Source organism: Shewanella sp. 433 (assembly GCF_059338565.1).
Genome location: NZ_CM181703.1, coordinates 2,306,857 through 2,364,527 on the forward strand (window position 1 = coordinate 2,306,857; position 57,671 = coordinate 2,364,527).

44 protein-coding genes (1 of these 44 running past the window's edge) are annotated in these 57,671 nt (G+C 45.4%); 27 read left to right on the forward strand and 17 right to left on the reverse strand.

Going from position 1 to position 57,671, the window contains the following annotated elements:
* The 5 genes from AC5YB1_RS10210 to AC5YB1_RS10230 form a co-directional block, all read left to right on the forward strand.
* Positions 1-1,612, forward strand: partial view of a DUF885 domain-containing protein gene (locus AC5YB1_RS10210; RefSeq protein ID WP_494519068.1) — the 3' portion only. Its footprint begins 164 nt before the window's first position; the window shows 1,612 of its 1,776 coding nt (coding positions 165-1,776); its start codon lies beyond the left edge, outside the window; the stop codon is at positions 1,610-1,612.
* A gap of 453 nt (positions 1,613-2,065) precedes the next feature.
* Complete coding sequence (locus tag AC5YB1_RS10215) at positions 2,066-2,743, forward strand: response regulator transcription factor (RefSeq protein ID WP_494519069.1); 678 nt, start codon at positions 2,066-2,068, stop codon at positions 2,741-2,743.
* Positions 2,744-2,951: 208 nt separating this feature from the next.
* Positions 2,952-4,079, forward strand: a complete 1,128-nt coding sequence (locus AC5YB1_RS10220) for a M14 family metallopeptidase (protein WP_494519070.1) — start codon at positions 2,952-2,954, stop codon at positions 4,077-4,079.
* A 12-nt stretch (positions 4,080-4,091) separates the two neighbouring features.
* Positions 4,092-4,409 (forward strand): zinc ribbon domain-containing protein, encoded by a 318-nt coding sequence (locus AC5YB1_RS10225; protein ID WP_494519071.1) that lies wholly within the window; start codon positions 4,092-4,094, stop codon positions 4,407-4,409.
* Positions 4,406-4,687 (forward strand): YeaC family protein, encoded by a 282-nt coding sequence (locus AC5YB1_RS10230; RefSeq protein WP_110457665.1) that lies wholly within the window; start codon positions 4,406-4,408, stop codon positions 4,685-4,687. Before AC5YB1_RS10225 ends, AC5YB1_RS10230 begins: the two co-directional genes overlap by 4 nt.
* Positions 4,688-4,724: 37 nt before the next feature.
* Here the strand turns inward: AC5YB1_RS10230 and ansA are convergent, their stop codons facing one another.
* Both ansA and sppA read right to left on the reverse strand, forming a co-directional pair.
* The gene (gene ansA / locus AC5YB1_RS10235; protein WP_494519072.1) at positions 4,725-5,738 is read right to left on the reverse strand and encodes an asparaginase; all 1,014 of its coding nucleotides are present in this window, start codon (positions 5,736-5,738) and stop codon (positions 4,725-4,727) included.
* A gap of 314 nt (positions 5,739-6,052) precedes the next feature.
* A complete protein-coding gene (gene sppA, locus AC5YB1_RS10240) occupies positions 6,053-7,894 on the reverse strand; it encodes a signal peptide peptidase SppA (RefSeq protein WP_494519073.1) in 1,842 nt (613 codons plus the stop codon).
* A gap of 165 nt (positions 7,895-8,059) precedes the next feature.
* Between sppA and AC5YB1_RS10245 the strand changes: the two genes are divergently transcribed.
* Entirely contained in the window at positions 8,060-10,075 is a 2,016-nt protein-coding gene (locus tag AC5YB1_RS10245; RefSeq protein WP_494519074.1) for an oxidoreductase, read from the forward strand.
* Positions 10,076-10,635: 560 nt separating this feature from the next.
* Positions 10,636-11,325, forward strand: coding sequence for a hypothetical protein (locus AC5YB1_RS10250; protein WP_494519075.1), 690 nt, complete (start codon positions 10,636-10,638; stop codon positions 11,323-11,325).
* Positions 11,326-11,452: 127 nt separating this feature from the next.
* Here AC5YB1_RS10250 and AC5YB1_RS10255 read toward each other — a convergent pair whose 3' ends face one another.
* The 6 genes from AC5YB1_RS10255 to ubiG form a co-directional block, all read right to left on the reverse strand.
* Positions 11,453-12,553, reverse strand: coding sequence for an ISAs1 family transposase (locus AC5YB1_RS10255; RefSeq protein ID WP_494519076.1), 1,101 nt, complete (start codon positions 12,551-12,553; stop codon positions 11,453-11,455).
* A gap of 202 nt (positions 12,554-12,755) precedes the next feature.
* On the reverse strand, positions 12,756-13,145 hold the full coding sequence (gene yfaE, locus AC5YB1_RS10260; RefSeq protein WP_494519077.1) for a class I ribonucleotide reductase maintenance protein YfaE: 390 nt from the start codon (positions 13,143-13,145) through the stop codon (positions 12,756-12,758).
* Positions 13,146-13,266: 121 nt separating this feature from the next.
* On the reverse strand, positions 13,267-14,397 hold the full coding sequence (gene nrdB, locus AC5YB1_RS10265; protein ID WP_494519078.1) for a class Ia ribonucleoside-diphosphate reductase subunit beta: 1,131 nt from the start codon (positions 14,395-14,397) through the stop codon (positions 13,267-13,269).
* Positions 14,398-14,470: 73 nt separating this feature from the next.
* Positions 14,471-16,759: a class 1a ribonucleoside-diphosphate reductase subunit alpha gene (gene nrdA, locus AC5YB1_RS10270; protein ID WP_494519079.1), complete on the reverse strand. Its 2,289-nt coding sequence runs from the start codon at positions 16,757-16,759 to the stop codon at positions 14,471-14,473.
* 567 nt (positions 16,760-17,326) lie between these two features.
* On the reverse strand, positions 17,327-18,025 hold the full coding sequence (locus tag AC5YB1_RS10275; RefSeq protein ID WP_494521621.1) for an HAD family hydrolase: 699 nt from the start codon (positions 18,023-18,025) through the stop codon (positions 17,327-17,329).
* Positions 18,018-18,734 (reverse strand): bifunctional 2-polyprenyl-6-hydroxyphenol methylase/3-demethylubiquinol 3-O-methyltransferase UbiG, encoded by a 717-nt coding sequence (ubiG, locus tag AC5YB1_RS10280; RefSeq protein WP_494519080.1) that lies wholly within the window; start codon positions 18,732-18,734, stop codon positions 18,018-18,020. Before ubiG ends, AC5YB1_RS10275 begins: the two co-directional genes overlap by 8 nt.
* Before the next feature lie 298 nt (positions 18,735-19,032).
* Between ubiG and gyrA the strand changes: the two genes are divergently transcribed.
* Complete coding sequence (gene gyrA, locus AC5YB1_RS10285; RefSeq protein WP_494519081.1) at positions 19,033-21,726, forward strand: DNA gyrase subunit A; 2,694 nt, start codon at positions 19,033-19,035, stop codon at positions 21,724-21,726.
* Positions 21,727-21,908: 182 nt separating this feature from the next.
* Complete coding sequence (gene serC, locus AC5YB1_RS10290) at positions 21,909-22,997, forward strand: 3-phosphoserine/phosphohydroxythreonine transaminase (protein ID WP_494519082.1); 1,089 nt, start codon at positions 21,909-21,911, stop codon at positions 22,995-22,997.
* Positions 22,998-23,070: 73 nt separating this feature from the next.
* Here serC and AC5YB1_RS10295 read toward each other — a convergent pair whose 3' ends face one another.
* A complete protein-coding gene (locus AC5YB1_RS10295) occupies positions 23,071-24,261 on the reverse strand; it encodes an amino acid aminotransferase (RefSeq protein ID WP_494519083.1) in 1,191 nt (396 codons plus the stop codon).
* 389 nt (positions 24,262-24,650) lie between these two features.
* Here AC5YB1_RS10295 and aroA point away from each other — a divergent pair, with 389 nt between their 5' ends.
* The 10 genes from aroA (at position 24,651) to AC5YB1_RS10345 (ending at position 34,715) form a co-directional block, all read left to right on the forward strand.
* Positions 24,651-25,931 carry a 3-phosphoshikimate 1-carboxyvinyltransferase gene (gene aroA / locus AC5YB1_RS10300; protein ID WP_494519084.1) on the forward strand — a complete coding sequence of 427 codons (1,281 nt, stop codon included), beginning with the start codon at positions 24,651-24,653 and terminating at the stop codon, positions 25,929-25,931.
* 185 nt (positions 25,932-26,116) lie between these two features.
* Positions 26,117-26,809: a (d)CMP kinase gene (gene cmk / locus AC5YB1_RS10305; RefSeq protein ID WP_494519085.1), complete on the forward strand. Its 693-nt coding sequence runs from the start codon at positions 26,117-26,119 to the stop codon at positions 26,807-26,809.
* Between the two features lie 99 nt (positions 26,810-26,908).
* On the forward strand, positions 26,909-28,576 hold the full coding sequence (gene rpsA, locus AC5YB1_RS10310) for a 30S ribosomal protein S1 (RefSeq protein ID WP_110457652.1): 1,668 nt from the start codon (positions 26,909-26,911) through the stop codon (positions 28,574-28,576).
* Positions 28,577-28,647: 71 nt separating this feature from the next.
* A complete protein-coding gene (gene ihfB, locus AC5YB1_RS10315) occupies positions 28,648-28,935 on the forward strand; it encodes an integration host factor subunit beta (protein WP_494519086.1) in 288 nt (95 codons plus the stop codon).
* A 122-nt stretch (positions 28,936-29,057) separates the two neighbouring features.
* Positions 29,058-29,378 carry a lipopolysaccharide assembly protein LapA domain-containing protein gene (locus AC5YB1_RS10320; protein WP_494519087.1) on the forward strand — a complete coding sequence of 107 codons (321 nt, stop codon included), beginning with the start codon at positions 29,058-29,060 and terminating at the stop codon, positions 29,376-29,378.
* A gap of 1 nt (position 29,379) precedes the next feature.
* Entirely contained in the window at positions 29,380-30,540 is a 1,161-nt protein-coding gene (lapB, locus tag AC5YB1_RS10325) for a lipopolysaccharide assembly protein LapB (RefSeq protein ID WP_494519088.1), read from the forward strand.
* A 33-nt stretch (positions 30,541-30,573) separates the two neighbouring features.
* On the forward strand, positions 30,574-31,269 hold the full coding sequence (gene pyrF / locus AC5YB1_RS10330; RefSeq protein ID WP_494519089.1) for an orotidine-5'-phosphate decarboxylase: 696 nt from the start codon (positions 30,574-30,576) through the stop codon (positions 31,267-31,269).
* A 78-nt stretch (positions 31,270-31,347) separates the two neighbouring features.
* On the forward strand, positions 31,348-32,181 hold the full coding sequence (locus tag AC5YB1_RS10335) for an SDR family oxidoreductase (protein WP_494519090.1): 834 nt from the start codon (positions 31,348-31,350) through the stop codon (positions 32,179-32,181).
* An 83-nt stretch (positions 32,182-32,264) separates the two neighbouring features.
* Positions 32,265-32,807 (forward strand): DUF2058 domain-containing protein, encoded by a 543-nt coding sequence (locus AC5YB1_RS10340; protein ID WP_110457853.1) that lies wholly within the window; start codon positions 32,265-32,267, stop codon positions 32,805-32,807.
* A 150-nt stretch (positions 32,808-32,957) separates the two neighbouring features.
* A complete protein-coding gene (locus AC5YB1_RS10345; protein WP_494519091.1) occupies positions 32,958-34,715 on the forward strand; it encodes an acyl-CoA dehydrogenase C-terminal domain-containing protein in 1,758 nt (585 codons plus the stop codon).
* 78 nt (positions 34,716-34,793) lie between these two features.
* Here AC5YB1_RS10345 and dacB read toward each other — a convergent pair whose 3' ends face one another.
* Positions 34,794-36,395 (reverse strand): D-alanyl-D-alanine carboxypeptidase/D-alanyl-D-alanine endopeptidase, encoded by a 1,602-nt coding sequence (gene dacB, locus AC5YB1_RS10350; RefSeq protein WP_494519092.1) that lies wholly within the window; start codon positions 36,393-36,395, stop codon positions 34,794-34,796.
* Between the two features lie 93 nt (positions 36,396-36,488).
* On the reverse strand, positions 36,489-36,665 hold the full coding sequence (locus AC5YB1_RS10355; protein ID WP_494519093.1) for a hypothetical protein: 177 nt from the start codon (positions 36,663-36,665) through the stop codon (positions 36,489-36,491).
* Between the two features lie 477 nt (positions 36,666-37,142).
* Here AC5YB1_RS10355 and pssA point away from each other — a divergent pair, with 477 nt between their 5' ends.
* Together pssA and AC5YB1_RS10365 are read left to right on the forward strand one after the other, a co-directional pair.
* Positions 37,143-38,456, forward strand: a complete 1,314-nt coding sequence (gene pssA, locus AC5YB1_RS10360; protein WP_494519094.1) for a CDP-diacylglycerol--serine O-phosphatidyltransferase — start codon at positions 37,143-37,145, stop codon at positions 38,454-38,456.
* A gap of 144 nt (positions 38,457-38,600) precedes the next feature.
* Positions 38,601-39,359, forward strand: coding sequence for a tRNA-uridine aminocarboxypropyltransferase (locus AC5YB1_RS10365; protein WP_475516873.1), 759 nt, complete (start codon positions 38,601-38,603; stop codon positions 39,357-39,359).
* Positions 39,360-40,034: 675 nt separating this feature from the next.
* On the opposite strand, the gene AC5YB1_RS10370 is transcribed toward AC5YB1_RS10365, so the two are convergent.
* The 4 genes from AC5YB1_RS10370 to AC5YB1_RS10385 form a co-directional block, all read right to left on the reverse strand.
* A complete protein-coding gene (locus AC5YB1_RS10370) occupies positions 40,035-41,237 on the reverse strand; it encodes a serine hydrolase domain-containing protein (RefSeq protein WP_494519095.1) in 1,203 nt (400 codons plus the stop codon).
* Between the two features lie 21 nt (positions 41,238-41,258).
* Complete coding sequence (locus tag AC5YB1_RS10375) at positions 41,259-41,876, reverse strand: response regulator transcription factor (RefSeq protein WP_494519096.1); 618 nt, start codon at positions 41,874-41,876, stop codon at positions 41,259-41,261.
* Positions 41,869-43,782 (reverse strand): sensor histidine kinase, encoded by a 1,914-nt coding sequence (locus tag AC5YB1_RS10380; RefSeq protein ID WP_494519097.1) that lies wholly within the window; start codon positions 43,780-43,782, stop codon positions 41,869-41,871. Before AC5YB1_RS10380 ends, AC5YB1_RS10375 begins: the two co-directional genes overlap by 8 nt.
* A 529-nt stretch (positions 43,783-44,311) precedes the next feature.
* Entirely contained in the window at positions 44,312-45,508 is a 1,197-nt protein-coding gene (locus AC5YB1_RS10385) for an FAD:protein FMN transferase (protein ID WP_494519098.1), read from the reverse strand.
* A gap of 197 nt (positions 45,509-45,705) precedes the next feature.
* Between AC5YB1_RS10385 and AC5YB1_RS10390 the strand changes: the two genes are divergently transcribed.
* Both AC5YB1_RS10390 and AC5YB1_RS10395 read left to right on the forward strand, forming a co-directional pair.
* A complete protein-coding gene (locus AC5YB1_RS10390; protein ID WP_494519099.1) occupies positions 45,706-47,058 on the forward strand; it encodes an FMN-binding protein in 1,353 nt (450 codons plus the stop codon).
* Between the two features lie 30 nt (positions 47,059-47,088).
* On the forward strand, positions 47,089-48,129 hold the full coding sequence (locus AC5YB1_RS10395; protein WP_494519100.1) for a porin: 1,041 nt from the start codon (positions 47,089-47,091) through the stop codon (positions 48,127-48,129).
* Between the two features lie 79 nt (positions 48,130-48,208).
* On the opposite strand, the gene AC5YB1_RS10400 is transcribed toward AC5YB1_RS10395, so the two are convergent.
* Positions 48,209-48,652, reverse strand: coding sequence for an HNH endonuclease (locus AC5YB1_RS10400; RefSeq protein ID WP_494519101.1), 444 nt, complete (start codon positions 48,650-48,652; stop codon positions 48,209-48,211).
* A gap of 560 nt (positions 48,653-49,212) precedes the next feature.
* Between AC5YB1_RS10400 and AC5YB1_RS10405 the strand changes: the two genes are divergently transcribed.
* Together AC5YB1_RS10405 and AC5YB1_RS10410 are read left to right on the forward strand one after the other, a co-directional pair.
* Entirely contained in the window at positions 49,213-51,792 is a 2,580-nt protein-coding gene (locus AC5YB1_RS10405) for a M1 family metallopeptidase (RefSeq protein ID WP_494519102.1), read from the forward strand.
* Positions 51,793-52,017: 225 nt separating this feature from the next.
* The gene (locus AC5YB1_RS10410) at positions 52,018-52,938 is read left to right on the forward strand and encodes a manganese-dependent inorganic pyrophosphatase (protein WP_110457849.1); all 921 of its coding nucleotides are present in this window, start codon (positions 52,018-52,020) and stop codon (positions 52,936-52,938) included.
* A gap of 95 nt (positions 52,939-53,033) precedes the next feature.
* On the opposite strand, the gene AC5YB1_RS10415 is transcribed toward AC5YB1_RS10410, so the two are convergent.
* On the reverse strand, positions 53,034-55,436 hold the full coding sequence (locus AC5YB1_RS10415; protein ID WP_494519103.1) for a Lon protease family protein: 2,403 nt from the start codon (positions 55,434-55,436) through the stop codon (positions 53,034-53,036).
* Between the two features lie 297 nt (positions 55,437-55,733).
* Here AC5YB1_RS10415 and AC5YB1_RS10420 point away from each other — a divergent pair, with 297 nt between their 5' ends.
* Positions 55,734-56,141 carry a LexA family protein gene (locus AC5YB1_RS10420; protein ID WP_494519104.1) on the forward strand — a complete coding sequence of 136 codons (408 nt, stop codon included), beginning with the start codon at positions 55,734-55,736 and terminating at the stop codon, positions 56,139-56,141.
* Positions 56,142-56,153: 12 nt separating this feature from the next.
* Positions 56,154-57,425, forward strand: a complete 1,272-nt coding sequence (locus tag AC5YB1_RS10425; RefSeq protein WP_494519105.1) for a Y-family DNA polymerase — start codon at positions 56,154-56,156, stop codon at positions 57,423-57,425.
* Positions 57,426-57,671: the final 246 nt, after the last annotated feature.

Genomic DNA, 57,671 nt, shown 5'->3' on the forward strand with positions numbered 1-57,671 from the left:
GCCAACGTGGGCATTGTACAGTGGATACCATCAATATGATGCACAGTTAAAAGTGCCTAATGCGGCCAATCGCGCGTTATCACTGCAATTTATCGAACAGCAGTTGGCGCTACTCCAGCAGTTTGAGCCGCTATCACTGTCGGCGAATCAACTGATCGATTATCGCCTGATTGAAAATTTGCTGCTGCGGGATAAATGGGAGATAGAGACCTTTAAATCATGGCAATGGGATCCGTCGGCTTATAATGTCGCTGGTGGCTTTGCGCAGATCATCAATGAAGATTTTGCGCCGCTTGATGAACGCCTGCGCTCATTTTTAGGCCGCATGGAAAATGTCCCCGCTTATTATGTTGCCGCGCGCGCTAACATTAACAATCCGACCCTTGAACATACTCAGCTGGCTGTGATGCAAAATGAAGGAGCGTTTGCGGTTTTCTCTGATGAACTGCTGGATACGGTTAAAAGCTCAGGATTAAGCGAGCAAGAAAAAGCACTGTTTGTTAGTCGTTTTAACGCGGCAACTAACGCCATTAATGAACATATACAATGGCTTAAATCATTAGAAAGTCAGCTTGAAAAAGAGGGCGCGCGTAGCTTTAGGATTGGGGAGGCGCTATATGAGCAAAAGTTTGCCTTTGATATTCAGTCAGGCATGACAGCAAAGGCATTGTATGAGAAAGCGTTAGCCGATAAAGATCGCGTTCAAGCTGAAATGGCCAAGATCACCGCTCAGTTGTGGTCGACTTATTTTACCACGCCTATGCCAAGCGACAGTACGGTGGCGACTCGTCAGCTGATCGATAAGTTGTCGGCCAAACATGTTAAACGGGAAGACTTTGTTGATGAGGTGCGTGCACAAATTCCTCAGTTGGTTAAGTTTGTCAACGCTAAACAGTTAGTCACATTAGATCCTAACAAGCCGTTAGTGGTGCGTGAAACACCTGAATACATGCGCGGTTTTGCGGGGGCTTCTATTAGCGCCCCAGGGCCTTATGAAAAGTCCAGCAACACTTATTACAATGTGACGCCACTCGATGACATGAGTGATGAGTCTGCTGAAAGCTATCTACGCGAATATAATCACTGGATTTTACAGGTTCTCAATATTCATGAGGCGATCCCAGGTCACTATACTCAGTTAGTTTATTCTAATGAGTCGCCAAGTTTAGTCAAAAGCCTCTTTGGTAATGGCGCTATGGTCGAAGGTTGGGGGGTGTACACTGAGCGTATGATGCTGGAAGAAGGTTACGGTAATTTTGAACCAGAAATGTGGCTAATGTATTACAAATGGAATCTGAGAGTCATTGCCAACACCATTTTAGATTATGCCATCCAAGTCAAAGGCATGACAGAGGCTGAAGCGATAGCACTGATGACGCAAGAGGCGTTTCAGCAGGAAGCCGAGGCGCAAGGTAAATGGCGCCGAGCGACATTGAGCCAAGTGCAATTAACCAGTTATTATGCCGGTTACCGTGAGATTTATGACTTTAGAGAAGAGTTAAAGCAGGTCGAGGGGGATAAGTTTGACCTTAAATCTTTCCATGAGACCTTTTTAAGTTATGGCAGTGCGCCAGTAAAATACATTCGTCAGTTGATGTTAGCGCAGCAGTAACGGCTTAATATGCATTAATCTTGTGACTTGCTATAGCAGCAGCCTCTGAATCGCGATTCAGAGGCTGCTTTTTTATGGCATTTTTATGAGGAGTTTTGACTGCATTTTATCGTTCTGAGTCAATCAGCACTAAGTGCTTTTTTATAGAGCTTAAGAGTCTAAGAGGTTACTGGCTGCAGGTGTTCACGGCCGCCTAATGTCGATAACCTACTTATTATCGATAGCCTGCCAAATATTGAGCGCAATGATAGTGCTTATACGGCTGGAGTGTTTTAGGTGCAAATGTTGGCTCGCTACTGTGGGGTATTTTGAGCTCAGGTAGGAAAAAGGGTGAGGATTGTCACGATGTGATTAAATCTTGCTTAAAAGCAGCCACTGTATATAGAAAATTAATGGCTTCGCATACTTAAAAGAGGTAACCTTAATGATAATTGTTATCATTAAGGTTGATGGATGAGCAGGGTATTACTTATCGATGACGATCTGAGCGTAAGACAGATCGTGGCTCAAGCCTTGTATTCACAAGCTTGCCAAATTGATCACGCCAGTACTGGCAAAGAAGCGCTAGACAAAGTTGAACAGCTGCAACCAGAACTTATCATACTCGATATTGATATTTCCTGTGCAGACGGCTTTGCGTTCTTAACATCTCGCCGCGATAGTTTGCCTGTCATTGTTATCTCCTCTAATGATAATGAAGAGACTCGCATCAAAGGCTACGAGCTAGGCGCTGACGATTTTATCGCAAAACCTTTTAGCACTAGAGAGTTACAGGTCAGAGTCGCCGCGTTGCAGCGTCGAATTCAACTGGCTCGTACTCAACCTCGGCCACAACGCTGTGTATTTCAGCAGATGAACTTTAATGAACTCGATTACAGTATTGAAGTGGATGAGCGCCGGGTTACTCTGACACACACAGAGTTTAAGTTGATCAAATACCTGTTTGAGCGCAAGGGAGAGGTGGTCACCAAGCAGGAGTTACAACGTGCGGTGCTCAAAAAGGAGTTAGGTCAGTTCGATCGTAACCTCGATATGCACATCAGCAATACGCGTCGAAAGCTCGCCCAGACCAATCTGCCCAAAAGCATGATTAACACGGTACGAGGACAAGGGTACAGCTTTGCAAGTTAAATGAGCTATTTGATCAAGATTGATGGTTTTTTGTGGTGGCGACTGCGAAAGTGAGCCAATTTAGTTTATCCTATGGGCATTAATATCAAGCGTACTTATAATCGGTGTCGGGCGTAACCATAGTCTGATCAGTGGGTGCATTTGATTGATAAGCGGATTTCAAATAACAACGCTGCCCTATGCGGCGATATAATATGAAGGAATGGATATGCGGATCAGTGCCAATTTCGATGGCGGTAATATTGATGTCATCAATCAAGATAATATAAATGATATACAGCTGGCGATCAGACCAGATGAAGGCGGCGAATTTTTTCAGTGGTTTAACTTTAAGTTGCAGGGCACTGTCGGCCAACACTATACCCTTAATATTATCAATGCCGGCTCAGCATCGTACACCAAGGGTTGGGAAGATTACCAAGCCGTGGCCAGTTACGATCGCCAGCAGTGGTTTCGTCTGCCAACCCGTTATCAAGACGGTAAGTTGACCATTGAGGTTGAACTCGATTGTGACGTTATTCAAATCGCCTATTTCGCGCCATACAGTTATGAGCGTCACCAAGATCTGCTCAGCACCGTTCAAGTACATCCTTTGGTGTCGCTAGAGCACCTAGGCCTCACACTTGATGAGCGCGACATAACCTTAGTCAAAGTCGGCGATGAAGATCCCGATAAAGCTAATATCTGGATCACCGCTCGCCAACATCCTGGTGAGACCATGGCCGAGTGGTTAGTTGAAGGCCTGCTGACCAACTTACTCGACGGTGATTGCCCGACAGCCAAGGCATTGTTAGACAAAGCTAATTTCTACATAGTACCGAATATGAATCCCGACGGCGGCGTTAGAGGTCATTTACGCACTAATGCTGCGGGCGTCAACCTTAACCGCGAATGGCAAACCCCTTCACTGGAGAAAAGCCCCGAGGTGTATCATGTTGTGAACAAGATGCAGCAAACTGGGGTGAATTTATATTACGACGTGCATGGTGATGAAGGCTTACCTTATGTCTTTTTGGCCGGTTGTGAAGGCGTGCCGCGCTTTAACGATAAGATGGCGCAGTTACAGCGTCGCTTTGTCGATGCTTTGCTACTGACCAGCGCCGATTTTCAAGATAAATTTGGCTACGATAAAGATGAGCCGGGCAAGGCGAATCTTACGGTTGCCTCAAATTGGGTAGCCGAAACCTTTGGCTGCTTGTCCAATACCTTGGAAATGCCCTTTAAAGATAATGCGAATATGGCTGATCCTATGTCGGGTTGGTCGCCAGAGCGCTGTATCTATTTAGGTGAAGCCTCGTTGTTGGCCATGTTGGCCGTGGTTGACGATATTAAGTAATGGAGGGCTGATATGGCGTTAATACAATGTCCAAATTGTAATAAGCGCATATCCAGCCTAGCGAAAACGTGTCCTCACTGCGCTGCTAAATCCAGTGGTGACAATGAATCGCTTAATCGGATAAGCCATATTAAACGCAGTAACCAGTTAATGAATCATAGTTTTTTTGCTATGACATTATTCATCGCTGGGGTGGTGATTTGGTTTTGGGGCGGAGAGCCTGCCGAAGGTGCGCGGGCCAACATTGCTGGTGCGTGCGTAGTGTTTGGGTTTGTGGGTTACCTCATTGCCAGAGTGCGAATAGTATTACATAAACGGAAAAGTGTATGAGTGACATTAATAAAGTAATCGATGAGATGCCAGATGAAGTGTATGCGCGCTTATTAAGCGCTGCTGAATTGGGCAAGTGGGATGATGGCAGTGTGTTGTCTGATGAACAAAAAGAGCAAACCTTACAACTGGTGATGCTCTATCAGGCAAGAAGGTTAAATCAAACTGACCATTTTACCATAGGTAATCAAGGCACCTTAAACGAGCTGTCTAAAGCAGAGCTTAAAAAACAGTTTAAAGGCGAGAGCATCGCCGCGTTTAAAGCCGAAGAATTATAATTAAATAATGCCCCTAACCATAATTAGGGGCATTTTTTTAATCTTCGGTTAACTCCCCAAACAGATCCCGCTGCATCATTTCGCGAATTTGCGCCGTACTATAATCGGTAGACAGTAAATAGTGCAGTTTGGTTAACGCCGCTTCTGTGGTCATGTCAAAGCCACTGATCACCCCCGCTTGTGCCAACGCATTACCAGTGGCATAGCCACCCATGTTGACTTTTCCCTGCATGCATTGGGTTAAATTAACTAAGATCACTCCGCGTTCACTCGCGCGGCGTAAACAGTCGAGCAATTCAGGATTTTGCGGCGCGTTACCCACGCCATAAGTTAATAAAATTAACGCCTTAACCGGTTGCTGTAAAATATTGTCGATAATGGCAGTGGTGATACCGGGATACAAGGTGACCACGCCAATCGGCTGCGGGCTGATATTGTTCACTTTAAGGGTGTTGGCCTGCGATTGACTGATCTTGCCTGCGCGCAGACGAATTTTAATCCCGGCTTCAATTAACAGCGGAAAGTTAGGCGAGGCGAAAGCGTCAAAACCGTCAGCATGGGCCTTAGTGGTTCGATTGCCTCTAAACAACTTGTTATTGAAGAACAAGCACACCTCGGCTACTGGGTAGTTTGCCGCAATATACAAAGCATTTAGCAAATTAGTTTGCCCATCGGAGCGCAGCTGCGCCAATGGAATTTGCGAGCCGGTGACAATCACGGGCTTGGTGAGCCCCTGCAACATAAAAGAGAGCGCCGAGGCAGTAAAGGCCATGGTATCTGTGCCATGCAAAATCACGAAACCGTCGTATTTGTCGTAGTTAGCCTTGATATCGTTGGCGATCATCTGCCAATCGTTGGGCGCCATGTTGGATGAGTCGATTAACGGCTGGTATTCATGAATGACAAAGCTGGGCATCTCTGCATGGAAAAACTCCGGCATATCGTTAACACAATCGGTTAAAAATCCAGGCACTGGCGCGAAGCCGTTATCGGTTTTTTGCATGCCGATGGTACCGCCTGTGTAGGCAACGTAGATTGAGCGTTTTGTCATAATAATGGTGGCTGGTTAATCGCAAGGGTGGCGCGATTATACTGGGGTTGGCATTAATAAAAAAGGTTATAGCAGGTAAGCGCTTAGCAATTGCCCATAATCCGCCTCTACTTTGGTGATTCTCTGTCTGAGTGTGGCGTTACCAAAAATCTGCAGGCGCTAACATACCCACAGCTGAACACATGGAGACGGCAATATGACCTATTGCCGTGTCTTATGGGCATGATTAATGGTGAGGAGGAATAAAAAAGCCCCAGCGAAAATGCGAGGGCTTTTTTATTAACACTTGTCGTTAATGGTCAAGATCTGTGAGGTTAAAAATTACAGGTATCGCAGTAGAGATACACGCCATTTGGGTCGTCAAAGGCACTAAACTCTTGAGCAAATTTGCTCCATTGACCGATGATTCTATCTGCTAACTGGCTGTTTGATGCCGATTCAGGTAAATAGGCGCCAACGCTGGCGAACATTTCCTGAATAAATAGTTCTTGAGGTGTGAGCTCTTGCTCAATCACGCGAGTGTCAAACTTATCCAGTTTAGCCAGCTCAGACGCTTTGGTTACGGCTTGCTCGAGATCGCCGAGCGCATCCACTAATCCCAAATCGAGGGCTTTTTTACCAGACCAAACACGACCTTGGGCGATGCTGTCGACCTCGGCCAATTCCATATCGCGCTCAGTGGCGACCAGTGAAATAAAGTCATAATAGCCGCGCTCAATTTGGCGTTGAATGATCTGCTTTAACTCAGGGCTAATGCCTTTAGCGACAGAGAATGCAGCTCTGTCTGAGGTTGACACTCCATCGGTGTAAACGCCAAGGGAAGCCAGTGAATCTTCAAATGTGGCAACCATACCAAAGATACCAATAGAGCCTGTTAGGGTCGTTGGCGTGGCAAAGATATAATCGGCGCTGGCCGAGATCCAGTAACCACCAGAAGCCGCATAACTGCCCATACTGACAACCACCGGCTTACCAGCGGTTTTCAGTGCGAGCACTTCTTGGCGGATCTGCTCAGAGGCAAACGCGCTACCACCAGGACTATCGACACGTAGCACAACCGCTTTGACTTTGTCATCAAAGCGCGCCTTACGCAGCAGGGCTGAGGTGCTTTCACCGCCAATTTGGCCAGCAGGTTGACTACCATTAAGAATATTGCCTTTGGCCACAATGATGCCAACAGTGTCTTGTATCATCAGAGGTGGTAACTCTTTTACAAGCGTGCGGTAATCGTAATAATTTATTTGCTTATATTGATGACCTTCTTTGGCTTTACCCACGTTATCTATCATGGCTAAACGAAAGGCCTCGGCCGAGACCAGTTTATCGACCCAGCCCATATTCACGGCCATTTCTGCCGAGCGGCCCTTAGCTTTATCTAGCTCGGCAAGGTACTGCTCAGATGTGAGCACTAAATCACTTTGCTCAAGACCACGATTACGGGCAACCGTTTGCTCGTAACTGGTCCAAATATCGTTAAGTAAGGCGCTGTTAGCTTCTTTGGCTGCGGCTGACATATCATCGCGTACGAAGGGTTCAACCGCAGATTTAAAGGTGCCAACCCGAAACACATGCGCCTTAATTTTAAGTTTGTCTAACGCCGATTTATAATATTGGCGATAACGACTTAGGCCATCAATTTCAACTCCACCTTGTGGATTTAGATAGATGGTGTCGGCGAAAGAGGCTAAAAAATATTGATTTTGGCCATACCAGTTGCCCATGGCAATGATCGGTTTGTCTGACGCTTTAAAGCGTTCTAACGCCTCACCGATACTTTGCAGCTTACTGATCCCCGTGCCTCTGAGTTCACCAATATCGAGTACAATTGCGGCGATACGATTATCGCTGGCGGCGTTATCTATGGTGCGTAACAGATCGGCCAGTAAAATCTCACCATCGACATCGGCGCCTTGATTGCTTTTCATCACTGCTTCTATGGGATCAACTTGACGTAACTGTTCTACCACAGTGCCGGATAAATTGAGCACTAACGCAGAGCCATCTTCAACGGTAGGCAGCTCGTCACTGCTCATGGCAACCACAATGAGCGCGAGGAAACCGAAAAAGAACAGATTAAGTATTAGCTTGCGAGTACCATTAAGGCCTTTCCACAAACCGATTAAGATCCTTTTAAAAACTGAGGGTTTAGCGGACATCATCCACTCCTATATTAGCTAGATTTCCCTATGCTAACTGAAAATCCTCTTTGGGGTGAAACACAATTGTAAATGAATCTTTTCATAGCCCTTTGATTGTGTATTGAGCTTAAAACAAACAACGGGTATGCTAGTTTAAATCACTTGTTTAAAAAGGATGTTTGAATGTCGTTTCCACATTTATTAGAACCCTTAGATCTTGGATTCACTCAACTCAAGAACCGTGTACTCATGGGATCCATGCATACCGGGCTTGAAGAAGAAAAGGGCGGTTTTGAGAAACTGGCAGCATTTTATCAAGAGCGTGCTAAAGGTGGCGTAGGGCTAATTGTAACTGGCGGAATAGCCCCCAATTTGCGCGGCCGCTTAGCCCCACATGCCTGTCAATTAAGTTTTCCGTGGCAAGTGGCTAAACATAAAATAGTGACCGATGCGGTTCATGAGGCTGACGGTAAAATTTGTATGCAAATTTTACATGCCGGGCGTTATGGGTACCACCCGTTTTCACTGGCACCAAGCAAAATCAAATCGCCTATCACTCCATTTACCCCCTCGGCCATGTCATCTCGACAGGTGAAAAACACGATAAAAGATTACGCGACATCGGCGGCCTTGGCTAAAAAAGCCGGTTATGATGGCGTCGAAGTCATGGGTTCGGAAGGGTATCTGATTAACCAATTTATCTGTTCGCGTACCAATAAGCGTGAGGATGAATGGGGCGGTACATTTGACAATCGCGTTCGCTTTCCCATCGAAATCGTCAAGGCGATACGTGCTAAGGTTGGCGCTGACTTTATTATTATTTTCCGTCTATCTATGTTGGACCTGGTGGATAATGGTTCGAGCTGGGATGACGTGGTCAGTTTAGCCAAATCCCTTGAGCAGGTTGGGGTGTCGATTATCAACACAGGTATTGGCTGGCATGAAGCTAGGGTACCAACCATTGCTACCAGTGTTCCGCGCGGCGCCTTTGCTTGGGTGACGGAGCGACTCAAGCAGCAAGTAACAGTACCGTTAATTGCCACCAACCGCATTAACACGCCTGAGATAGGTGAGCAGATCATTGCCTCAGGGCAGGCCGATATGGTGTCGATGGCGCGCCCCTTTCTTGCCGATGCCGAGTTTGTTAACAAAGCCGCTGCGGGTGAAAGCGAGCTGATTAATACCTGTATTGGTTGTAATCAGGCTTGTCTGGATCATACCTTTGCCCTTAAGCGTGCGACCTGTCTGGTTAACCCAAGAGCCTGCTATGAAACTGAGCTTAACTTTACTCCAGCTGCGACCAAAAAGCGCATTGCCGTGATGGGCGCTGGCCCTGCCGGCATGGCATTTTCAATCTATGCGGCTATGCGTGGTCATCAAGTCGTGGTATTTGAGGCGAAAAGTGAGGTGGGAGGTCAGTTTAATTTAGCGCGTAAGATCCCAGGTAAAGAAGAGTTTAATGAAACCATTCGCTACTTTACTGAGCAGATGAAACGCCATCATGTTGAGCTTAGACTCAACACTCGTCTCGATGCTTCTGTGGTACGTGATGAAGCCTTTGATAAGGTTGTGATTGCGGCAGGCGTCGTGCCGCGCCGCCTAGAACTTCCTGGTTTTGATAACCCTAAGGTGGTGACCTATCAGCAGGTGCTTAGCGGTGAAATTAGCGTTGGTGAGCGGGTAGCCTTGATTGGTGCGGGCGGTATTGGCTTTGATATGGCGCATTATCTTGGTGAACGTGAGTCGAGTACACTGCAACCGGACAAGTGGTTTAAACAGTGGGGCATTGATAAGACGTATGCTGAGCCTGGCGGGCTCACTGAGCCAGAGCTATCGGCGCCTGAGCGGCAGATTTATTTACTGCAGCGTAAAACCAGTAAAATGGGTAAAGGGCTGGGTAAAACCACCGGCTGGATCCATCGCTCTGTGTTAAAACACCATCAAGTGCAAATGTTAACTGGAGTTAACTATGAACGCTTCGATGAACAAGGTTTACATATCAAGGTGGGTGATGACTCACGCGTGCTTGACGTCGATAATGTTATCTTGTGCGCTGGCCAAGAGTCGAACCGTACTTTGGTCGATGAGATGAAAGCAACGGGATTACCCGTGCACCTGATAGGCGGCGTCGATGTTGCGGCAGAGCTGGATGCTAAACGCGCGATCCGTCAGGGGGCAGAGCTGGCTATCAGCTTGTAATTAACTGAGTATGGGATAACACTTGGGTTATCCCATCTTATAATCAGATCTCAGCATAATAAGCGAATAACGTGGTGTTGCTACGACATTACTGATGCAAAAACGACTTTATTGTAGCAGTGTCGTTTGTCGATGTAGAGACTGATGGGGTACCAATCTAGAATTGGCCGTAAACGCCTAATACAATTATTGATAAACCAACCAATATAGCTTCTTCACTCCCTTCCTACATCTCAATTAGAGTGGATAATGTTATTATCTACATTATGGAAAAACCTACAACTCAGAGTGTTAACAGTTTGTTGACGTGAATCTGGCCAGTTGCTAGCATGGTTGCAATACTGTGGGCTATATTTAAATATGTTCTGTTTATAATTTTATAGGGAAATAATGATTATAAATAAATGTGACTATATATTCGCGATTTCCTTATCGAGCGGCGACTTTGCTTACGTAATTAATCCTATTCCAATATGTGAAAAATAGTTGCTTAGGCACAATCCTAGATCATTATGGTAGAACACACTAGAATTCAATAACCACTTAAGAGTTGGTAAATCATGATTGCAAATAAAAAAGTACTATCATCACTACTTATTTTAGCCATAATGTCTATTGTGTTTGTCTATTTTTATAGTTCAAGCAATGATTCATCCGTATCAGAAAGTAATGAAGTTAAAGAAAGTGAAAACCTTGATTTTGTGAGTGATGTCGGCAATGCTTTATCTAACAGTTATGAAGGTAAATCAAATAATCAGATTTCTGAAACTGATAGGCAAAGTTATAAAATAGGAGATAAGCAGATAAAAGTTAGCGACATTGGTGAAAAACTTTATCAATCGATCGTGAGTGATAATGTTGTTGATGGCGTTACTCTAGCAGCAATAATGACATCTCCTGTATATCGAGAGATTGTTAAAGAACTGCCTAATTATACAAATAAAGAGTCTGATACTGTTGAGTATGAAAACCGTATTAGCGACTATATAAACAAGTCAGATGTCAATCCACTTCTTAGCGATTATGATGTCGCGTGTAATAATGATATATGCTTTGGTTACTTTTCTTCGGAATCTAAAGATGAATTAGATAAGTTTTTTATTGAGTTTATTCGTGGGGATAGTTCACCGACTCATAAATCGGGTTTTGTTAACTCTATGGAAGTTCATAATTCCGACACTGGAATTTTTGAGTACCGTATTTCTTTTAACTCCAATCCTGACGTTAAATCCATAACCCTGCCTAGATAATAAAGTGAGCCAAATTATGGTTTCGTCACTGTCAACATAATAAAAAGGCTAACCGATGAGGTTAGCCTTTTTATTAAACCAACGGCTCGACACTGTTGCAGGGCGGGATTAAACTTTGTTAAATCATTTAACCAAAGAAAATCTCGCTTCTAAAATCGCCATTCCATGCTGCTTTTCTTATCTTGGTTGGTTTACTGGCTTTTAGCGGATGCTGCTCTAAAAGGTTCAGCACGATACGCCGAAATAGCGCCATCTTCTTCGCGTTTTCATGGTCACCAATCCTTGAACTGTCTTCCCTAAAGGTGACGTCAAGAACCCAATGTTGCTGGTTCTCGACGTGCCAATGCTGACGCACTGCTTTGGCTGCAAGTTCGACGTCTAGAGACAAAGAACTTAAGAAATAATCCGTACTTATGGTTGTAATGCCTTTGCATGTTCGTTGACGTTCAATGGCAATGAGCGACTTTGCTGACGGCCACTTTTTCGCGAGCGCCTGCGGCAGCTTTGCTGGAATTTGAAACGTCGTGCGACGCTCCTTACGCCCATGCCCCTTGTCATCCTCTTCGATACTCAATGTGTCGACGCCGTCGTTATCCCAGTGAGGTTGAAACTGCTCCTCTATGGCCTGCCTCAGTAGCGGTTGGTTGCCTTTTACCTGAACAATATAGTCGCCTTTAGCTTTGATGATTTGTTGAAGCGTTTCCCGCTGGCAGTGAAGTGCATCAAAGGTTACAACAGCGTCTTTAATGTCTAACATGTGCAACAACGCCTGAACCGTTGCGATTTCACTGCCTTTAGTCTGTGTATCTTGCTGATACAGCACAATTCCTTGTTCGGTATCAAAGGCCGAAACCAAGTGAAGCGCATTGTTAGCGCCATGTTGATTAACTGCCCCACGCAAGGTTTTGCCGTCAATAGCGATCAATGGCTTGGATGAAGCTTCTCTTAAACGATTTGCCCAACTAAAAAGTGTCATAACCAGTATTTCGGTATCGATCACTTTAATGATGCGAGCAATGGAATGCCGAGTAGGGATCCCGCTATCAAAATCTCGATGTTTACGCAGCCAAGATAGGTTCTCTTGGCCGAATTCTTCGATAGCTTGCCAGCCATCACAACCTGAAGCGATAGCGGCTAAAACGAGAAAAATAATATCAACTAAATCATGGTTTAGGTTGATGTGGGAGCGAGGGTCTTCGATGAGTTTCAAGTGTTCAAATAAGGACATGGATTAGGCTCAGTAGAATAACATGCCCGATCAGATCATGCAGATACGAAGAAGTTCCCTACTGTTAACAAAGTATGATCCCGCCCTGACACTGTTGAGCCAGCAATGCTGTTAACAATTTGCGATAGTCTTAATGTTGAGCCTATGTAGAACGATCGCAACTGGTAGAAATCGTTGCCCGCTTCCTGCGCAATAACAGTGTCTAAACTTGCTGGGTCGACATTTTAGTTGACTGGATATTATTGGTCGATGTGGCAGTGCTTTTTGTCGAGATTGACGCTCGTGTGACAACTACATTAACACCTTGAGTAGATAAGGCTAAGTCCACGTCGCCATCGGGATGGCAGCAACAAGGCAGACATTCATCGGCCTCCAGTTCAACTAAAGGCTCAGTATGGTATATCACCGAGCCATGATTGAGTTTGGTTTTACAGGCACCACAAAAGCCGTTTCGGCATTCTGAAAATACCTTAACGTTTTTCTGTTCTAGTGCCTGTAGCAGGCTAACGTGCTGCTCTGTATAGAGTAGCACTGGCTGGCCTTGTAGGCTGACAATGGGCGCTTTTTTAAAGGTCGCTTGCTTAAACGTCATGCTGTTAATTATCTAACATCTATTTATTGAGCTATGATTGCTCACGTTATTGTGACTAAAAATAGGATGCATCGATTTATCCATGCAGGACTATTAGCCACTCAATCACAGAGCCATATCATCACAGATCAAAATCGGCAAACTGACTTTCATCGACTGAAGAGTCAATTTGGCCCACAAGGTAAGATGATACTTCTACCTCTTGCGGTGCGACCTGTACTGAATCACTCTCTAGCCAGTTCTTCATCCAAGGCAGCGGGTTGCTCTGATCTGCGTACGGACTGACTAAGTTAACCGATTTCATACGCTCGTTAGTGATGTACTCAACGTATTGGCATAAGATCTGTTCGTTAAGACCGATCATTGAGCCATCTTTGAATAGGTATTTTGCCCACTCTTTTTCTTGCTCTGCCGCTTTGATAAAAATATCTGTGGCTATTTGCTCACACTCTTTGGCAATGTCCCCCATCTCTGGATCGTCTTTACCCGCTTGCATAATCTTAAGGATATGCTGGGTACCATTTAGGTGCAAAGCTTCATCACGGGCGATCAATCGAATAATTTTAGCGTTACCTTCCATAACTTTACGTTCAGCGAAGGCAAAAGAGCAGGCAAAACTGACGTAAAAACGAATCGCTTCCAATACGTTAACCGACACCATACACAGATACAGTGCTTTTTTGATCTCACGCTGGGTGACCACGACGTGTTTACCGTCAACCTCGTGCGTACCTTCACCAAACAAGTGGAAGGCTTGGCTAAGGACAATTAGCTTATCGTAGTACTCGGCAATATCGCTAGCACGTTTGAGGATCTCTTCATTGGCGACGATATCGTCAAATACTACCGATGGGTCGTTAACAATGTTACGGATAATGTGAGTGTATGAGCGTGAATGAATGGTTTCAGAAAACGACCAAGTTTCAATCCAGGTTTCTAACTCGGGTAATGATACCAAGGGTAAAAATGCCACGTTAGGTGAGCGGCCTTGAATCGAGTCAAGCAGAGTCTGATACTTTAAGTTTGAAATGAAAATATGCTTTTCATGATCGGGTAGTGCTGCATAGTCGATTTTGTCTTTGCTGACATCAACTTCTTCTGGTCGCCAGAAAAACGATAATTGCTTTTCGATTAGCTTTTCAAAAACTTCATATTTTTGAATATCATAACGCGCTACGTTAACCGATTGTCCCAAAAACATGGGTTCCAATGAGGCATTATTAGCGGTTTGACAAAATGTAGAATAGGCCATGTTTCTATCTTCCGACAATGGGGGCTAAGCCCCCATATATTAACGTGAAATACTGATGATAAACATCAAGTGATTAGATCTTACACGCGCCGCCAGCGCAACTATCATCTTCTTTTTCAATGGCGGTGATATCGTCATGACTATCTGAGGCGCCATCACGAGTGTTGTGATAGTAAAGTGTCTTCACACCGTATTTGTAAGCGGTCAATAGATCTTTTAGCAACACTTGCATAGGGACTTTTGACCCAGGGAAACGACTTGGGTCATAGTTAGTATTGGCTGAAATCGATTGGTCGACAAACTTCTGCATTAACCCCACTAATTGCAAATAACCATCGTTGTTCGGCATTTGCCATAATAACTCATAGCTATGCTGATACTTTTCAAAGTCAGGCACCACTTGCTTAAGCTGACCATCTTTACTGGCTTTCACGCTGATTAATCCGCGTGGAGGTTCAATGCCATTGGTCGCATTTGAGATCTGTGATGAGGTCTCTGATGGCATCAGGGCCGACAGCGTAGAGTTACGCAGGCCATGAGTCACTATCTCTTCACGCAGTGTTTCCCAATCAAGGTGCAATGGTTCGTCACAAATTTTATCCAAGTCACGCTTATAGGTGTCTATGGGTAAAATGCCTTTGGCATAATTAGTCTCATGGAACAAAGGGCAAGCGCCTTGTTCTTTCGCCAAGTTTACCGAAGCTTTCAATAGATAATATTGGATAGCTTCAAAGGTTCTGTGGGTAATGCCGTTGGCTGAGCCATCGGAGTAACGTACCCCTTCCTTAGCCAAGTAGTTGGCGAAGTTAATCACGCCTATCCCTAAGGTACGACGGTTCATCGATGCTTTATGAGCCGAGGTTATAGGGTAATCTTGATAATCGAGTAGATTATCTAACGCACGTACAGCCAGATCAGCTAATGGCTCTAGCTCTTCAAGATTCTTAATTGCACCTAAGTTAAGGGCTGATAAGGTACACAGCGCGATTTCACCGTTAGGATCGTCTACATTGTTCAGTGGTTTGGTTGGCAGAGCGATTTCTAAACACAAGTTAGATTGACGCACTGGTGCTACTTTAGAGTCGAATGGGCTGTGAGTATTACAGTGATCGACGTTTTGAATATAGATACGACCAGTAGAAGCGCGCTCTTGCATCATTAATGCAAATAGCTCAACGGCTTTAATTTGCTTCTTACGAATGTTGTCATCCGCTTCATATTGCAGATAAAGACGTTCAAACTCGGCTTGGTCTTCAAAAAACGCATCATACATACCAGGTACGTCAGATGGGCTGAATAGGCTTATCATGCCACCTTGGATCAAGCGCTGATACATCAACTTGTTGATCTGAACACCATAATCCAAATGACGAATACGGTTATCGTCAACACCACGGTTGTTTTTCAATACCAGCAGTGATTCAACTTCTAAATGCCACATAGGGTAGAAGAGGGTCGCTGCGCCGCCACGAACGCCGCCTTGTGAGCACGACTTAACCGCGGTTTGGAAATACTTATAAAAAGGTAAGCAACCGGTGTGGAAAGCTTCGCCGCCACGAATTGGGCTACCTAGCGCACGAATGCGACCAGCATTAATACCAATACCGGCACGTTGTGATACGTACTTTACAATGGCCGACGCGGTAGCATTGATTGAGTCTAAGCTATCGCCACATTCAATCAGTACGCACGAACTGAACTGACGCGTAGGGGTACGCACACCCGCCATGATGGGGGTGGGTAGCGAGATCTTAAAGGTTGAAGTCGCATCATAGAAGTTTTTTACATAATCTAGACGCGTCTCTCTTGGGTATTTGGCAAACAAACATGCCGCAACCAGGATATATAAGAACTGGGCGCTCTCATAAATCTCATGACTAACCCGGTTTTGCACTAAGTACTTGCCTTCGAGCTGTTTAACGGCTGCGTAAGAGAAGTTCATGTCGCGCCAGTGATCGATATGCTCATCAAGCAAATCTAACTCTTCGCGAGTGTAGTCACTTAGGATGTGGCTATCGTATTTGCCCATCTCCACCAGCTTAATGACATGATCATATAGCTTAGGCGGTTCAAATTGACCAAAGGCTTTCTTACGCAAATGGAAGATAGCTAAACGGGCAGAGAGAAACTGATAATCAGGTGATTCTGGCGAGATTAAATCTGCGGCAGCCTTAATAATGGTTTCATGAATTGCTTCAGTTGGAATTCCATCATAAAACTGAAGGTGAGAACGTAATTCCACTTCAGAGACAGAGACATTTTTCAGTCCATTTGCCGCCCAAGTGATCACTCGGTGGATCTTATCGAGATCGATAGTTTCACGTTCGCCACTGCGTTTAGTGACTTGCATAGTGCTGTTCATTAAAGATAAGCCTTGATTAAATATTGTGGTCATATGAGCTGGAAAATACACTCAACGTTTCCCTGTCAAAACAATCGAAAAGTTAACAAAAACTACCAAAATACAACTTAGGTTTTAGTGGCTTCGATCGTCACTCACACACAATATATGGTGTTATATAAATAATAGGATACAAGATAGTGAGGTTGGTGGCATTTTGCAAGCGGCATTTTAGGGGACAAGTTGTGGATATCTTGGGGGTAACATTAAGGGTTAGTAACGGCTAACCTTTAAGGCTTGTTTTCAATAATGCTTGCTGATTTTGAGTAAGTTTTGTGCTGCTAAATTTAATCTAATAGAACGCTAGTTTTATCATCGATCGCGACGATCGATGATTGGCAAATGGGTTGTGAGATGGCGAGCAAATCACTGTAAATATCCATCAAGGTGCTTCGATGTAAAACACTGGAAATCATAAAACGACATTTCAAAGCAACATTTTATAAAAAATCGTCAAAAGCAGCGTGTTTTTAAAACCAACACCAGCAAATCGCTATAGTGCGATTTGCTGGTTATCAGTGGTTTCGTTTACGTATTATGGCTGACAGAGGCTTGAGCAAGATAGTCGATAATTGCGTATGGCTTATCAAAGCATATTTGATGTGGCCAATCAGCTGGCTTGTCATCTTTAGCGATATAGCCCCACATGGCGATCCCCCCATGCATGTGGCTATTTTGCGCCGCTTCAAGATCGCGCCGTGCATCACCGATATAGATGATGTTACCAGCATCACAGCCCAGCTGCTGCGCAGCTAACAGCATCGGCGCTGCAGCGGGTTTACCTTGGGTGGTAGAGTCGCCGCTGATAACGCTGCGTATACACTCGATAAGGGGCTGTTGCCCTAAACACAGTTTAGTTAATAAAGGGCGGGTAAATCGTGCTGCCTTATTCGTGACCACACCAAAGGCAATGCCATTCTCCATTAAATAGTGCAGTACTTCAGTCATGCCATCAAACAACCTAGCATTGTCGCCATTAATGCGTTGATAGTGCGCCAGCAGCGCCTGCTGCAGTTGGACTTTTTGCGCAGCATCGAGTGTCGGCTGCGCCGCAGTAACTAGGGCTAAACTGCCATTGGATGCGGCGTCACGTACATCTTCAAGTGCAACACTGGGGTAATCGAAATCGTGCAGAGCCAGATTCAGCGCCGCAACCAGATCGGGTGCGGTATCAGCCAAGGTGCCGTCTAAATCAAACAGCACCCCGAGGATCGTACTGTTAGGCATCGTCATTTTTGACTGTCGCTATCATATAATTGACATCGAGACTCTTGGTATAACGAAACATACCGCTTAACGGATTGTAAGTGATCCCAGTAGCGTCGCTGCAGATAAGCTCGGCATTATCTGCCATCGCGATAAGCTCAGCAGGTTTGATGTACTTATTATGATCATGGGTGCCCACGGGTAACATCTTAAGCAGATATTCTGCGCCCAGTACTGTCTCTATGTAAGCACGGATATTACGGTTAATAGTCGAGAAAAACACATAGCCGCCAGGTTTGACCATGTCGCTGCAGGCTTGAATGACTGATGCAGGATCGGGCACATGCTCCAGCATCTCCATGCAAGTAACCACATCATATGCAGCAAGGTGGTAATCGCGGTGAGCTTCGGCGGTATCTTGAATGTAATTGATCTCAACCCCGGTCTCAAGTGCATGCAAGCGAGCGACATCTAATGGCTCAGTCCCCATGTCTAACCCATCCACTTTAGCGCCAATACGGGCCATGCTTTCAGATAAGATCCCGCCGCCGCAGCCGACATCTAATACACGTTTGCCAAACAGGCCGCCGACCGTTTGGTCGATGAAGTTCAGTCGTAGCGGGTTGAGTTTGTGAATAGGCTTAAACTCGCCTTCTGGATCCCACCAGGTTTCTGCCATTTTTTCAAATTTAGCGATTTCCTGTGGATCAACATTGCTATGGTTAGACACTCTTGGACCTCTCATCGAGATTTTATTGTGGTGCTATTATACCGATAGCAATTAATAAACAAAGGATTATCAATCAGGTTGCGTAAGCTCGGTGTTGACTTTGCTGTCAAAGCATACTGGGTTTGATTTGAGTCAATGTTTATCGGTTTAATCATATATTTGCTGGGAAATATCAATAGGGTCTAGCGACAATAATTATCTGTGTTAGAATGCCAAATCACGTTTTCAGGCTTGATACAACACTGTTTTATTTTCATACAGTAGGGTGTCGGCTAAATTTCAAGGGATCGAGCAGTTTATGACTGATCTGGCTTCATCTATAACACCAATTAATATTGAAGACGAATTAAAGAATTCATATTTAGATTACGCCATGAGCGTTATCGTTGGCCGTGCTCTACCTGATGTAAGAGACGGACTCAAACCTGTTCACCGCCGCGTGTTATTTGCGATGAACGAACTCAAGAATGATTGGAATAAACCCTATAAAAAATCGGCACGTGTTGTCGGTGACGTTATCGGTAAATATCACCCACATGGTGATACCGCGGTTTATGACACTATCGTTCGTATGGCGCAGCCATTCTCGCTACGTTACACCCTAGTTGATGGCCAAGGTAACTTTGGTTCGGTCGACGGTGACTCTGCAGCAGCAATGCGTTATACCGAAATTCGTATGGAGAAGTTAGCTCACTCTTTACTGGCTGACTTAGACAAAGAAACCGTCGATTTTGTACCTAACTACGATGGCACCGAATTCATTCCGGCCGTATTACCAACGCGCGTACCTAACCTGTTAATCAATGGTTCCTCGGGTATTGCTGTTGGTATGGCGACCAATATTCCACCGCACAACTTAACCGAAGTGGTAAAAGGGTGTTTAGCGTTAATCGAAGAGCCAAGCTTATCGATTGAACAGCTAATGGAATATATTCCAGGGCCTGATTTTCCAACGGCCGCCACTATTAACGGTCGTAAAGGCATCATTGATGCTTACAATACTGGCCGAGGCCGCGCCGTCATGCGCGCTAAAGCAGAAGTCGAAACTGAAGACAATGGCCGTGAACGCATTATCGTTCATGAGATCCCTTATCAAGTGAACAAGGCTCGCTTAATCGAAAAGATTGCCGAGCTGGTTAAAGATAAGAAGATTGAAGGCATTAGCGGCCTGCGCGATGAGTCAGATAAAGACGGTATGCGTATCGTTATCGAGATCAAGCGTGGCGAAGTGGGTGAGGTTGTCCTTAATAACCTTTATGCCCAAACTCAGATGCAGTGCTCTTTTGGTATAAACATGGTGGCGTTGACCGACGGTCAGCCTAAGCTGTTTAACCTCAAAGAGATGCTCGAGTGCTTTATTTTACACCGCCGTGAAGTGGTGACTCGCCGCACCGTGTTTGAACTGCGTAAAGCTCGCGAACGTGCTCATATCTTGGAAGCACTCGCCATTGCTCTGGCAAACATCGATCCTATTATTGCGCTTATCAAAGCCTCGCCAACCCCAGCGGAAGCCAAAGTACAACTGGTGGCACAGGGCTGGGAACTGGGTCATGTACAAAGCATGCTCGAGAAGGCGGGTGATGATGCCGCACGTCCAGAATGGCTAGAGCCAGAGTTTGGTATTCGCGACGGCAAATATTACCTGACTGAGCAACAAGCTCAGGCGATTCTAGAACTGCGCTTACATCGCTTAACCGGTCTAGAACATGAGAAAATTCTATCAGAATATGAAGAACTACTGATCTTCATCGCTGGACTATTGCTTATTTTGAGCAGCCCTGAGCGTCTGATGGAAGTGATCAAAGAAGAGCTTGAAGAGATTTTAGAGCAGTACGGTGATGCACGACGCACCATCATTAATGCCAACGAAATTGACATGAGCCTTGAAGATCTGATCAACGAAGAAGACGTGGTCGTGACCCTGTCTCATCTTGGTTATGCTAAATACCAACCTCTGTCTGACTACCAAGCTCAGCGTCGTGGTGGTAAAGGTAAAGCAGCGACTAAGGTTAAAGATGAAGATTTCGTCGAAAAATTATTGGTCGCCAATACCCACGACACCATCTTATGCTTCTCTGACTTTGGTAAGATGTACTGGCTGAAGGTGTATCAACTACCGCTAGCCAGTCGTACCGCCCGTGGACGACCAATTGTTAACTTGTTGCCACTGTCTGATGGTGAACATATCACGGCAATCTTACCAGTACGTGAGTACGCTGAAGATAAGTTTATTATCATGGCGACCTCGCACGGCACGGTGAAGAAAACCGCATTGACGGCTTATAGCAACCCTCGTGCTAACGGTATCATTGCCGTTAACCTGAAAGATGGCGATCAGCTTATTGGTGTCGATATTACCGATGGTAATGACGATATCATGTTGTTCTCTAACGAAGGTAAAGTAGTTCGATTCAATGAAAAAGCCCGTAACTCTGAGACGGGTGAAGTGAAGATCGATCCTGAAACTGGCGAAGAAATTATAGCCCTGCGTGCCATGGGCCGTACGGCAACCGGTGTACGCGGTATTAAGCTAGAAGAAGGCCACAGTGTGGTTTCACTTATCGTGCCAAAAGGTGATGGTGATATCCTCACCGTGACCGAAAATGGTTATGGTAAACGTACAGCCTTGTCTGAGTACCCGGCTAAGAGTCGTGGCACTAAAGGGGTGGTTTCTATCAAGGTGAGCGAACGAAACGGTGCCGTTGTCGGTGCAGTTCAAGTTGGCGAAAATGATGAAATCATGCTGATCAGTAACAAGGGCACCTTGGTTCGTACACCAGCTACCGGCGTATCGAGCATTGGTCGTAACACTCAAGGTGTGACTATCATTCGCACCGCAGAAGATGAGAAAGTGGTCGGTCTGCAGCGTATCGATGAGATCCAAGATGAGGTTGAACTAGACGAAGAGGGTAATCCTATCTTAGTCGAGGCCCATGAAGCGCCTGTTGAGGGGGCGTCGGGTGATGCACCCGATACAGAGCCCGCTGAGTAACAGCTAGGTAAATTAACGGGCGTCCTTTGGGACGCTCGTTTTGTTTGTGCAAGCCAAACCCTGAGTACGTGAAACCTTAAAATATAGTACTTGAAATGTAGTCCCCGAAACGTATTACCCATAATTAAATATAACCATTTGTACCCACGCAATGACACATCAAAGGTCAAAGGAGAAGAGAAGTGAGCGCGACATATAATTTCTGTGCAGGCCCTGCAATGTTGCCCGCCCCCGTTATGCAACAGGCACAAGCGGAGTTATTAGATTGGAATGGCCAAGGTGTGTCGGTGATGGAAGTCAGTCATCGCAGTAAAGAGTTTATTGCGCTGGCAGAGCAAGCCGAGGCAGATCTGCGTGAGCTAATGGTTATCCCCGATAACTACCATGTTTTGTTTATGCATGGCGGCGGTCGAGGCCAGTTTGCTGCTGTGGTGAATAATTTTTTAGGCAACAATGGCAGGGCACTCTATTTAGTCGATGGTAGTTGGTCTTTAGCCGCGGCAGAAGAAGCGATTAAACTGGTAGGTGAGCAGAATATTGACGTGCTTGATATTGTCGAAAAAAGTAATAATATCAGCAGTGTTGTCGTTCCAAATCTTAGCAGTATTGATCAAGATTATCGTTACCTACATTACTGTCCTAACGAGACTGTCGATGGTATCGAAATTTTTGATGAATTAGATTCGCCATGGCCGATTGTCGCTGACATGTCATCGAACATTATGTCGCGTGACATCGATGTAAGTCGTTTTGGGGTAATTTACGCGGGTGCGCAGAAAAACATAGGTCCTTCAGGACTGAGTATTGTTATCGTAAAAGATGAGCTATTGGCTCTGCCGCAACTGCCGCAAGCTTCAATCATGGATTACCGCTTAGCCGTTAAGCATGATTCTATGTACAACACGCCGCCGACTTTTGCCTGGTACTTGGCTGCTGAAGTGTTTAAATGGCTTAAGGGTAAAGGGGGGATTGCCGAGATGGCGAAACTCAATACGCAAAAAGCCCAAGCGCTATATCAGTTTATCGATAGCAATGACTTTTATGAAAGCCGCGTAGCTAAAGCCAATCGCTCGCAAATGAATGTGACCTTTTACTTAAAAGATGAATCGCTCAACGAGCAATTTATTACTCAGGCGAAAGCGGCGGGTTTAGTAGCATTAAAGGGTCACCGCAGTGTCGGTGGTATGCGTGCCAGTATCTATAACGCCATGCCCATTGAAGGGGTTGAAGCGTTAGTCAGATTTATGCGGGATTTTGCTGAGCAACATTAGTCGCAGCTAGCTATTATAAGTGATTTATATTAAATGAGTTCCTAGGATAAAGATCATAGGAACTTTTTTTGTTTTATAGCACTTTGGCAATTGATTCAGCTAAGTAGTCGACATTTCCTTCAGCAATTCCCGCAATACTGATACGGCTAGAATCCACCATGTAAATACTATGATCGCATTGCAATTGCGCGACTTGCTCAGGTGTGATGCCTAAGAAAGAAAACATGCCTTTTTGCTGGGCGATAAAGCTAAAGTCGCGGGTAATTCCTTTTTCTATTAGTTTGTTGACCAGCATGGCGCGGTTACCATTGATCCGATCCCGCATCACTTTCAGTTCATCGAGCCACTGTTGTTTTAGTTCTGTGTTGCCTAAGATAGTCTCTACTATCGCGGCGCCATGGGCCGGGGGCATGGAGTAAAGACAACGCACCACATATAACAGTACCGATAATGTCACCTCGGCAGCCTGACTCGATGCTGCCACAATTGAACAGGCACCAATACGCTCACGATAAAGACCAAAGTTTTTTGAACAAGAGCTACATAAAATCATGTCGTCGACGTGAGTTGCCATCTGCCGCACACCGTAGGCATCTTCGTCAACACCATCGCCAAAGCCTTGGTAAGCCATATCGATGAGCGGGGTGAACCCTTGTTGCACTGTGAGGTCAACGACCTTGTTCCACTGCGCATTGGTCAAATCCATGCCGCTTGGGTTGTGACAGCAGGCATGCAGTAACACTACATCGTCTTTGCCAATCTGTGCCAACGCCTGGAGCATCTCATCGAACTTAAGGCTTTTGTTGGTGTGATCATAATAGGGATAGGTTTTGACCCTTAACCTAGCGGCTTCAAATAGCCCTATATGGTTAGCCCATGTCGGGTCGCTAACCCATACGGTGGTATTGGGGTTAAGGCGTTTAATAAAATCTGCGGCGACACGAAGCGAGCCAGTGCCTCCTGGAGTCGACACCGTTCGGATGCGGCCCTCTTGTAAGGCTTGATGATCTTTGCCGAAAGCTAATTCGGCAATTAATTGATTAAACTCGGATGAGCCTGTTGGGCCAATATATACCTTGGTCTGCTCGGTATCGATACGCAGTTGTTCGGCCCGCTTTACACAAGCAAGAATGGGAGTATTACCGACAGCATCTTTATAAACGCCAACGCCTAAATCGACTTTGTGCGGATGAGGATCTTGTCGGTATTGAGCCATCAATCCTAGAATAGGATCTGCTGGCATAGGGCTCAGATTTTCAAACATATTCGATAACCTTTATTGTTGTTTTGGGCCGTAAGCGGCGAATGCGGTGAAGTGATTAAGAATAAACTAAACCCTATTCTAAATAACAGTCAACATGATGAAATGATTTCATTGTTCAATTGGCAATAATTCATGCCAGAGCAATTTACCCTAAGTCATTAAGGGATCACCACAGGCTATAAACCTTATTTTTAACCGCTTAGTAATAAAACGACGCAATAATGGGTAAAAATAGTAAAAAAGGGTTGAATACTGCGCGCTAATCAGTAATTTTATAACTACGAGGTTCAAAGTCTTTTGAACAGATCGCCATTTTGTCGTGATGGTAATAACGTTAATGATAACCCGCAGGCCTACCAATAAGTCTTGCAATGATAAAAGAGTGATTCATGAAGCAACTACGACTCGAGCCCATAAACAAAGTTCAAGGTACCATCAACATTCCAGGTTCTAAGAGCATTTCTAATCGTGCATTATTACTGGCGACCTTGGCTAAAGGTACTACTACATTGACCAACCTGCTTGATTCTGACGATATTCGTTATATGTTGGCTTCACTGGCACAATTGGGTGTCAAGTACCAACTGTCAGATGATAAAACGGTTTGTGAGCTTGAAGGATTCGGCGGCGTAATTAATGCCTCGCAGCCTCAAAGTCTATTTTTAGGTAATGCTGGTACCGCAATGCGGCCACTATGTGCAGCGCTGACCTTAGGCTCGGGGCAGTTTACCTTAACGGGTGAGCCGCGCATGGAAGAGCGCCCGATCGGTGACTTAGTTGATGCACTTCGGGTGCTTGGCGCTGATATTGATTACCTTAAAAATGACGGTTTTCCGCCACTGACGATTAATGCTACGGGATTAAATGGCGGTAATGTCACCATTGCTGGCGACCTATCTAGCCAGTTTTTAACCGCCTTATTAATGGTAGCGCCATTGGCCAAAGACAGCGTTAATATTCAAATCAGAGGCGAGCTCGTTTCTAAACCCTATATCGATATTACCATTGCGTTAATGGCTCAATTTGGGGTACGGGTAATAAACCATAATTACCAACGCTTTGAGATTCTAGCTGGGCAGCAATATGTATCGCCAGGTAAAGTGTTAGTCGAAGGCGATGCCTCCTCTGCATCCTATTTTTTGGCAGCCGGAGCAATAAAAGGCGGCCAAGTTAAAGTCACAGGTGTTGGCCGTAATAGTATTCAAGGCGATATTCAATTTGCCGATGTATTGGCGAAAATGGGCGCAGAGATAGAGTGGGGCGATGACTATATCATTGCTCGCGGCGCGCCATTAACTGGCATCGATCTGGATATGAACCACATACCCGATGCCGCGATGACGATAGCGACGACGGCCTTATTTGCCAAAGGGTCGACCACGATACGTAATATTTATAATTGGCGAATTAAAGAAACTGACCGTTTAGCGGCTATGGCAACCGAGTTGCGTAAAGTGGGTGCAGAGGTCGACGAAGGCCATGACTATATTACCGTGACGCCTCCCGCTCAGCCTCACACTGCGCAAATAGATACGTACAATGACCATCGTATGGCGATGTGTTTTTCAATGTTAGCCTTTGCCGATTGTGGTATCACTATTAATGATCCCGATTGCACTTCGAAAACCTTCCCTAATTACTTTGAAACGTTTGCTGCACTAGCAGTTTAATCTGTGTTTGTGTAAGGAAGCCGCTAGTTTATGGCTTCCTTTTTCTGAACTTAAGCTGATCATCCTCCGATTAATGCTAACTTTTTGCCGCTTTGTTGCAGGTTTTGGTTTATAATGCGCGCGCTCTTTTTTCGTGAATGGCTTTCATGATCGTTAGGGAAGACAGATTAAATTTGGAGAAACATATGTCACAACGGGCTCCTATCGTCACTATTGACGGCCCAAGCGGTGCGGGTAAAGGCACTATTAGTCAATTACTTGCTACTCGGTTAGGTTGGAAGCTGCTCGATAGCGGCGCCATATATCGTGTATTAGCCCTGGCGGCTATTCACCATAATGTCGAATTAGACAATGAAGCATCTTTAGCGTTACTCGCCGCACATCTGGATGTTCAATTTATAACATCTAATCATAACGGCATTAAAGTGGTGCTCGAAGGAGAGGATGTTTCTCACGATATTCGCAGCCAAGAATGTTCTAATGCTGCATCAAAAGTAGCAGCATTTCCGAGTGTTAGAGAAGCCTTGTTGCGCCGCCAACGCGCCTTTGCAGAAGCGCCTGGTTTAATCGCCGATGGCCGTGATATGGGCACAGTGGTATTCCCCTCAACACCCGCTAAACTTTATTTAACTGCGTCGGCGCAGGAAAGGGCGCAGCGGCGCTATAATCAGTTGCAGGACAAAGGCTTCGATGTTAATATCGAGCGTCTTTTAGCTGAGGTCATTGAGCGTGATGAGCGCGATATGAATCGCCCTGTTGCTCCTTTGATCCCAGCGGAGGATGCCCTTGTTATCGACACGACAACAAGGGGTATTGATGAAGTGGTCGAGCTTGCTCTAGCACACATCAAACAAAAATTACCCGACGTGGGTCTGTAAAGACGCGCGTTATGCTATTTGTCTCATGGATGCGACAAATGATTAATCTGACTCCACGTCTAGGATGGGCTGTGGTTTATTACTTAAAGTAAATTAAACATGACTGAATCTTTTGCTGATCTATTTGAACAATCCCTTGAAACACTTGAGTTCCGTCCAGGATCTATCGTTCGTGGTACTGTAGTATCAATCCAGAACGGTATGGTACTTGTTGACGCTGGTCTGAAGTCTGAAAGCCCAATCCCAGCTGAACAGTTCAAAAACGCACAAGGCGTTCTTGAAATCGCAGTTGGCGACGAAGTTGACGTAGCCCTAGACTCTGTTGAAGATGGTTTCGGTGAGACTCAACTTTCTCGTGAGAAAGCTAAGCGTCACGAAGCTTGGATCGTTCTAGAAAAAGCGTACGAAGATGCTGAAACTGTAATCGGTATCATCAATGGTAAGGTTAAAGGCGGTTTCACTGTTGAATTAAACGGTATCCGTGCATTCCTACCAGGTTCTCTAGTTGACGTTCGCCCTGTTCGCGATACTGCTCACCTAGAAAACAAAGAACTAGAATTCAAAGTTATCAAGCTAGACCAGAAGCGTAACAACGTTGTTGTTTCTCGTCGTGCTGTTATCGAATCTGAAAGCAGTGCAGAACGTGATGCTCTTCTTGAGAACCTACAAGAAGGTCAAGCGGTTAAAGGTATCGTTAAGAACCTTACTGACTACGGTGCATTCGTAGACTTAGGTGGCGTTGACGGTCTACTACATATCACTGATATGGCGTGGAAGCGTGTTAAGCACCCATCTGAAATCGTCAACGTTGGTGACGAAATCAACGTTAAAGTACTTAAGTACGATCGTGAGCGCACTCGTGTTTCACTAGGTCTTAAGCAACTTGGCGAAGATCCATGGTTAGAAATCAGCAAGCGCTACCCAGAAAACACTAAGTTAACTGGTCGCGTAACTAACCTAACTGACTACGGTTGTTTCGTTGAAATCGAAGAAGGTGTTGAAGGTCTAGTACACGTTTCTGAAATGGATTGGACTAACAAGAACATCCACCCATCTAAGGTTGTTAACCTAGGTGATGAAGTTGAAGTTCTAGTACTAGACATCGATGAAGAGCGTCGTCGTATTTCTCTAGGTCTTAAGCAATGTAAAGTTAACCCATGGGATGATTTTGCAGAGCGCTTCCAGAAAGGTGACAAAGTTACTGGTAAGATCAAGTCAATCACTGACTTCGGTATCTTCATCGGTCTTGACGGCGGCATCGACGGTCTAGTTCACTTGTCTGACATTTCTTGGAACGGTACTGGCGAAGAAGCTGTATCTGATTACAAGAAAGGCGACGAAATCAACGCAGTTGTACTGTCAGTTGACCCAGAACGTGAGCGTATCAGCTTAGGCGTTAAGCAAACTGAAGACGATCCATTCAACGCTTATCTTGCAGATAAGAAGAAAGGTGCTATCGTAAACGGTACTGTTGTTGCTGTTGACGCGAAAGGCGTTACCATTGAGCTGGCTGACACTGTAGAAGGTTATCTACGTGTTGCTGATATCTCTCGTGAGCGTATCGAAGACGCATCAACTGTATACTCAGTAGGTGATGCTGTTGAAGCTAAGTTCATGGGCGTTGATCGCAAGAACCGTACTATCAGCCTATCTATCAAAGCGAAAGATGAAGCTGATGAGAAGGAAGCGATGGCTAACCTGAACAAGCAAGATGACGTTGCTATGAGCAGTGCCATGGCTGAAGCGTTCAAAGCAGCTCGCAAGTAAATCGCCTGAAGTTCGGGGATGTTTCATCCCCGTTAGGTGACTGTGTTTGGCTTGATTAAAGAGGGTACAGGATGACTAAATCCGAACTAATCGAAAAACTTGCCACTAGACAGTCGCAGCTGTCGGCAAAAGAAGTTGAAAATGCAATCAAAGAGATGTTGGAGCAGATGGCAACAACATTAGAAAGCGGTGATCGTATCGAGATCCGTGGCTTTGGTAGCTTCTCGCTTCATTATCGTGCTCCACGTACCGGCCGTAATCCAAAAACTGGAACTTCAGTCGAATTGGAAGGCAAATATGTGCCGCACTTTAAGCCTGGTAAGGAACTGCGTGAGCGCGTTGATGCGATCAACTCGTAAATGACATTGTTTTAAAAGCCTCCTTTCGGAGGCTTTTTTATGTCTAAATCATAGGTATAGCTGGCTAGTTAGCTCAAATTCTTAGATAATCAATTCACCATTACGCGTTTATGGAGTGTAACGTGAAGTCATTTATTGCAACCATCCTTGTAGCTTTGTTTTTCGTGCTTGCTTTATTATTTGGTGCACGAAATGAACAGTTGGTCACCATTAGTTACTTCGTCGCCCAAGGTGAATATCGCCTCCCCGTGGTGTTAGGCGTGGTTTTTTTCGTTGGCTTTCTCGTCAGTTGGATTTTTGCCGTGTACCATATCGCTAAAATGAAGTTACTATTACGTCAAGCCAATAAAAAAATAGCCCAACTACAAGCCAAATTACCCACATCAGCCCATGAGGTGGCGGCGGTTGAAGACCAAGTAAAATCCAAAGAATTGAACGCTTAATATGTTAGAGATCCTGTTTCTGTTATTGCCTATTGCCGCCGGTTACGGATGGTATATGGGGCGTCGTAGCATACGACACAAACAGAGTAGTAAGCGTAAACAGCTTAGCCGAGATTATTTTACCGGTCTTAACTTTCTTCTTTCAAATGAATCAGATAAAGCGGTTGATCTCTTCATCTCCATGCTCGATGTTGACGATGACACCATAGACACCCATCTGTCTCTGGGGTCATTATTTCGTAAACGTGGCGAAGTCGATCGCTCAATTCGCATTCATCAAAATCTGATTGCTAGGCCAAGCTTGACCACCGAACAGCGTGATATTGCCATGATGGAACTGGGCAAAGATTATCTCGCCGCGGGTTTTTACGACCGAGCAGAAGAGATATTTTTAGCCCTAGTGCGACAAGATGATCACAGCGAAGAAGCTGAAGATCAGTTGGTGGCTATTTATCAAGTGACCAAAGACTGGCAAAAAGCCATCGATATCATCAAAACGCTCAAACGTAAACGCCAGCAAACGCTGAAGCATCTATCGGCACACCTTTATTGTGAGTTGGCTGATGAACAACAAGACAGTGAACTCAAATTAAAAATGCTGAGTCAGGCATTAAAGCAAGACAGTACTTGTGGTCGCGCCTTGTTAAATATGGCAAAAATATATCTTGATCAACAAGATGTTAGTCGGTGCAAAGAGATACTCAATAGGCTAAAAGAGGTCGATATTGAGCTGTTTCCTGAAGCACTGGCCATCGCGAAAGAAGCATACCAGGACAAACAAGATCAACCTGCTTACCGAGAACTGTTGCGAGAAGCATTAGAGCAGGGTGCTGGCGCCAGTGTCGCTATTACGCTGGCACAGCAGATGATAGCTCAAGGTGAAATTCAAGATGCCGAAAAACTGGTACTCGATGGCTTATATCGTCACCCCACCATGAAAAGTTTCCAGCATCTGATGAAGATGCAACTGCAACATGCTGAAGATGGCCAGGCAAAGAAAAGCCTCAATATGCTAGCCGAATTGGTCGAACAACAAATTAAATTCCGTCCTAGTTACCGCTGTGTTGAGTGTGGTTTCCCGTCACACACACTCTACTGGCATTGTCCTTCGTGTAAACATTGGGGCACTATCAAGCGGATCCGCGGACTCGACGGCGAATAATATGTACTACATGCAAAGCATCAGGAGAACAAGATGAGCAGTAAACCCATTATAGTGGCGCTAGATTACGATAATAAAACCGAAGCTTTGCAGCTAATCGATCAATTAGACCCCAAGTTGTGCCGTCTCAAAGTAGGAAAAGAGATGTTTACCCTATTTGGGCCCGATTTGGTCAAAGAGATCCACCGTCGTGATTTCGACCTTTTTCTCGATTTAAAATTTCATGATATCCCCAATACCGTTGCCAAAGCGGTTACCGCAGCGGCGGAGCTTGGCGTATGGATGACTAACGTCCACGCCAGTGGTGGTTTAGCCATGATGCAAGCGGCTCAGCAAGCGCTGTTGCCTTACGGTGATAAAGCGCCATTGTTAATTGCCGTGACCGTATTGACCTCGATGAGCGATGACGATCTTAAGTTATTGGGGATCAATGTACCCGCCGCCGAGCATGTAAAACGACTTGCCGCCTTGACTCAACAAGCGGGTTTACACGGCATTGTGTGTTCGGCGCAAGAGGCTAGCATGTTAAAGGCTGAATTTGGACCCGAGTTTAAGTTGGTCACCCCAGGCATTCGCCCTTTAGGTGCCGACAAAGGCGATCAACATCGCATCATGACACCGCCACAAGCCATTGCTGCAGGCTCAGACTACCTAGTCATCGGTCGTCCAATTACCAAAGCGGCCGATCCGCTAGCGGCGCTCAGTGCTATTCATGCTTCATTAGCTTAGTGCTGGCAGATACTTGACAGGCTAAGGGCAGCGCGCCTAACTTAAACGGCAACAGATGATTGGAGGAATTGAAATACCATGCAAGATAACCAAGCAATATTCGATTACTCAGGTAAACATGTCGTCGTTGTCGGTGGCACCAGTGGCATTAATTTAGGCATTGCCAAGGCATTTGCCCATGCTGGTGCTAATGTGGCAGTGGCGAGCCGTAGCCAAGATAAAGTCGATGCGGCCGTTAACCAACTGCAAAGCATTAACCCAAATGCAAACATGCTCGGTGTCAGTTTCGATGTGCGCGATCTTGAGCGGGTAAAGGCAGGCTTTGCCGTTATTGCCACTCAATATCAGCATATCGATATTTTAGTTAGTGGCGCTGCGGGTAATTTCCCCGCCTTGGCAGCTCAATTGAGCGAAAATGGCTTTAAATCGGTGATGGACATTGATTTACTGGGCAGTTTTCAGGTGTTAAAACAGGCTTATCCGTTGCTGAAAAGACCGGGTAGCAGCATCATTCAGATCTCAGCGCCTCAGGCTTATATTGCCATGCCAATGCAGGCACATGTCAGCGCTGCCAAAGCTGGCGTCGATATGTTAACCAAAAGTTTGGCATTAGAGTGGGGGAGTGAAGGGATCCGCGTTAATTCGATAGTACCAGGCCCCATTGCCGACACCGAAGGCTTTAATCGTTTAGCGCCGAGTGAGGCATTACAGCAACGGGTGGCTCAAAGCGTGCCACTGCAACGCAATGGTCAATGCCAAGACATTGCCAATGCCGCGTTATTTTTGGCATCACCCATGGCGAGCTATATCACAGGTACCATCTTACCTGTAGATGGTGGCTGGTCCCTAGGCGGCGCAAGCTTGGCGATGAGCGAACTGAGCAAATTAGCCCAGATGAGCCCTCGTGCTTAATGACTGTATTTAATAGATAGACTCATTTTATAACCCATAACGAGATAGCAGCAATGCTTGCTATCAAGGATAGTAAGAAACCCATGGCGAACCCATTTCAAGAACAACTGTTAAAAGCGGGTTTAGTAAGCAAACAAAAAGTGCGTGATACTAAAACCCAAAAACGCCGCGATCGTAAAGCCAAGGTAGACGATGGCTCAGAGGCGCTAAAGCAAGAAATCGCCGCCAAGAAGCAGGCTCAAATAGCCAAAGACAAAGCGCTCAATGAGCAACGCTTTGCCCAGGCGACAGAAAAAGGCCAAGTAAGAGGGCTTATCACCGAGTTTAAGCGTCTCGCCGTTGATGTCCCTAAAGGAGCTGAAGTTAAATTTAACTACACTCTAGGCACTAAAATTTATTCTGTTTACATTACCGACAAGCTGCAAAGCCAGCTACTTAATGGCCAACTTGGGATCGTTCGTTATGAAGAGACCAGTTATTTGGTGCCGCATAAATTAGCTGAACGAGTCCACTTATTGGTACCTGAGTGGTGCGGTTACTTGTGGCAACAAGATGCGCAAGCAGAGACAGTGGCTGAAGACGATCCTTACGCGGATTATGTGATCCCTGACGATTTAATGTGGTGATCGCTGTAAATTTTTATCAAATAGCCTCGCAATTTTTGCGGGGATTTTTTTATGGAAGCAGCCCACGGTTCCTTAACAAAAGGCTTTATTCTGTTAACGAGTTAGTATAGATTAAAACAACTGTTTTAATTTGATGTTTGAGAGTAAAAGATGAATCCATATTACGCGCCGTTGGCTGACATGAAATTCCTGCTAGAAGGTGTATTTGATGCACCGCAAACCTGGGCTAAGCTACCTCAACTTGCCGAGTCGGTAGACATGGATACCGCGGTGGCTATTATGGATGAAGCCGATAAAATCGCGCGTGATTTGATCCATCCTATAAACCGCAGTGGCGATGAGCAAGGCGTGCGTCATCAAGGTGATAAGGTGATCACACCCGACGGTTATAAAGCGGTGTATGAGGAGTATGCGCAGGGGGGGTGGATTGGACTCTGCGGTGAGCCTGATTTCGGTGGTATGGGAATGCCTAAAATGCTCGGGGTTCTTGTCGATGAGATGGCTTACAGTGCCTGTAACGCTTTTACGCTGTACGGCTCATTAACGGCGGGCGCGGCTTTATGCATTAACGCTCATGGCAGTGATGCACTTAAAGCAGTCTATTTACCTCAGCTTTATAGCGGTGAATGGGCTGGAGCCATGGACATGACAGAGCCGCAAGCGGGCTCGGATCTGCGTAACATTCGCACCAAAGCAGTGCCACAAGATGATGGCAGCTATCTTATTAGCGGCAGTAAAATATTCATTACTGGTGGCGATCACGATCTCACCGACAACGTTATCCATCTGGTTTTGGCCAAGTTGCCTGACTCAAACGGTATTTCGCTATTTTTAGTGCCTAAGATTAAGGTGAATGATGACGGTGAGCTGGGTGAGACTAACGGCGTCACTGTTGGGTCGATCGAACACAAAATGGGGCTTAAGGGCTCTGCGACCTGTGTGATGAACTTTGATAATGCTCAAGGTTACCTCATTGGTAAAGCCAATCGCGGGTTAGTCTGCATGTTCACCATGATGAACTATGAGCGCTTAGCCATTGGCATTCAAGGGCTGGGTACATCTCAAGCGGCTTATCAGATGGCTGCTGAGTATGCAAAAGAGCGTACTCAAGGCGTTGCCGCTGGCGGCTCACCAACTGGGGCGATAAGCGATCCTATTTTGGTCCACGGTGATGTTAGGCGCATGCTGCTGAATATCCGTTGTTATACCGAAGCTGGCCGTGCAATGTCAGTCTATACCGGTCAACAATTGGATTTAGCCAAATATGGTGAAGGTGAAGTTAAAGCCAAAGCCGCTCGTTATGTTGGCTTGATGACTCCAGTTGCTAAGGCGTTTTTGTCCGATAGAGGTTTAGATGCCGCGGTGATGGCTCAGCAAGTGTTTGGTGGTCACGGTTATATTCGTGAAACCGGCATTGAGCAGCTAGTGCGCGACACTCGTATCGCCCAGATCTATGAGGGTACTAATGGTATCCAAGCTATCGACTTCTTAGGCCGTAAAACCACAGGCGATAATGTCACTGCATTGACTGAATTTGTCACTGAACATCAAGCAACCTTGACCGCGATGACGCACATTTGTGACGAGCATAAAAATGCGGTGGCTTCACGATTTGAAGCGCTATTAACGGTGGCGCACCAGATCAACGATAATAAATTGACTCAACCTGCATTGATCAATGCCTCGGCGGTCGACTTTCTCGATGCCTTTGGTCATCTAATGTATGGCTATTACTGGTTATTGATGGCCGATAAAGCCGCAGACCATCAAGATCAACAATTTAGCCAAACCAAACAGCAATTGGCTGATTTTTATATGGCTAAACTGTTACCTAAGGTCGATTACCATTTAGCTCAAGTCAGTAGTGGCGATGCGACGGTGATGGCAATGGATGAATCGCTATTCTAAATGCTGACGAATAGCTCTATAAAAGCGACATAAACAACGCGTCTAAGGCCAACTTAGACGCGTTTTTGTTACTAATGCTTACTGAGAGGGCGTTGGTTGGGATTCTTTCAATAACGCCGTTAACCATTGCGTGCTAAAGGGCATGGGTTGTGGCTGCTTTTGCTGCGGGCCAATGCCATTTTCAAGGATCACAAATAGCAGATTATCTTCAGCATTTAAGCCTAAATAGCCTGCTAAGTTGTCGACCCCTTGCATTGAACCTGTTTTAGCCCGCACCTTATCTTGCAAGGGGGCTTGGCGGTAACCCGATTTGTATCGCAAAGAGCCGCTACGCCCGGCCAGCGGTAACTGCGCCAGTAAAGACCTAAAGCGCTCATCTTGATAAATAAGCAGTAATACCTGCGTCAGTTGCCTTGCGCTTAACAAGTTATAGCGTGATAGCCCTGAGCCATCGATAATTTGCCCATAGTCAAGGTCAATGCCTTCATCAGTTAAAACCTGTTTCATTGCTTTAGCGCCAGAGAGAAATGTGCCTGGCTGTTGATACACATCCGCGCCTAGCGCTTTGAATAGGCTATCGGCAATTAAGTTATCAGAGGTCAGTAACATGGTGCTCAGCAATTCGGGCAAGGCCGCAGAGTGATGCTGCGCCAGCAACTTGGTCTGCTTGTTGACTTGGTTGCTGAGCTGCACGTTACCGCTCAGGCGTACATTACTTTTGCCAAAAAGTTGAGTCACGACTTGCTGGGCGTAAAGGGCAGGTTCATTAATGGCGATGGACAGCTTCAATGCTTGGTTACCCGCAAAGCAACCGCTTAAGTGAAAGTGATTGTTGGGTAAGCGTTGTAATGCCAAATCGCACAATGCCCGTTGATTATTTTTATCAAACTGGGCACTGGTCGTTAAGGTGACCGGAAGATCCTTTGGAAAATTCAACTGGCTGTGATTGCTGCCAAGTTGCGGCGTGAGTTCACCGAAAATGCAATTTCTATCAATGACAAATTGCGACACAGGCGCGGCGTAACAGATGCCTAGATCGTCCCACACCCAACCAGGAGCGCGAAGCTGCTCTTCGGCCTGACCCACCAAATAGACGTTCCCCTTAATGGTATGTACGCCTTGCTCAAAGAGCTGTTGTATTAAATAGCTTAAATCATTGCGGGTGAGGCTGGGATCGCCGCTAAAGCGTATATAGAGATCGCCATTAAGCTCTCCTTGTTGGTTCACTGATTGACTATAAAGGGCGGTGGTAAAGCGAAAGGCATTGCCCAGTTGAGCCGTTGCTGCAACGGCGGTCAGCAGCTTTTGGGTGCTAGCGGGCTGCATTAAAGTATCAATATTGTGCTGATATAACGCCTGGCCTGAATGTAAGTCGACCACGCCGATGGCTAATTGGGAGTGACGTGGGGCTAACTGACGAGTCATGCTTTCAAACGTTGCCGGCTGCCATTGCTGCAATGTTACGGCGTTTGCTTGCGACTTAGATTGTGATTGAGCCTGTACTTGAAATGGTGTCTGTAATGGGAGGGGGGATGTCCGTGTGGCTGTTGTCGCTGTGCTTGCGTACTCAGTGCTGTAGCCCGTTTGTGAGACGCTGGTAAGCGCACCTACTAGAGTTAGGCTGAGCCATAATGGGTGGCGAGAAGGGAAACATTGAGTGGCGAACAGTTTAAAAGGCATGGCAATGATAACGTTGAGGCTAAAGGCCCATTATGGACAGCTCGATGCCAGCAAGCAACTTTCCTCTTTTCTAGTGAGTTTTAACTTGCGTGTTTAATCTTTATCTTCAGGCGCATCTTTTTCCATCAAGCGGTATAGGCGCAAGGTGACAAAGAGCACCAGTGCAATAAATAACGGTAATATCAGTAAACCCAACTGGGTTTTAAAATGAAAAATCCCCCAAGCGGCCAACAACGTTAAGGCTAGAGTGATAAGTAATTTGATGTTCATAGTGATCTCATTTTAACGCCAACGTTTTATTGTAGCCTTGCAGTAATATAAAAGCCGTGACGACTGCATAAATTTGACGCCGATGCACAATAATTGGGCGTCACTTAACTGTTTGGTTAAATTAAAACCATTATTTAGCTCGTCAACTCCCAATCTTGTAGAAAAACCTTGCCCCATCTAGTGTAAATCGGTAATTTCTATCCCCTTGAGAGAAGGATAGGCTCGCCATGGGGCATTATTGTGTCGATGGAGCTTCACGCATTACCACTCGGGTGGTTTGCGGATTATAAATAGCTACGCAGCTAGGCAATTTGAAGTGCTCATGTGAGACCAAGATCCTGACATACATCACGGGGCATAAGGGCACATAATCACGCTGGATTGCGTTGATTAGTTATTGAAGCCTTTAAGTCATGTATCAGGGTATTTATACCCTTGCTATTGCCGTGATGGTCACTATTTTTGAAGGAGGATACCTTGCTGGATCAGCTAGGTGGTATTGCGTTACAACCCGATGCAATTCGTTGGTTGCTAACCCCCTCGGCGCTTAAAGCCGAATTATTAACACAGATTTCTCAGGCTAAGTTTGCCATCACGATCGCCGCATTGTATCTCGAGGATGACGAAGCGGGTCGTGAAATTCTCACGGCGCTTATGGATGCCAAAGCCAACAACCCCCAATTAGATGTCACTGTCTTGGTGGATTTTCATCGTGCGCGCCGCGGACTCATTGGTCACAAAGGCGATAGTGGCAATTATTTAATGTATCGCAAGGTGATGGGACAGGCAGAATATCCGATCACCATTCTAGGGGTGCCGGTGAAATCTCGTGAGTTTATGGGGGTATTACACCTCAAGGGCTTCATTATCGACGATACCGTTATCTATAGCGGCGCCAGTTTAAATAATATCTATCTACATCAAGGCGATAAATACCGCTTCGATCGTTATCACGTGATTGATTCGCCAGAGCTCGCTCGATCAATGCGCCAAATGGTGCAAGATTACATTGTTAGCGATAAAGCGGTGACGTCATTAACTCAGCCGCAAGAGAGCGAGCTGTTACCCGATAAGGCCGATGTACGCACACTTAAATCGCGTTTAAGCGCGGCAAAATATGAGTTTACTGCCACCAAACGCGGTAATCGAGTGACGCCGTTAGTGGGACTAGGTCGTAAGCGTAATAAACTCAATCGGCTGATTGTTGATTTGGTTGCTGAATCTAAGCGCTCACTGTTTATCTGCACTCCCTATTTTAATCCGCCCTATATATTGTCTCGCGCCTTATCTAAGCACCTTAAGCAGGGAAAACGCATCGATATTGTGGTGGGTGACAAAACGGCTAACGACTTTTTTATTCCGCCAGAAGAGCAGTTCTCCACCATTGGCGCACTGCCTTACTTGTATGAACAGGCGCTGCGCAAATTTGCTAAGCGCCAGCAGTGGGCTATCGACTCAGGTCAGCTGAACATTCATTTATGGAAACATGGGCGTAATAGTTATCACCTTAAGGGAATAAGCTCGGATGAACAGTATCATCTGATCACCGGGTCTAATCTTAATCCGCGTGCTTGGGCGCTGGACTTAGAAAATGGCTTGCTTATCCACGATAAAGAGGGGTGCTGGCAATCACACTTTGCTGATGAACAGGCGCATATTCTTGAGCATACCCAGCGTTTGTATCACTACAGTCAAATTGAAACCTTAAAAGATTACCCAGCGCCGGTGCGCAAAATTATGAATCGCATTCGGCGCATTAAGGCTGACTTTTTACTGCGCCGCATACTCTAGTGGTGATAAACCCATCAAAAAGGCGAGCAGATGCTCGCTTTTTTATTGTCCTCTATAATAGAGGAACCTTTGGCGTATCGTCGACACAACGATAGATGTGGCGCCACCATTGCATTGAAATTTTTTAAAGGCAAAAAATAGATTATGGGTTTTACACCTCACGCTATCCACCAGCGATATCAATATCGTAAAGCGATCTCAACCAGACCCTATAATGCTCGCGGTAAAAACCTGCTACGCTGCGAGGCCTGCTTATTGGCGCAGCAGTTTTGTACCTGTGAATTTCGTCGACAGCTTGACTCCAATGTCAGTTTTTTATTGATCATGTACGACGATGAAGTGTTAAAGCCCAGTAATTCGGGACGCTTAATTGCCGATCTTATTCCCGATACCCATGCTTATATTTGGTCGCGTAACTACGCTAATCGCAAACTATTGAACCTGCTTAACTCGCCGCACTATCAACCTTATGTGGTGTTTCCCAGTGAATACGCTAAACCGGGTCAAGCGGTTGTCGAGTCGGTGACCCAAACAGGCCAAGTCGAAGCGTCTCCTTCAGGAAAGCGGCCCTTATTGGTGTTACTCGATGGTAGTTGGCGAGAAGCGATTAAAATGTTCAGTAAAAGCCCTTATTTACATCAACTGCCGCTATTATCTTTTACCCCAGAGACCGCTGCGCGTTATGGCTTACGTAAGGGCAGTCGCGATTTCCAGTTAGGTACCGCCGAAGTGGCCGCGTTAGCGCTAGCAAGCGCAGGTGAAGTCGCCAACGCTAATAGCCTTAATGCCTGGTTCTCACTGTTTATTGAGTCATCATTGTTTAGTCGTAGCCGTAAAAGCACCCTAGATCTCTCACCGTTACAGGACTTACAAACAGCTTTTAAACTCAGCCTTAACCGATAATCTAAAAGAGCTAGCCGCTGTTGTTGTGATACCTAGCAACGGCACGGCGCTCTTTATCAACTCGATGGTAAAACGCTTTGACGTATTTATAGGGTAATTACGGGTATTTATTGTCTATCGTTCATGGCTTGGTGATGCTAAATGATGAATAGTTATGCCTCATTCTGAATATCGGTTAAAAATATCTCGGGGTTATATTTTCAAAAGTGCATAAAGCGGTATTTTTATTCAAATGAGTATTCTATGCGAATTTTAACCAGCTCGACATGTTATTAGCGTTAGGCTGGCATAAAAAATAGCGTTAACACAGATTAAGAGTGATCTTGTTACATTCGCGTCACGTAACGACTACCACTGCTCCGTGCCCCATCATCGTTATCGAGCATCTACTGAAGCATTTCGTATTGTGCGTTTATCGTTTGATAGGGACTGTTTTGGCTGGTTGGTATTAATCTATTTGGTTTAACGCAGTCGTTTTGGAGCAAACGTATTTTTGACTATAGAGTGTATCCCTGCAGACACATTCTAGTTGAGTTTGTCCATCACCTTCGGAAGGCACTCCTCCACGTGCCTTCCTTTTTTTATCTGTTTATTAATCCATTATTCTTGCTTGGTATAGCCCTTCATTGAGAGAAACGACTCAGTTGTTGTCATTTAACGCTATTAGCTTACCTATCAATTGAGCCTGTTATGGTTATGAAGGCTAAATACTTGATGCCAAAATTGCGCGCTAAGCTCGCTCACTACTCTCGATTCGCCATTAAGTAAAATGGCCATCCCCAGCTTAAGCTCTGGCGAATAGGCAATTTCTGCCACATAACCCGCTACCCAACCTGCATGATATATCAACGTTTGACCTTCAAATTGATAGACTCGCCACCCTTTACCATAGTGGGCGTCATCAAGGTAAGGTCGCCAATCTCGTCGCCTAAGTTCTTTGGTGGTGCGTACACCTGGTGTGGTTACATCTTCAAGCACTCGTTGGGGGACCACATCGGGCCGATAACCCATATTGGCAATAAGCCATTTGCTGATATCTGTGATGCTGGCATTAACCCCTGCGGCGGGGGCTAACTGATAATAATTAGGTTTAACCTTGACGCGCTTAAAACCGCTTCGGGTTTTAATATGTGGCTCGGCGCGATTGCTGGCATGATTAAACGCCGCAAAGCCGACTGAGGCCGTGTCCATTGCTAAAGGGACAAATAGTCGTTGGTTAATCAGCTCATCATAACTTTGGCCACTTTCTTGTTCGATAGCCTGCTGAATAAATGAGAAAGCAATATTTTGGTAGCTATAACACACCCCAGGAGCACAGATAGGGTTAAGCTTAACAAATTGGCTGACCACTTTATCCAGTTTGACGTTGGCATTGATTAGGTTGTCGTAGCTATTGGGCATGAGGCCGCTGCTTTGGCCGACAATATGACCTAGGGTGATCTGTTGGCTTTGCTTAGGATCGGCTAAGCGAAACTCGGGTAAGTAAGCCACGATCGGTTGCTGCCAACTCAGATTGTGCTCATGTACTAGCAGGCTGGCGAGAGTCCCAGCAAAGGTTTTCGATATCGAGGCGAGGCGAAATACCGTATTAGCATCGACCTTATCCTTGCCCCCTTTACGACGCTTACCAAAGGTAGCAAGCGTGGCAATGCTATCTCCTTGTACCACCACCATGGCACCGCCAGGAACTTTATGCTTTTTAAGTGCTTGGTGAAATTGATCATTAAAATCTTGCGCCACGGTTTGGTACGGTGACGGTTGAGCTAAGTTGGCAGGGCTGTCGACTGATAGTCTTGCCGGTGATGCCTGTGCACAGCTAAATGCAGACATGATCATGAGTGCGATGCTGTGGGTAACAAAAACCTTTTTTACATTCATGCAGTTTTCCTACTTAGGTCACTAATGTGGCACTTTGATGTCGGCATCACTTTTCGCCATCAGATACGCCAATTCAGCAATATTATTAACCTGCATTTTTTGCATCACTTTTTGTCGATGTAATTCTATGGTGCGCTGGGCGATATCAAGCTCATTGGCGATCACCTTATTAAGTTTACCTTCTAACACTTTATGCATTACTTGCCGCTCGCGCGGCGTTAAGCTAGCGATGCGCTCACTCACACTCGCTTGTTGGGTTCGCTGGGCATAGCTATTGGCGGTCTCGTGCTCGGCTAGGTTGATTAAGCTGTTAAGTTTGTCGCCATCGACTGGCTTTTCGAGAAAGTCGAGCGCCCCTTTTTGAATGGATTGCACCGCCATATTAATGGTGCCGTGGCCTGTGAGCATGATGACGGCAATTGGGCTATGGGTCGCTTTTATCCTGTCTAATAACTCGATACCATCGATACTAGGCATCTGAATATCTAAGATGGCAATGCCGGGTTGCTGCAGATTGACCTGAGCGAGAAATGCCTCTCCTGAGAGAAAACTGTGGGTTTGATGGCCCAGTCCGTCGAGCATCCAGCTCAAAGAGTCCAATACATCTTGGTCGTCGTCGACTAAATACAATTTACACATCTGTCTGCGCCTTCAGTGGAAGTGTCACGAGGATGGTTACACCACGTGGGTAAGGAGTTGCCCAGGGAGCATCACTGGTATTGAGTTCGTGATTGTTCATAGCGCGAATTTTCCCCCCGTGCTCTTCGATAATGCGTTTACACACCACCATACCCAACCCGAGCCCATGCACCTTTGATGTTTCAAAAGGGAAGAATAGTCGCTGCAGTGCCGCTTCGCTTAACCCTATACCATTATCGGTAATGGCGATGTGAGCGTCTTGCTCGGTTTGGCAGGTTAACAATGACAACTTAGGTTGCTCTATGGTTTCCATGGCATCGAGCGCATTACGCAGCAGATTAACGATCACCTGCTGCATCAAACTCACGTCAATCGATACGGTGAGTGGCATTAAGTTTAAGTGGGGGTGCAGCTTTATTCGATTAAAGTCAGGTTGCATTAAATTGAGGGTATCTTCGATAAGCTCTTGTAAGTCACAATCTTGTAGTACACTTGGCTGGTGGCAAAATTGGCGAAAACGCTTGATGGTGTTTTGCGCTCGATCCACTTGTTGAATCGCTTTGGTGAGGGCCGATTTTAACTCATCATGACCGTCTCCAAGACGATAGATACACCCTTGGGTCAGATAGCGGATCCCAGCCAGCGGTTGATTGAGTTCATGGGCGATACCAGAAGCCATTTCACCGGTTAATAATACTCGCTGCGCTCTATAAAATTGCTTTTGTTGTTCAAATAGCGTCTTTTGGGTGTTTTTGTGCTGCGCCATTTCATCGCTTAAGGCTTGAGTGCGCTTTACCACTAACCGTTTCACTCGCAGGTGGTGTAAGTATCCCAAAAGTAACACTAAGCCAGTGAGCATGGCCCAAGGCGTCATATCGGCGACCAGTCGCTGCCAGTTGGTCACAAAAGGCCAGCGATCCAGATGTTCGAGTAAGGCAAACACGTGATTATCCTGTACCGGTGCCGACCAATATTGGTAGCGCCCGGTTATCGCTTCAGCATCGTCAGCATCGATCGTCAATAGTTCACGTACTATTTGCGTTGCAACACGGTGATCAGTGTGTCCCAGCTTAGAAAAAGCATATGAGGGGTAAAGCTTGCTTGAAACCTGACATTGGAAGTCGCTGTGCACCTGCGGTAATAAAACGTGTAGTTTATCGGCCGGAATCGCTGCCTTGTTAATGGCATTTTCTAATACGCAACTGGGTAAAATGGCCACATCGGCGCGATCTTCAAGTATGTAGTTGAGTAGTTTATCTTGGGGAAAGCCAACAAAGTTAAGTTGCTTGAGATCGCTAAGCGGTGCAATACCTTGTTCAACCATCTCACCGGCAATAATTTGAAAGCCACCAAAGGCGTTAGGATCGGTTGAGATGATACCTAGTGGCTTAAGATCATTAAGGCTATTGATATTCAGATCTTTTTTAGCGATCAAGGCCGAGCCAATGGCGTGTTCTGGTGTTGCTCTAATGTGGGGGACTAAAGTCAATAAGTGACTTACTCCGTAATCTTTTTTAAACGCCACAGTAATGAGGGCGTTACCAATAATGAAATCGAGCTCATTGTTGGCCACTCTGGCAACCAGTTGATCGGGCGTGAGCGGCACTAGTGTCAATGGGATCCCGGTGGCTTGACTCACCCGCGCCAAGGTGGGCGCCCAACGTTGATAAACCACCTCGGGTGCAGAAAATGCCAGCGCTCCCACAGTGAAGGGGCGCTCGTGGCTCTGCTCACTTACCATAGCTGTTTGTGCATCTTGACCAGAGGCAATAGCGACATCATCTTCGCCATGAGCAATCCCTATCCCCATACCCAAAGTAATGGTTATGGTCAGTAGTAAGGTAAACATCCTGAAGATAGCGTTGGTTGATAGCGATAACGCTGTATTTTGCGCGGGCAAACTCATTTAAGGGGCCAATAGCAACATATCATAGTCAGTATTATGACTTACTTTGGCTTATTTTCTTAATTGCTTAATTACAGGAGGTGATCTGGCTCACAAGGGGGCGGGGAGATAGAGGTACAAATCGTTCAAGGATAAAGGCGACTTGACTGTCAATTATCATTAGTTCGGCGCTAAGCTCAGGTGAAACGCTCTGTCTCAGAGGTAAACGTGATAAATGATAAAATCAGATTTGATATGGCAAGATAAATAAATTGGTTGTGCTCAAAAGGTGGTCAGCGTTAGCCACCATAAAAAATCACTCGTTATCAATATGGCTATTTATTTATCATTTTAGATTTCACTTAGAGAGGTGATTTAAATTTTAGGTAGATTAAATATAAATAGTAGGCTTTCATTTTAAAAATTAATAAAAAGTTTATGGATGATACTTATGAAATTAAAAAGCCAGCTTAAATTAATTAAACTGGCTTTATGATTACCATCTCATTATTCGCGTGAGTAGCATTACAAGCTTGGGGCGATTTGGGATTCAGTTCGCATTTTGCGAGGCAACCCTAAATTGATTAAAACGTTTCGACTCAACTTTTTCGCCTTGTTCATTTAAATACCAAATGGCCTCGACATAATCATGTTGATTAACAAAGTCCAACGCTTTATCTAGCGGCATTAAAAATAACATGGTTGAGATAACATCAGCATAAATCTGCTGCTCATTTAAGACTACGGTAGTCGCTATGCCATTAGGCTTAGGATAAAGGGTGGTTGGGTCAATTAAGTGATGATATTGCTGACCCTTCACCTCAAAGTAACGTAAGTAATTGCCACTACTGACGATAGTCAAGTCTTGACCTGTCACCACTTCATGGAATTGCCCCTCAAAGGTGGCGCATTTAGGCAATTGATACTCACTTTTTTTACATAGGGGATCTTCAATCGCAGTGACAAACTGGCGTCCCTCTGGATGCAGGCCAAAGTGACGAATATTACCGCCTGCATTGATCATAAATTGCTGCGCACCATCGGCTTTTAATTGGTCGTACACTTTTTCGGCCATCCAACCTTTGGCAATACCGCCTAAATCGATACTCATGCCCTCTTGTAAGCGAATGGTATTGGCTTGCCTATCAAGTTGGATCGCTTCTATGTGAGTCAATTTAGCTGCAGCAGTTAATTCTGCAGGTGTCGGAATACTGCACTGGCTGGGATCATTATTAGCCTTAATGCAAGCAAAGCGGTGATTGCGCCACAGATCGATAACGGGTGACAGCGCAATATTAAAATAGCCATTGCTCTGCTGATACCAGTCAATACCTGATGCGATAAGCTCGGTCAGCTGCGGATCGATACTATGGGTTTTACTGGGAGACTCGTTAATGGTTTTGATATTGGTTACATGAGGGTAGGTACTGTAATTGGATGCCAGATAGTGATACTCCTGGATCACGGCTAATGCGTTACACAGCGCTGTTTTTGCTTGCACATTATCCATATTGTACAGATTGATAGTGACCGAGGTGCCAAAATACTTAACCGTGTTGAGTGTCGCGACCTTGTCATCAAAACTGATTAAACCGTTGGCTTCACATTGATAAAATTGCGTTAGTGTCGCGGGCGAATATTTATCGCTAGGTAACACTTTTGCCGCGTTAACATCATTTGCTAACGCAGCAGCACTGCTACATAAAATAACCGCTGAAGCGAGTAATGTGGGGAATGAATATTTCATAATGCATCTTTATTGATTAATTGCCTGCTATAAGAAGTAGCACTAAATTAGTGGTGCTACCTATTATATTCTCGAGAAATGTTACCTTGTTCAAAGTTATTAACGTTAAGTTGCAAACCTGCGGTTTTCCGCAATTGTCGAAATATCTGGTGGGTTTATGCTGATAGCCAATGATTAAATAAAAGGGCAATCAAAAGATGACCACTCAAAAACGTTTTAAACAAAGCCTTATTTTCACCGCTATCACACTTGCTAGTTTAACTACTGTAGGTTGTGCCACCCAAGTAGCACCTGGCAAATACGTTGATGGCGTACATCAAGTACAAGCTAAGGGTAAAAAAAGCCAAATCGTACTCGAAGTCAAAGTGGAGCAGGGCAATATCGTCGATATTAAAACCCAGTCTCATAATGAAACCGAATCATTATTTCTTAATGCCGAACGTTTATTGGCAAAAGTCCTTAAAAACAATGGTCATGAAGGTATCGATGCGGTATCTGGCGCCACTTATTCATCAAACGGTATCTTAAAAGCGGTTAACAAACTACCACGTGCTAACGGTATTCAACCTGAATATGTGGCTGTTGGTTCAAAAGAAGCCTCAGGTGACGATGACTTTAAATTGAAATGGTCAATTCAACCACAACTAGGGTTAATCTCTGGTGACTATTACTATGAGGAAGCTCGTTTCCGTCAGGGCCATAAAGGCAGCATGACTGTCGTCACTAACAGCGCCAACAAAGATGACGTTATTTTAGCCGAGTTTAACGAGAGCGGCCGCCCTAACTACTACACCCGTTTATACCAAGATGTACCTAAGCGTATGTCTGAATACAACTTCACTATGGGTAAGAAAAAAGGCACGGCGTGGGTGCAATCAGCACTGACCATGGAAAAGTTGATGATGGAGAAAGACCAACTCATCTTCGAACCTAACCCAAATCACGATCCTAAATTGGCTAACAAGCTAAAAGAGCCAAACCGTTTACGCTACCTAGGTATCGATATTGTTGCGGGTGCATCAAACAGTATTCAGCAATCGATGATCCCATTAACAGCCAAAATTTATGATCAAATCCAAACTGAAGGTACCCATTACAAGTTCTATCAACACGCCGAAAAAGTGCTAGACAGCAAAGGTAAATGGACCGGGATCACTGGCATGTTACGTGTCGTAGTTGATACCGACACCAAGCAGATCGCTAAGGCGCAGTTTGATGAGATCTTCGCTGATGAAAAAGCGCAGATAACAGATGCCTCAATGAAAAAATATTATCGTCAATCAAAGTATGACTCGATCAATTATGTTGAGCCTGCACGCATCGGCTTTAACGTGATGTTTGATGCACTTAACGAACATCTTAAGGCTGGTGGATCACTATTTGACATCAATGATTTACCTGCAACAGGTGACAGCGGTAGCTACGCGGCAACCGGTTTCACTAAGCGTTCAAGTTCATGGGATCTGTACCTAAAGCATGCCGATATTCTGTATAAGCAGATGCGCGCCGATGGTGTGATTGTGGAACACAAACGTCCTGCGACTAAATAACCCTTTATACAAAGATAAGAGATGATGATTATGAAAACATTTACGCTTTCTTTATTAGCCACCAGTCTACTTATGTCACCACAGCTGTTTGCTGATGATACGGTTAATTTTTATGGTCGTTTAGACTATTCAGTGACTAACTCAGATTCGGGTAGCGCAACTCACGACGGTAAAAGTGGCACTATTTTAGAAAACAACTTCAGCCGTCTTGGGGTTAAAGGCGAAACCGCGCTTAATCCAGACTGGTCAATTTTTTATAAGGTTGAAGTGGGCGTTAACGGCGCATCACAAAGCAAGTCAAACAATCCGTTCTCTGCGCGTCCGACATTTATCGGTATTAAGCACGACAGTTTAGGCGCACTTGCGGTAGGTCGTATCGACTCTGTATTTAAGATGGGCAAAGGCTTTGCCGATGCATTTGATAATTACAGCCTAAAGCACGATCGTCTTATGCCTGGTGATAAACGCCATGGCGACTCATTCGAGTATAAGAGTCCAAAATGGAACAAGTTACAACTAGGCGCGAGCTATTTGATGGAAGACAATTACTTTGCCGAATCCGATGTTCGCAAAGACAACCCTAACTATCAAGTGGCTGTTACCTATGGTGATAAGTTCTTTAAGAGCGGTGATGTCTACCTTAACGTGGGTTACTCTGATGGTATCGAAGATATTAAAGCGACTCGTTTTGTTGGTCACATTAAATTCGATAACATAAAGCTTGGTACTATAGTGCAGCAAACTGAGTTGATGAATCCAAGCAAACCGCATTATGAAGATCGTGATGGCTTAGGCTTTATCGTCAGCGCCACGTATCAAATTGACCAACTGCTGCTAAAAGCGCAATACGGTAATGATGATTCGGGTACGGGCAAGATTGCACATCGTGTCTATGATGCGCTAGGTGATGCGGCACTAGTGGTGCCAGAAGTGAGTCAGTGGGCAGTCGGCGCTGAGTACCGTTTAGCCAAATCGACCCGTATTCATACCGAAATTGGTCAGTTTGATGTTAAACAATACTCAGACTTTGACGACACCATTGTAAGTTTAGGTCTGCGTTACGACTTCTAACGGATAGCTTATTTTCTGTTATCTCCCTGCAGAGCAGCACATGGATGTGCGCCCCCTTATTATCTAACATCAATATCACTTACCGCCAATCTTGCTCCATCGATGCCATCTTGCCTAAGTTACATGCTTCGCACAAAATCTGTAGATTGTTGATATCCAGCGCCAGTTCCGGATAACGCGATCGGGGTTTGATATGGTCAACATGCAGTACCGCGCCCGTTTGCACCGATGCGCCACAAGAGACGCAGCGGCGGCCATAGCGTTCTAAGACCTCTAACCTCAGCTTTAGCCAGGCTTTGCTTTTATAAAAATCGACGCTGTCGCTTAATGGCGATGCTTCAAAAGGAGCGTCAAAACTTAAGTGCCCCTGGGTGTCACTGAAAAATGAAGCGTTGATATCGCGCTCATCTTGATGTTTAACCAACCACTTACCAATGCCGCGCATCGCGCTTTGCTCCGTTTTGTAGTGTTTAGTACGAATACTATTGGCAATCCTGAACGTGACGCTAAAATATCGCTCCATTTATGGCTCCTACTTGTAATTTTTTGGTTCCTAACGTCCACTTAACGTACTGCTTAATGGACCCAGCATAAATCAGTTTTAACTATTTTTCATTAACTTACCTTTGGGTGCTGGCTTAAATTTAAGGCTATTATGTGTAGCCATGAAATGGCAGTCGACTCAGTAAAATATGGATAAGGAGCCTCGTTAGGCTGGCATTATCAGCCTAACGACATTAGCCGATATGATTGTCGTATGCCTAGTCGCACACTGAGTAAAGAGTGGTTCAGCGGCGTACATCCACAGCATGTGACATTACCCTTTTAGTAAGTAGATGTGTCGTCTGCTAGCTATGCTAAGCGCTCATTTGTTAACATTCGCTACAAATTTGCCACAGCCTATATTGCCTCGCGGTTTAAAGCAGCATAGCCAGCAGCAGAGATTAATTAACAATCATTAATATAAATGGTCAGTCGTAATTACGTAACATATTGATATTTAATCGTATAATATAAATATCAGCCTGTGCAGTGAACGACGATACCACCTAATCATCACTCTATTTCTAAAAAGGGGATTTCATGTACCGTATCGTTAACGGCGGACTCGTGACCGTAGCGTTGCTCAGTTGCACTAGCTTAAGTGCCAATGAATTTGTATTAAGTAAAGTCGCTAAACCTATCTCTCAAGCGGTGCAGTTGTCACTGGATCCGGCCCGCGATGATTTTTCAGGTTCGACCCAAATCTCCCTTAACGTGCTCAACGCCACCAAGGTGCTCGACATCAATGGGCTGGCCTACACTGCCAGTAATGTGACCTTGAGTGGCGATAAGCCCTGTGAAATGTCGGCCACCATGCTCGACACCGGCATAGTGAAACTCAGCTGCCCGCATACTATTACCCCTGGTGAATACACCTTGTCGCTCGATTTTACCGCCCCCTATAATCGGCAATCGGTCGGCTTATATAAGACTATCGATGGCGACTTACCTTATCTGTTTACCCAATTTGAGATGAGTGATGCACGCCGTGCATTTCCGCTATTCGATGAGCCTGAGTATAAAATCCCATTTCAGCTCACCATTAGCGCTCCTAGTCGCGAAAAGGTGTATAGCAATACACCCGAGGTCGACACGCAGCAGCAAGATGGCATGACCATACATACCTTTGCGCCAACGCAGACCATCTCCTCTTATCTGGTGGCGTTTGCGGTGGGGCAATTTGAAGAGATAGAAGTGAAGGGCATGAGTGTCCCTGGCCGGGTGATCACCACTAAAGGTAAAATTGCCTCAGCCAAATATGCCGCCGAGCAGATGCCTATTGTATTAGGAGCATTGGAGGACTACTTTGGTGTTGATTATCCTTTTGCAAAGCTGGACTCTGTCGCCGTACCTGAGTTTCCTTTTGGCGCCATGGAAAATGCCGGGTTAGTGACTTACCGTGAAGATATTTTATTGCTCGATGATGCCAGCGCCACCCAAAGTGCCCGTCAACGTACGGTCTCTATCGTAGGCCATGAGCTAGCCCATCAATGGTATGGCAACTTAGTGACCATGGCGTGGTGGAATGATTTATGGTTAAACGAAGCCTTTGCCAGCTGGATGGCCGCCAAAATTACCCATCAGACTCACCCAGAGTTTGAGTCCAACTTACGTTTGCCCAAAAACCGCGTCATGAGCCTAGATGCGCGTTTATCGACCAAGCCGATCCGCAAGCCGATTAATAATGAGGCCGATATTATGGATGGCCTAGGTTTAGCCTATAGCAAAGGGGAAGCTGTGCTTGCCATGGTTGAAAACTGGATAGGGGAAAGTGCCTTTAAGGCGGGTATTCGTCAATATATTCAAGATCATGCTTATAAAAATACCACCGCCGATGATCTGTGGAACGCGCTGGCTAAGGCCTCTGGTAAAGATGTGCCCCAAGTGCTGCGCACTTTTATCGAGCAATCATCTTACCCGCTAGTGAAAGTCAGTCTTAATGGTGATCAATTAACCTTATCTCAGCAGCGCTTTGTGAGCGCAGGGACGCAAGCTCCAGCGCAAACCTGGACAGTGCCAGTGTCGCTTAAATTTGGCGATGCGAAACAGAGTCAGCAACAAACCTTACTGCTTGATAAGCCAAGTCAAACCTTTACATTGCCCTTTGCCCCCACTTGGGTTTTCCCCGATGCCGATGGCATGGGCTATTACCGTTGGTTACTGCCAGAACCACAACTGAGTGCATTATTAGCCACAGCCAAAACGACACTCAATCCACGTGAGCGACTCGCGTTGCTGTCGGGCGCCGATGCACTGCTTGATGCAGGCTTTATTGATGGCGGCGCACTGCTCAATATTATCGGTGAATTTGTCGATGATCAGCATCCACAGGTGGTCGCCAGTGCATTAGGGCTGTTGCAGGCACAAAAACAGACCTTTATAGATGCCAGTAATCGTGAGTTATGGGCCAAGTTTGTGACCGCCAGAGCTCAGTTAGCGGTCAAGCGTTACGGTTTATCGACCGTCGATGGCGAAGATCCGCAGATCAGTAAACTGCGCCCAACACTGATCGCGCTGCTAGGGTTTGAGGGACAAGATCCCAATGTCATTGCAACAGCAACCAAACAGACACAGGCGTATTTAGCGCAAAGCGATGCGGCTGATCCCTACTTGATTGGTACTTATCTGCAGATAGCCGCGTTTAATGGCGACGACACCTTGCTTGAGCAGATGCAGCGTCAGTTTGAAACCACTAAAGATGCTCAACAACGCACCCATCTGTTGTATGCCTTAGGTTATGCGCCTGCGGGTAAGTTGCAGCAACAGATATTAGCTTACAGTCTGAGCGAGGCGATAACCGCGCCGGATCTGAGTTATCTTTATGCGGGGCAGCTGTATCGTGATGATCGCAAACAAGCTTTTCGTGATTGGGCTTATGCGCATTATGATGCGATTGCCAGTAAATTACCGCCGTTTGCACTACCTCGTTTACCAGGCTACCTTGCCAGCGGTTGTGAGCTGGCGCCACTTGAGCGGGCTGAGGTGTTTTTCACCCCAAAAGTTGAACACGTCGCCGGTTATGGCCGCAGTTTAGCTAAACTCAATGAGCAGGTTACTAACTGTGTGATGTTAAAACAGCGCGAGCAGGCCAGTGTGGTGAGTTTTCTTCAGCAGCAATAGCCTCTCAGTTGATTAAACATCATAATAAAGCCCGCATTGGCGGGCTTTTATGTGTTAGGTGACGTTTAAATAAGCGTTTATCGGCTAAGCTAGGCTCAGCGGCTGAGTACACTATTTGAATGACCAATAATGTTAATGCCAATTCCACTATTTTATCGCGTTAAGCTACTGTAAATTGATGTCGACTTTGATAAAATGCCGAAAAATTTTCATCGAGAGTTAATTATGCCAATGTACGTTGTGGGACATAAGATCCCGGATTCAGATTCTATTTGCGGCGCAATTGCGCTGGCTTACCTCAAAAATCAGATAGGCGAAGCGGCCATTGCAGCTCGTCTTGGTGAACTTTCACCAGAAACAGCCTTTATTTTAGAGCGTTTTGGTTTTGACGCGCCAGAGTTTAAAGAAAGTTATGCTGGCGAAGAAGTGTATATTGTTGACCACTCTGAATTAACCCAAGCGCCTGACGATATTGACCAAGCCACTATTGTGGGTATTGTCGACCATCACAAGCTGGGTGACTTAACCACATCGACTCCGCTTGAGTGCTGGATCCGCCCAGTGGGTTGCAGCAACACAGTGATCAAGATGATGTACGATTTCTATGGTGTTGAAATTCCTAAAGATATCGCTGGCATCATGCTATGTGCCATTTTAAGTGACACTGTGATCTTTAAATCTCCGACGTGCACCACTGCCGACATAAAATGTGTTGAAGCGCTAGCTGAAATTGCCGGTGTTGAAGATTACAAAGCCTTAGGCATGGAGATGTTTAAGGTGAAGTCTGCGGTCGAAGGCACGCCAGTACGCGATCTGGTGATGCGCGACTTTAAAGACTTCAACATGAATGGCAAACTCATCGGTATTGGTCAGCTTGAAGTGATCGATTTGTCAGTATTTGACGACATCAAAGCCGATCTTGAAGCCGATATCGCCGCCTTAAAAGCGGAAGGTAACCGTCACAGTGTGCTGTTGTTGCTCACCGATATCATGAAAGAAGGGTCTGAAATGTTGGTGGTGTCTGATGACAGCGAACTCACCACCCGCGCCTATGGCAAAGCGACCGAAAATGGCCGCGTTTGGCTTGATGGTGTGTTGAGCCGTAAAAAGCAGGTAGTTCCGCCATTACAAGATGCGCTAGCATAAAGCCACTCCCTTATATTGATAGCTTGTATTGATAGTCAGTTGTAAAAAAGCCGGCAGTTGCCGGCTTTTTTGTCGCGCGTGTTAAGGCCTATGGCTTAGTCGGCTTTTTTGGCTTGTTGCTTCGCATGCTGTCGTAATTTTTGCAGGCGTTTATCCGCTATACCTAACACTGTCTGCGGCGGATAATCTTCAAACTCAAAGTCCCGCTCGCCGCAAGCTATGCCTGTGAGTAATTCAATGGCTTCTGAAACATGATTAATCGCCCAAATGGAGAAACGGCCTTGCTTAACCGCAGCGACGATGTCATCGCGTAACATTAAATTTTGTACGTTGGCCTGTGGAATAATCACCCCTTGGCTATCGCTGCGTCCTTTTATGGTACAAACATCAAAGAAGCCTTCGATTTTTTCATTAACGCCACCGATAGGCTGAGCATGGCCAAATTGATTCATCGAGCCTGTTATCGCAATATCTTGTCTTAATGGCAGGGCCGAAAACGCCGATAAAATAGCACATAACTCGGCCATCGATGCGCTGTCGCCATCGACGCCACCGTAATTTTGCTCGAAGGTGAGGTGAGTCGACAGGGGGATTTTATCGGTTTGGCCAAACAAGGTTGCCAAGTATGCGGTTAAGATCATCACCCCTTTTGAGTGAATACTGCCACCAAGATCCACCTTGCGTTCAATATCAAATACCGCACCTTCACCATAAGCTGTGGTGGCCGTTATACGATTAGGCACCCCAAATTGATGATCCGAGGTGGCAATAACCGATAACGCATTTATCTGACCGACAACCTTATTAGCCGTGTCGATTAGAGTGGTGCCATCGACAAAACTTTGCATCACATTATCTTTTAAACGGCACACTCTAAGCTCATGATTATAAAGAGCTTGCTCTACATGGCTCACCCTTATCATATTAGCGTTGCTGGATTTTGCCACGTAATTAGCTTCACGTAATAGGTTAGCAATGTCGGCTGAATGTAGGGATAATTTATACTTTGAGTCGGCCTGACGCGCACTAAACTCAATAACCCGTTTTATAGCCCCTCGATCGCAATGCAGCATCTTATTACCACTGACAATACTGGAGATAAATTGGGCGTAAAGCGCCTCAGATTGTGCGGTGCGAGGCATTTCGTCTTCAAAATCGGCGGTCACTCTAAATAGCTCTTTAAACTCAGGATCGTAATGTTGTAATAACTGGTAGGTTTGATAATCGCCAAAGAGGATAATTTTGACATTAAGCGGCACTGGCTCGGGATCCAGCGAAATGGTCCCCGACAAGGTTACCTCTCGTTCGAGCGAGCTTAAGCTTAACTGGCGTGACCGCAGTGCGCGCTTTAATCCATCCCACACATAGGGCTGCTCTAATACCTTGATGGCATCGATCATCAACACCCCGCCATTGGCGCGATGTAGACTGCCTGGGCGGATCAAAGAGAAATCAGAAAAAATAGTGCCTTTAAAGGTCGCATTTTCGATGTAACCAAAAATATTATGATAATTAGGGCTCTCTTCCACCACGATAGGCATGGTTTTATCGGCTTGATTAACCAATACATTCACTTGATATCGGCGGGGCATTTTTTTCTGCATCGACGCATAAGCAAGCGCAACCTGTTCTTCATTTTGCTCTAAGAAAATATCCAGATTATCGATAATATCCTTATGCATATCATGCAGGTGGGTTTTAATCACGGGATAGTCAGCATAGCTTAGCTTTAACGGGTCCATTAAATGCACTAAGACATCTTGGGCCACTTGTTCGTCATGCTTTTGTTGTTGATCGCTATAACGCTCTTCCCAAGCAGTAAATTTACGCACCACTTCACGCAGTTTTGATTCTATTTCACTGATGTTATTTTCAAGCGTCTGTTGCTGTTTATGACTTAATGCCGCAAATGTGGCTTCAGAGTGGGGCTCATCACCATTCATGGCGAGTAATTCATAGCCGCCCTGAGCGGTAATACTTAGGCTGATGTGTTTAGCCGCGGCCTCTTTAGTGATCTTATTTAATGCCGCTTCTTGTTTACTGGCAAGCTGTGCTTTTAATTTGTCTGCCCGGGTATAGTAAATCTCGTTATCGAATGCCAAGGGTAGGGCTTTGACAAGCCGTTTCATCAACTCTTCAATATCTTTTTTAAATTGGGCGCCTTTACCCTGAGGCAGTTGCAGCACCTTGGGTGTGCGAGCGTCAGCAAAATTAACCACATAACACCAGTCATAAAGCGGATGATGCAAACCAGGATCATAGCGGTCTAAATAGCGCATTACCATCGTCCGCTTACCCAAACCATTACGGCCGATGGCGTAAATATTGTAGCCTTTGTCCTGCATCGACATGGCAAACTCAACGGCACTTTGGGCCCGCTCTTGGCCAACGATTTTATCTAACGGGTTAAGGCTTTTAGTCGATTTTACTTTGGCATCTAAACTGCTTAGCAGGGATGGTAGGTAAAGTTTGGCACTGGTAAGAGGGGAGATTGGCATACGCTAACTATCTCATATGAAAATATTAACTTCAGTGTAAACAGCGGTCACACAAATGACAGCAGTCATTTACTCAATTAAGGCCATATTATTAACAAATTGGTTTGTTTGATTATTTTTCATACTAAAAATAGTGTCATCTTCACGCCACACACAACTCATGCATAACTTATTAGCCTGCTGAATGACATTACTCGTTGTCAAACCTAACCCCCGCTGATAAATAAACTTGCGCCTTTGTACCTGGCTGCTAAAATGACTGTGTTTATATACAGCGTATTTTATTGGGTCTTATCTATGCGCGTTATTCCTTTTCCAGCCAGTGCTGGTATTACTGGATTCGAAAGCCCTGCGGCTGAGTATTGCCAATTAGGCTTAAGTTTAGATGAACTACTGGTAGTACATCCCAACGCGACTTTCATCGGGTTGGCACAGGGGGATTCAATGCAAGGCGTCGGCATTTTTGATGGTGATGTGATTATTGTTGACCGCCATGAATGCGCCCGCAGTGGCGATGTCATAGTGGCCAACTTTAATGGTGAGTTTGTCTGTAAAATCATCGACACCCAGCGACGTTTATTACTGTCATCTAACCAACACTATCAACCTCTTAGCATTCACGACCACGATATTTTTAATATCGAAGGCGTTGTCACTCGATCGATTCGCTGTCACCGTCAAAGCCCACTACTGGTGGATCATTAAGGTGGTGTTTTTATGTTTGCCTTAATCGATGCCAACGCATTTTATTGCAGTGCCGAGCAAGTTTTTCGTCCCGATTGGCGCGGTAAACCTATCGTCGTATTAAGTAATAACGATGGGTGTATTGTTGCCGCAAATCGACAGGCACAAGAAGCCGGCATTCAAAAATTTGTGCCTTATTTTAAAGTGAAATCCTTGTGTGATCAGCGTGGGGTCATTGCCTGCTCGTCCAACTATGAGTTGTATGCTGATTTATCCAATAAAATGATGAATATCATTGGCCGTTTTGCTCCTGAGCAGCATGTGTATTCGATTGATGAATCATTTCTCTCCTTTAAAAAGAGTTATCCGGCAATTCCATGCCTACGAACCCAAGGCCAACTCATCCGCCGTACCGTTTGGAAAGAAACCCGTTTACCGGTTTGTGTTGGTATGGGCGAAACCATGACATTGGCGAAAATCGCTAATCATGCCGCAAAGAAAATTGAAGGCTATCAAGGAGTTTGTGTTATCGATAGCGAGCAGGAACGGGTGGCCATTTTAACGCAATTGGCAGTGAGTGATGTATGGGGAATTGGACGGCGGCTAAGTAAACGGCTGCAATTAATGAAAATAACCACCGCATACGAACTTGCCACTATGCCACCAGGTGCCGCCCGTAAACAATTTGGTATCGAGGTTGAGCGCACCGTGCGAGAACTCAACGGCCAGGTATGTAAAGTGTGGGATAAGGCGCGAGCCGATAAGCAGCAGATCTTCTCCACCAGAAGTATGGGGCAACGCATTTGCGATAAGCCATCGTTATTACAAGCCTTAAGTAAACATGTTGCCATTGCTGCAGCAAAAGCGCGTAAGCAAGGCTTATGTTGTCAAACCATGCTGCTATTTGCTTATAACTCTCCCTATGACGACCAACCCACAGGATTTAAAACCACTGGCTTTAAAACCTTAGTCGAGTTGCCTTGTGCCACCAATTGCAGCGTTGAGCTAACCAAAGCCATGACCCAAGCGGCACATAAGTTATTTAGGGAAGGGGTGCGGTATTACAAAATTGGCATAGGGTTGCTTGATTTAACCAGTGACAAATACTGTCAGCTCGATTTATTTACTGTCTCAAAAGCCAATTTACCCCTCATGCAAACCTTAGATGGTATTAATCAACGTTATGGAACCGATGCAGTATTTCTTGCCGCTCAAGGTATTCAACCCAAATGGATAATGCGCCGTGACTTACTCACACCACAATACACCACCAAATGGCACTCAGTACCGCAGATAAAATGTTGATATATTCTAGCAATATGACTACGGACATCCGTAGTGTCGAAATATATATCCAACCATTGAGTATCCAGTCGATAGTTTAAATTTCCCCGTCAATAACTTTGGCAGCCTTGAGTTTAAATGTTTTGGACTAATTATCAGAAAATTGTCACAGCAGACGAACCATCTAGACATCGTTAAGGCATGACAAGCAATGCCGACGAGCGCAGGAGAAATGACGCGCCAATGCCGATAAGTATCATTAGTGGC

Excerpts from the sequence above, each read along its gene's own strand:
- aroA (WP_494519084.1), top strand. The coding sequence starts at position 24,651 with ATGAAGCAACTACGACTCGAGCCCATAAACAAAGTTCAAGGTACCATC.
- gyrA (WP_494519081.1), top strand. The coding sequence starts at position 19,033 with ATGACTGATCTGGCTTCATCTATAACACCAATTAATATTGAAGACGAA.
- AC5YB1_RS10220 (WP_494519070.1), top strand. The coding sequence starts at position 2,952 with ATGCGGATCAGTGCCAATTTCGATGGCGGTAATATTGATGTCATCAAT.
- AC5YB1_RS10355 (WP_494519093.1), bottom strand. The coding sequence starts at position 36,665 with ATGAACATCAAATTACTTATCACTCTAGCCTTAACGTTGTTGGCCGCT.
- sppA (WP_494519073.1), bottom strand. The coding sequence starts at position 7,894 with ATGTCCGCTAAACCCTCAGTTTTTAAAAGGATCTTAATCGGTTTGTGG.
- yfaE (WP_494519077.1), bottom strand. The coding sequence starts at position 13,145 with ATGACGTTTAAGCAAGCGACCTTTAAAAAAGCGCCCATTGTCAGCCTA.
- nrdB (WP_494519078.1), bottom strand. The coding sequence starts at position 14,397 with ATGGCCTATTCTACATTTTGTCAAACCGCTAATAATGCCTCATTGGAA.
- AC5YB1_RS10400 (WP_494519101.1), bottom strand. The coding sequence starts at position 48,652 with ATGGAGCGATATTTTAGCGTCACGTTCAGGATTGCCAATAGTATTCGT.
- AC5YB1_RS10340 (WP_110457853.1), top strand. The coding sequence starts at position 32,265 with ATGGCGAACCCATTTCAAGAACAACTGTTAAAAGCGGGTTTAGTAAGC.
- pyrF (WP_494519089.1), top strand. The coding sequence starts at position 30,574 with ATGAGCAGTAAACCCATTATAGTGGCGCTAGATTACGATAATAAAACC.
- AC5YB1_RS10415 (WP_494519103.1), bottom strand. The coding sequence starts at position 55,436 with ATGCCAATCTCCCCTCTTACCAGTGCCAAACTTTACCTACCATCCCTG.
- AC5YB1_RS10420 (WP_494519104.1), top strand. The coding sequence starts at position 55,734 with ATGCGCGTTATTCCTTTTCCAGCCAGTGCTGGTATTACTGGATTCGAA.
- AC5YB1_RS10335 (WP_494519090.1), top strand. The coding sequence starts at position 31,348 with ATGCAAGATAACCAAGCAATATTCGATTACTCAGGTAAACATGTCGTC.
- AC5YB1_RS10410 (WP_110457849.1), top strand. The coding sequence starts at position 52,018 with ATGCCAATGTACGTTGTGGGACATAAGATCCCGGATTCAGATTCTATT.
- AC5YB1_RS10385 (WP_494519098.1), bottom strand. The coding sequence starts at position 45,508 with ATGAAATATTCATTCCCCACATTACTCGCTTCAGCGGTTATTTTATGT.
- AC5YB1_RS10405 (WP_494519102.1), top strand. The coding sequence starts at position 49,213 with ATGTACCGTATCGTTAACGGCGGACTCGTGACCGTAGCGTTGCTCAGT.
- AC5YB1_RS10245 (WP_494519074.1), top strand. The coding sequence starts at position 8,060 with ATGTCGTTTCCACATTTATTAGAACCCTTAGATCTTGGATTCACTCAA.
- AC5YB1_RS10275 (WP_494521621.1), bottom strand. The coding sequence starts at position 18,025 with ATGCCTAACAGTACGATCCTCGGGGTGCTGTTTGATTTAGACGGCACC.
- AC5YB1_RS10390 (WP_494519099.1), top strand. The coding sequence starts at position 45,706 with ATGACCACTCAAAAACGTTTTAAACAAAGCCTTATTTTCACCGCTATC.
- ansA (WP_494519072.1), bottom strand. The coding sequence starts at position 5,738 with ATGACAAAACGCTCAATCTACGTTGCCTACACAGGCGGTACCATCGGC.
- AC5YB1_RS10295 (WP_494519083.1), bottom strand. The coding sequence starts at position 24,261 with ATGTTTGAAAATCTGAGCCCTATGCCAGCAGATCCTATTCTAGGATTG.
- AC5YB1_RS10380 (WP_494519097.1), bottom strand. The coding sequence starts at position 43,782 with ATGAGTTTGCCCGCGCAAAATACAGCGTTATCGCTATCAACCAACGCT.
- rpsA (WP_110457652.1), top strand. The coding sequence starts at position 26,909 with ATGACTGAATCTTTTGCTGATCTATTTGAACAATCCCTTGAAACACTT.
- AC5YB1_RS10230 (WP_110457665.1), top strand. The coding sequence starts at position 4,406 with ATGAGTGACATTAATAAAGTAATCGATGAGATGCCAGATGAAGTGTAT.
- AC5YB1_RS10250 (WP_494519075.1), top strand. The coding sequence starts at position 10,636 with ATGATTGCAAATAAAAAAGTACTATCATCACTACTTATTTTAGCCATA.
- ihfB (WP_494519086.1), top strand. The coding sequence starts at position 28,648 with ATGACTAAATCCGAACTAATCGAAAAACTTGCCACTAGACAGTCGCAG.
- AC5YB1_RS10225 (WP_494519071.1), top strand. The coding sequence starts at position 4,092 with ATGGCGTTAATACAATGTCCAAATTGTAATAAGCGCATATCCAGCCTA.
- dacB (WP_494519092.1), bottom strand. The coding sequence starts at position 36,395 with ATGCCTTTTAAACTGTTCGCCACTCAATGTTTCCCTTCTCGCCACCCA.
- AC5YB1_RS10395 (WP_494519100.1), top strand. The coding sequence starts at position 47,089 with ATGAAAACATTTACGCTTTCTTTATTAGCCACCAGTCTACTTATGTCA.
- lapB (WP_494519088.1), top strand. The coding sequence starts at position 29,380 with ATGTTAGAGATCCTGTTTCTGTTATTGCCTATTGCCGCCGGTTACGGA.
- AC5YB1_RS10365 (WP_475516873.1), top strand. The coding sequence starts at position 38,601 with ATGGGTTTTACACCTCACGCTATCCACCAGCGATATCAATATCGTAAA.
- AC5YB1_RS10375 (WP_494519096.1), bottom strand. The coding sequence starts at position 41,876 with ATGTGTAAATTGTATTTAGTCGACGACGACCAAGATGTATTGGACTCT.
- AC5YB1_RS10255 (WP_494519076.1), bottom strand. The coding sequence starts at position 12,553 with ATGTCCTTATTTGAACACTTGAAACTCATCGAAGACCCTCGCTCCCAC.
- AC5YB1_RS10215 (WP_494519069.1), top strand. The coding sequence starts at position 2,066 with ATGAGCAGGGTATTACTTATCGATGACGATCTGAGCGTAAGACAGATC.
- AC5YB1_RS10425 (WP_494519105.1), top strand. The coding sequence starts at position 56,154 with ATGTTTGCCTTAATCGATGCCAACGCATTTTATTGCAGTGCCGAGCAA.
- AC5YB1_RS10370 (WP_494519095.1), bottom strand. The coding sequence starts at position 41,237 with ATGAATGTAAAAAAGGTTTTTGTTACCCACAGCATCGCACTCATGATC.
- cmk (WP_494519085.1), top strand. The coding sequence starts at position 26,117 with ATGTCACAACGGGCTCCTATCGTCACTATTGACGGCCCAAGCGGTGCG.
- AC5YB1_RS10345 (WP_494519091.1), top strand. The coding sequence starts at position 32,958 with ATGAATCCATATTACGCGCCGTTGGCTGACATGAAATTCCTGCTAGAA.
- nrdA (WP_494519079.1), bottom strand. The coding sequence starts at position 16,759 with ATGAACAGCACTATGCAAGTCACTAAACGCAGTGGCGAACGTGAAACT.